The organism is Paenibacillus sp. 01T47 (genome assembly GCF_056398245.1).
In genome coordinates this window covers 1-41,807 of the sequence record NZ_JBFTPA010000032.1, presented here as the reverse complement: position 1 = coordinate 41,807, position 41,807 = coordinate 1, and the positions used below count along the sequence as shown (strand labels likewise).

Genomic DNA, 41,807 nt, shown 5'->3' with positions numbered 1-41,807 from the left:
GATCGGCGCCGTGCTCATGGAGATTGAAGCACATTGGGAGTCAAGTCGTAAATTCATGGAGATGACTGCTTACCATGAATGGAGAAAAAACTGTTAGTCTAATCTCAGACAACGTAGATGGGATTTTACACATAAATATGGACTTGACCTCAAAAAGAGTCTAATTTAACTAATTACATGGAAATTCTCCAGTTAATTTTCTTCATTTTCCTGAAATAGAGCTAATTTCGCGAAATTAACGGGAGATTTTCCTGTTAATTGAGCATTTGACGTATAAACTGAGAAATTAACAGGAGTTTTTCCTGTTAGAAGATACGATTACTCAAAATACGATTAACCTTACACATACTCATTATCGAGCAAATCTGCAGATTCAAAAAAAGCATCCCCACCCACTTAGAACGTGGATTAGGAAGCTTCTTTATCGTACAATGAACCACCTACAACACCCTAAAAAGATCGTTCGCCAATGCCTCTGTTGTTAATTCTCTATTTTCTTCATTCATAACGTACAGCTTGATGCCTGGCAGCTCCTTTATCTTGTCAATTTCGGAATGGCTATCCAAGCAAATCGTCCCTATGATGAGATGCTGCGAGCTTGAAACCATGTCATAAACCATTTTCCGAAAAGGTACCGATAACATTTGCATGTAGCCAATTTCATCAATAACCGTTACCTTCTTCGTCTTCAAGGAATGTCTAATTGACGTTAGAGCTAAATTCTCAAAAGCTTCTAATTCAACGCCATATCTTCCTATTCTTATGGAACTTGTACTATCTACACTTGCTATTCTTTTGCTTACTCCATCCAATGTTACGCAGTTAAATCCAATACGATCCGTTTCGCTCCGTATTTCTTCCGTATAAAATCCTCCAACATGCTCAGCGCCTATTCGGTTAATAAGCTGTACAATGGCAGTCGATTTGCCTACTCGCGGCTTCCCAGTCAACAAAAAACATGTTTCCATATCATTCCCTCATTCGGCGGTGCAGCATATTTTCTGCTAGGGCATATAACAAACCCACAACCGCAAATATTATAATAGAGCTATTTCTATTCAACTCGTATCCCGAGACAAAATTATCATATAAATAATGAAACATATATACGCCCACCAATCCACCAAACAGGATATAGATTGAAGCCTTAATCATTAGTGATTTCACCAGCTTATGAACAACTAAAGAGATTGGCAGCAATGTAATCGGATAAAAAAGGAAGGCGTAAACAACCATCAGCAAAACGAACGTCAGCCCGATATTACGGAGACCATAATATTCGGTTGTCATAATTTTGCTCCCCTCGAATAATTCCAAGACCACCGCTGCCGCAACAAACAATATAATCATAAAAATCCAAAGAAAAAAATGTTTGACTATCTCCAATTAAACACCGCCTTGTTTGCTTAGATAAGTATTAAACGTTTATTTAATTTACAATGTTTCACAATTGCCTTATCTGTTTTATTATTTTGATGCTTCTCTCCCTTCACAAAAAAGCCCGCGCAGCGCACGGACTTCACAACGATCAGCCTTTATGGGACTAATATCATATTTTCACCTTCACTCTCCATTTTCCTTCCTCCCTAAAATTGCTGTTCTATCGATTTCCATAGGTTCGATAACTTGGAATAAAAACCGTGTATCGTTTAAATAATCTCTTATATACGCCTGAGCATACGGCTGTTCTGCAATTAAACTGGCTGTTTCTCTTGGGTCTGAGGCATGATGGCAATAATTCTCGATCATGAACATGACGAAAAAACATTCAAGCCTCTTAACATAGTCCGTTTCCAGCTTTCTTACACTCTCGTAGCCTTGCATAAACAGCCAGCGATGCTTCGGATAAAGCTCTAATAGCGAGCCTGCCATATCGTACAGAAAATAACCAAAACCGCATCTGCCAAAATCAATGGGATACGGCAGATCCTCGTTAAAAACGATGTTGCCGCTATGCAAATCCGCATGAATGAGTCCGTAGTTATCGCCGCTGCGTTCCATTACAGCCAGTTCCGATATGATTTTCTCAGCCGCTGCTTGATATGATCTCCATGCCTCTCCCGATAAAAAACATCCATAATACTGTTCCAGCTTAGCCATTTGATGACTAAAGCTCTCTGCTCCCCAAACAGGACGAACAAAATCAGAAGGCGGGACAAAATTTGCAGCCGCTTTGTGAAGCCTTCCCATCATGACACCCATAAGATGAACCGTATGATCCGAAAACTCCCCGCTAGCGTGCTCGCCATCTACCCATCGCATCAGAGTAACATACGGACGACGATAGCCGGCTTCCGTATCGATCTGCAAAACAGAAGCGCCGCTGCAGCTTGCCAGCGCTTCTGGCACATGCAAATCCTCCGATTTATTTAAGGCCTGAAGCAAAGCAAGCTCTGAACGAATTTCCTCTATGCTGAGTCGATCCGAATGAATTCGAAGCAAATATTTTTCCGCTGTATCTGTCTCAATTTTATACGTGATTGTGTCCGACAGCTGAATAAATCGAATGCTCACCCATTCCAAGTCATACTCTTGCAGTGCCGATAACGCAACTTTCCTCGCTCGAGCTAGCAGTGATATCCTATTCTCATCTGTATCAAAACGAAAAAAATCAATCATATATTATCTCCTTCAACGGCTATAACCACCATTTCATTGTTCTTGTCATTATAATGGCTATCATGCCGTGAACCTAAGTAATAAACATTTAGAAATCATTTAATACACAAAATCACTCTATTAACTGCTCACCGATAACAGAGGTTTGTGACTCCATATTTGTCCGTTAGTTATTCATCCATATTCATATAAAACTAACAAAAAAAAACGCCATTTCAGGAGCCGCCAACCCCATTCGAGGTAAGCAGTACTCCTTCTATTGACGTTTTCTATAAAACGAATGATGTTATGATAAATCAGCTTAATGCTTCGCCGCCATTTGCTTAAGCTCTGAAAGCAATTGATCAAGCTGAGCATATTCTTCTACCATCGTATGAATCTTCATATCCTGTGTTTCCATGCTGGCATGAACCTCTTCAACAGAAGCCATATTTTGTTCCGTAGTAGCTGCGATATTGAGCATTTCACTCGACATGCTCGCATAACGCTCATGCAGTTCATTGGCAGAGCTGCCAACTGAATCAGAATGCCTTTTCACAAGCTCCGTATTCTCGTTTATCTGATCAATAAGCTTCTCAACCTGCAAAGACACATCTCTGCTCGTCGTCACTGCTGCTTGGCCACTTTCAACTTGCGCGTGTACAGCACTGATTTGTGAACGAATACCCGTCAAAATTTCAGATATTTCATTCGTCGCCGCTCTCGCATTATCTGCAAGCTTGCGCACCTCGCCTGATACGACAGCAAAGCCTCTGCCGTGCTCGCCTGCGCGAGCTGCTTCAATCGCAGCATTAAGCGCAAGTAGATTCGTCTGCTCAGCAATCGTACTAATCGTTTCTACAATTGAGCTTACACGATCATTTTGCTCATTGAGTTCAATCATCATGTCCACGGTATGTGTAATGATAGAGCGAACACTTTCTACCTCTGACGATAACACAGCCATTTTCTCCCGATTGTTCTCCGTCAAATCTGCATTAACCGTAGAAAATTGCTTCAGTTGCTCCGTACCTTCCAAAAGCGTTTTAACCGAAGTATCAATGACCTGCGAGGATTCACTAATGTTCATAATAGTCCCTGTCTGCTTCTCGATCGCAGCCGACATTTCGGAGAACGTTGCTGTTACCTCTTTCGATATTTCTCCAGTGGAACGAACCGTCAGCTGCTGGCTGCTGCTGAACTCCGTTAATACAATAATAGAAGAGTTTAGTTTAGCGAGCAGCGCCTCTGCCATATCCTTAGAAGCTAAAGCTTCCCGCTGCTTGTCTGTTACCTGCCGCTGCAATTTGCCGCTGAAGCCGGCTGAGAATGCGAGCGCAACCGTAGCAAATAAGAGATACAAAAATAAATAAACAAGCGATTCATTTGGGAATAGCTTAGGCTGCAGCACAGGATCAAAAAATAAATATGTGCTTACTGCGGCTCCCAAAACACCTGTCAAAATAATCGGTCTATAGTCTGCGTAAAGAGTAATGATTGCGAGGTTTACATAAACTAAAAAGTACGTGCTCACAATAGGATTCGGATCCGATACGATTAATAAAGTAACGATAATGGTCAATATAAAGGGTACAAAAAATTTAATAGATTGTGTAAAAATGCCACGGTATGTCATGAAAGTAGCTGCACCGCACAAAAATATACCGACTCCCGCAAGAAGAAGAACCATCTTTGCATCAAGCCCAATAGCAAGATCTGTAACGATCCCGAGAGCAAGCAAACTCCACAGGATTTTTATTAACAATCGATTCCGTTTGTCTAGTTCTGTTAATTCTTTTTTCATGACATTTCCGCCTTTTCTGAGTTAACTCATGTTTTCATACGTTTAAACGGTACGTCCAGTTCCTCCTGCACCGTTTGCAGCCAAAACCGCTTCTTGCGGATAGACGAGCCATTGATAACTATTTTTGTTGCGATACATCTTTTCCATATCGAACAATACGGGAATGACGTCATCTCCCTTATAGAACACCTTCTCTCCTACTTTTTCTAATGGTACTTGATATGAAATGCGAAGTGCCCTCATAAATTTCGGCTCAAGCAACGAGACAAAATATTTCAGCTGCAGCTTCTCTGCTATGTAGACTGCCGACGAGAGCAAATCTGAGATATGCCTTCCTCTATAGGATCGGAGCAGTGCAATTTTGTCAATTTCAGCTACAGCGTCGCCTGCTTCAATAATTTTCGGATGCGTTTGAAACGGACCTGCATCGTTAATGGAGCTTGAAGTCAAGCAATAGGGCTTAATTTCAGATGTCCCTACATAATGTCCTTCCTCTGTCACAATGACGAATCTCTCAAGAGTGTTTTCAGAAAATTCAAGTTCAAAACCTTTCTCCATCCAGACGGTTGTCCAAATGCCGTTAAACATAGCCAGCTCCAGCTCATTCTCCACTCGTTTAAACATGATTTCTCTCCTCTATCTCTCTATTTTTGCGAGTTTCTACATAGGTGAAATAGGCAGGCAATTTTTTTATCGGAATAATTAACTCAATAATTAACCAATTTAAGAGAATAAATATATTATTTTTAAAAACTTTTCTAAAGCTTCTTCCAATTTTTCATCTTACTAAATATAAACGCCCTCCTTCTCAATCTTTTTATATAAATTATTCCATGCAATCGATTTACTCAACCGTTTATATCACATAATTCCTAGCAAGTAAGTGAGAAATCGAAACAAATCGTAGCATCGTCTCCCTTTAATTGTCAATAGTTTCCTTATTGATTTGTTTCAAAACGTTTGTTTTCGTTTATATATAACTAAGAAATTCAAACAACGTTGATCAACTTGATCGACAAATACAAATCGAGGAGAGATGACAAATGTCACGAGAAAACTCTAGTAACGGCGTATTGATTGGCGCAATTGTAGGAGGTGCTATCGGTGCTATTTCAGCTCTGCTGTTCGCACCAAAAACAGGTGCAAACCTGCGGGAGGATCTCTCCAACAAGTTCAAGACGATTAGCGAAAAGACAAAGGAAATTGTCACTACGGTGGGAAATAATACAAAGGATTTAGCTGCTGCCGTCGGACAAAACACGAAGGATATAGCAACTAATATCAAAGAGGAAGCTGGCGACTTGGTAGATCACGCCAAAAAATCAAATCAGCATATTATGGATTCCATTTCCTCTGCTAAAGATGATGTCAAGGATGGACTTGCAACAACTGGGAGGTAATGAAATGAAAGACGAGCTTGAATCAACTACAAATTCAATGGCACCTACAGAAGAAGAGATGATTAAGCTTGGCGAGGATATGGAGAACATGGAAACCAATGCACAAGTCATTGAGAATGGCATGGTACCCGATCCGGTTCAATAACAATAAGGCTTATAACAAAAACCCCCTTTCCATCAAGATGGAAAGGGGGTTTTTAATATATTAAAAATTAATAAAAGTGCTTTACATTCCAAATTCAGCGCTATGATCTGCGAGCAGTACCTTCAGCTTTTCAATCGCCCGCTTTTGTATGCGAGAAACGCTCATCTGCGATACGCCAAGCTGATCGGCTATATCACGCTGAGATTGACCATTATGATAAGCAAGAATAAGTACCTTCTTCTCCTCTGCTTTCAGTTGATCCATCGCCTCCTCCAAGTCTAGACGATTATCAACATTCTGATAATCGTCCTTGTCTGAGCCAATTAGATCGCCTATAGTAGCAGCGCTTTCCCCTTCGCTTGATAATGGAGTATCAAGCGATACATAATGATAGGATTCGCGGCAAGAAAGTATCTCTATCGTTTCTTCCACCGAAAGCCCCAAATGAACCGCAATTTCTTCCATTTTGGGCGAGTGGCCGAGCTCAACGGTTAAGTGATCGATGGCTTGCTGAATCAGCAAGCCTTTTTCCTTAATCCGTCTCGGCACCTGGATATACCAAGACTTGTCTCGCAAATAGTTTTTCAAATGCCCGATAATGCTCTTCATTGCATATCCCTCAAATGGGATTTCACGCGAGCTGTCATACTGCCTAAATAAACGCAGCATAGACAACTGACCGACTTGGTATAAATCCTCATAGAGATCTGGTCTGCTGCGCGACATCTTTGCAGCTGCCATCTTCACAATGGGCTCAAAATGCTGCAGCAATACGGTTGCAACTTCATTACAATTCGATTGCTGATACAATTTTATTTTTTCAATCATATGTTCTGGATCCAGGAAGGATGAATTTGCGTTCATGCCATCTCCTCTTTCCTACCAAATAGCTTGGTCAAAATTACCTCAGTGCCTCTCTCAGAAAACACTTCCACTTTATCCATCAATGCATGCATCATAAACAGCCCAAGTCCGCCAGCCGTTACTTCACTTAGTTCTTTATTGTGCAGAGACTCGGTTTTACTTGCGGATGGCTCATATTTAAAGCTCGTACCCTCGTCCTTAATGCGAATAGAAAGCCCTTCTTCCTCAAGCTCAAAGCTAATATCCACTACACCAGGCTGGCTATTGCTGTATGCATGGAGTACAACGTTCGTACAAGCCTCGGTTACAGCAACCTTCATATCTTCAATTTCCTCATAGGAAAAACCTGCTTTGTTCGCAACGCCAAATAATGTAAGTCTAACAATATCAATAAATTCTGCTCTCGCCGGAATCGATAAACGAATGAATGAGTTCATAGTCGCTTCTGTCCTCTCTTCTATGTTCCTATTATAGCTTATATTTTCTTAACTTTATTCCATATCCTTATTGTGGAAATCGCACCATCATATATCGTACTTATTAAGCTAGGTTCAGACGCTGATTTCTTCTTGCCTTCACCTTTTATCGAAGCAACTACGCTTGCTGCCGATTCCTTAGCCGCTCCAGTAAATGAGTGTAAGGCGTGACCAAGATCATTGACGGATGCGAACAACACATCGAGCGAGCTTAGCTTCGTTCGTACATCAAGTGTCATTGCATTCGTATTATGAATGGCCTCCTTCACCTCAACACTAATTTGAGTCACTTCTGTTCGCAGCGAGCCAACGGTTTGCCTCATTTCATCAAGTGCACCTCGCAATACTTTCAACGTTTGAATTAGTGAATACAAGAGAACAAGAAAAGCAATCGCTATAACCGCAATACTGATTTGCATAAGTAGATCCATCAGTCATCACTTCCTTTTTTTCATTACATACCCGCTATTTCATTCTTTGAAACAAAAAGCGGTTTTTCTCATATAAGAGGCAGGAATATTCTATGCACTCATTCATGCTATAATAAAGAGAGACTGTTACTAGAATTCTTTCATATAAAGGAGTTTATTCTATTGGGTAATTTACGTTTCAAAATCCGCTCAAAGATTTTACTCGGCTATTTTCTGATCATACTCTGCTTGGGCGTTTCCATCCTTGTCGTCAGCGAGAGAATATCATCCTTGCAAACAGAAATTGAATCAATTACAAGTCGAGACATCGAAGTGCATAATCTGATTACCAGTATTCGCTATAATGTCGTAAGCATGGAGACTAGCCAGCGTGGTTATGTGATTACGGGCAATGACCTTTATTTAGAGCCCTATATTCGTGGAAAAAGCGAATGGGAAGCCAACTATAACGCACTGTACCAGTATTTGTCCGATAATCCAACTACTCTCAAAAGTATGGAAGAAATAAAACTGACCATACAAAATTGGATCGAAATTGCCGGTGAGCCTACTTTAACCATGCGCAAAAATAACGATACGCAAGGTATTATTGATTTCTATAATGACGATATTGGAAAAGACCAAATTGATTCTCTTCGGATACAGTTAGAAACCTTGCGACAGAATGAAATCACTTCAACGAAAGAGCATATTGCTGAATTGGAAAATCGAAATGACATACTCATTATTAGCTTGTATCTCATGCTGCTTATTGTGTCAGTTATTGCTTTCATCATCGTTTCATTTGTTTCCGGCGCAATCGTCAAAACGATCCAACAGGTTGTGAAGACGATAAACGATATCGCATCCTCCGGAGGAGATTTATCCACTCGTATTAAAGTAAATACACGAGATGAAATTAAAGATCTCACTGAAGCTACCAATAGTTTGCTTGATAATATAAACGACCAAGATTGGATCAAAACAAAAGTTGCCGAGGTGGCAACGATGAATCAAGGCATTAATGATACATCAACGCTAGCAGATTCTTTTCTCACGAAGCTTGCTCCAATTCTAGGTGCAGCCTATGGCTTATTTTATCTCCGCCAAGGTGCAGGCGAGCAGCAGAGACTTGTGAAAATGGCTTCCTATGCAGCCCATGGCGATCAGTCAGGACTAGAAAGCTTCCGATTGGGCGAAGGCCTTATCGGTCAAGCGGCAGTGGAGAAACGTACGTTTTTGTTGAACACGGCTCCAGAGCATCGAATTAACTTAACCTCGGGTCTTGGAACGCTTCAACCTAAGAGCATCCTAATCGTGCCTTTCGAGTATGAAGGCAAAGTAGTAGCTGTCGTTGAATTTGCTTCCACCGAGTCGTTCACTTCTCAGCACCTAAAGCTGCTTGAGCAAATCGATACTCATTTTGGCGTTGCGATTAACAGCGTTGTTGGCCGAATGGAAATCGAGAGGCTGCTTAGCGAATCGCAAGTGATGACGGAGGAGCTTCAGACGCAAACCGAGGAGCTGCAGACACAGTCTGAAGAGCTTCAGATGCAGCAAGAGGAAATGCGCATGACTACCGAGCATTTAGAGGAACAGAATCTATTTGCCGAACAGAAAACAAAGGAATTGGAAAAAGCAAAAGAAGAGCTCGAGGCCTATTCGGAGCAGCTTAAACAAAGCTCGCAGTACAAATCCAATTTCTTGGCTAATATGTCGCATGAGCTTCGTACTCCATTAAACAGCATCTTAATTCTCTCTCAGCTCCTTGCGGAAAATGAGAACCATACGCTTAATTCGGATGAAGAAGGGTATGCTAAAGTCATTAATACATCCGGTAAAGATCTATTAACACTAATAGATGACATTCTTGATTTGTCTAAAGTCGAGGCCGGAAAGCTCATCTTGACGATGGATGAAGTAAACGTAAGTGAAATTCCTGAACATATGAAGCTGCTATTCCAACCTGTCGCTGAGCAGAAAGAAATAGCTTTCCATATTAACGTCAATGCTAATGTCCCTCAATTGCTTTATACAGATGGTCAGCGGCTGCAGCAAATTTTGAAAAATCTACTGTCCAATGCTTTTAAATTTACGGAAAAAGGATCAGTTACTCTCGACATCCAAAAGGCTGGCTCGCATGAAGTACAAAAACTTGTACCAGCACATATAAATAAAGACGTTTTGGCCATATCTGTGACCGACACCGGAATAGGCATTCCACTGGATAAACAGCAGCTAATATTTGAAGCGTTCCAGCAGGTCGATGGCGAAACGAATCGTCAATATGGCGGAACAGGATTAGGTTTATCCATTTGCAATGAATTTACTAAGCTTCTGGGCGGCAGTATCGTCCTTGAAAGCTCGCCAAAAAAAGGGAGTACTTTTACTCTCTATGTACCAAGTCTGCCTGATATGGAGAAAGAACAGCTTGTATCCCTTAATCAAGAGGTTGCAGCAGCTTCAGAAACTGTGGTCATCGATGCCGCACCTGATATTTCCGATCATACGATTTCCGATTTATCGGAAGATGAATGCACTCTATTTAAAGGGAAAAAGGTGCTGCTCGTCGAGGATGATTCCCGTAATGTATTCGCTCTCGTCAAAGCGCTTGAGAACAAAGCATTTAACGTAACCGTAGCAAGCAATGGTAGACAATGTTTGGACATTATAAAAGAACAATCCGACTTCGATATTGTTCTCATGGACATTATGATGCCAATTATGGATGGATTTGAAACGATGAAAATCATACGTCAGGATACCGAAATGAAGGATACGCCAATTATTGCGCTTACGGCGAAAGCGATGAAAAGCGATCGCGACAAATGTTTAGAAGCCGGTGCTTCCGATTATATTAGCAAACCTCTAAATATGGACCAGCTTTTCTCGCTCATGCGGGTATGGTTGACGAAGCAGGTGGGCAATTGACCAGTCAAGGAAATGAAGAAGCTGTAGATTATAATGAATTAACGCTCGATGATCTGGAACGAATCGAAATCGATTTGTTATTGGACGGTATTTACCGCGTCTATGGTTATGACTTCCGCAATTACTTGCGTTCATCGCTTCGCAGACGCATTACGCATCGAATGAATCTTGAAGGCTTGCCCACGATCACCTCTCTCCTTGAGAAGGTGCTCCATGAGCCTGGATTTATTCATATATTGCTTAATGATTTCTCCATACGAGTAACGGAAATGTTCCGTGATCCAAATTTCTTTGCTGCGTTCCGCAAGGATGTTATTCCTTTTCTTAGGAACCTTCCTGAAATTCGCATTTGGCATGCGGGCTGTGCGACTGGAGAAGAGGTTTATTCGATGGCTATCCTGCTCCAAGAGGAGGGCTTGCTGGATAAAGCGAAGATTTATGCAACGGATATGAATGAGCATGTTATCGAGAGTGCAAAACAAGGGAAGTTCCCGCTCAAACGAATGCAAGGATTCACCAAAAATTACTTGCAGGCTGGCGGTACAAAAGAATTTTCCTCTTATTATACGACTGATTATGAGCATGCCTTATTCCATCCTTATATCAAAGAAAATATGATGTTTGCCCAGCATAACTTGGCAACGGATCGTTCTTTCAATGAGTTTCATGTTATTTTGTGCCGGAACGTTCTCATTTATTTTGACCCGGATCTGCAAAGCCGTGTTCATTCTTTGTTTTTTGAAAGCCTCGCTCTACAAGGCTTCTTGGCACTAGGCAATATGGAATCATTAATCTCGGTTCATAAAATCAAATACGAGGATTTTAATCAGTCAGAACGAATTTTCCGCAAAATAAGTAATTAGCTAAAGCTGCTTCAGCTCACGAAACAAATAAGAGCCAAAATCCTTTCCTAAGGATTTTGGCTCTTTTCGTTTTAACGTATGGATGATTTCGTTTGTCTCCTATCGGCTAATCGAAACCGAACCTGCTGCTTTAATCGAGGCGCTAATCGTTAATTTTTTCGCTAGGCATTGAAGCTCCTCCGCCGTTCCCTCGAATGGCTTGAGAGCAAGGCATAATTGCAATAAAGCAGCTTTTGCTGCCTCTTCAGCGAGATATGCATCTTGCAAAATAAAGTGAGCAACCTGATAGGCGTATGGCTCAACTCCTTTTAATTGCTGGAGCTTGCAAGGTGTTAGAATGGCTCTGCTCATAACATTTCCTCATCCATTTATTTTTCCGACAATTTCCATATTATTTAAATGTAAATTCTCCTTTAATTCTTCTGGTGTTTGCTTGCCATTGCCGATTTCAACAACACGGCCAGTATAGAGTAACTCCCCTGTTGCAAGATCGAGCACAGATGCTCCGGCAACATCTGCATGTTGAGTCATAACGTATACACGATTTGAGTTAATCAACAGAAATTTGATCTCGTCTACGTTCAACTGCTCTGCGGATAATTTGGCATAAGCTTGCTCGAATTTATTAGTTGATAAATGATACCGCGATAAGGTGATGTGTTCAGGTCCACTTTTTGCTACATAATACTCATCGCCTTGCAGGCTCGTCCACGCTTCCTTAATCACTAAATTAGTCAATTCAGTCATTAAGCCCGTACGGTAGGAATAGGCAAAATATTTCTCGCTTAGCGTTTCTGGTACCTTGTTCGCTTCTCGATCTTCTTGGCTAATTTTCTCTTCCCTTACAATAAAGATTATTTTCTCGAAAGGAGAACTGTATTGGCCACTTGAATCCCCCATATGCCCAATTTGGATTTGAACATCTTTTTTATTACTTGTGGACTTGATGCCCAGTGACTCGATGTTCGTATTACGCAGCAGCTTCCCGCTTTTCATATCGATGACAAATATCTCGTACCTGCTGCTCTCATTGTCGTAATCATATGTACTGACGAGCAAATGAATCTCTTCATCTACCTTTTGAACATCCACTAAATTCATATAATTATTGCTGAAATTGTTCACTCTTGTCGTTTTCACAGCTTTCGGCAGCTCATAAGTCACTTTAAGTTTCGATACTTTGTCTGTTGATTCTTCAAGCAGCTGCAGCTGAAATACCGCAATTGCGGCTTCTGAGCCCTTTTTTTCTGCTTTAACTTCTGCATAGACAACCCACTCCTCGTCTCTGTAAAAGCCTTGTGCATTAAGTTTACCCCGCATAAATGACTTATGATCTTTTATCATTTGCTTAATGTCAGGCTGCTTATAGAACCATGAGTCTCCGCTAAGCACATTTTTACGCATATTTTCGTTCGACCTGTAATATTCGCTTCCTTTGAAATTAATATTTAGAGCTTCGGAGCGTCTCTCTAAATATTGAGAGCCTGATAATTCGATAACAGCGCCTTCCTTGGCATCGCCTTGTATCGTTTCCAGCTTATAATCAGGCAAGAAATCTAATCTGCCATATGAATAATAAGTGGCTATTCCGCTTACAACGAGCACAACCATTAAGATCGATAACCAATAACGTCTCATGAACATTCTCCTTACACCGTAATCTTTTTGGCCATCAGCCGCATGCCGAGCCACACCGAAATGCCGAGCACAAGAATGCACAGGGTTAGCCCAAGCGCAAATATTTCATAGGGATACAAATAACTATAGTACTGATCCATATACAAAAATAAAAATGGAGCTGCCACAACGAACACACAACCGGCCAAATAAAGCACGCCATACAAAATGCCTAAACGGCGATAGCTTCGCTCCAGCAAAATGGCAGTAAACACAGCGACTACAACGATGGCTCCAAAGCCGTATAAATAAACAAACTGTTCAAACTGCTGCGGAATAAGCCATACAAGTGCTTGATTGCTGATGATCGCTTCAACGATATGGGAGTCTATTCGCTGATCAGCCGGAACGATGAGGTTGAATACGATATGCTGAATCGGGAGCAATAGTAATTGAAACGAAATAAACGCAAGAACGAACAGGAGAAATGCCGATATTTTGGCTAAATAAAGATTCCTTCTAGCCGTTGGCAGCATAAGCAATCGATATACAAAAGTAGAACGACCAAACCAATCACGGTACCAGATAACAAAAACATATAAGGCAAGTACACCTATACAAAGGAACATCGGCAAAATATAACCCATCTGCGAGCTGAAAATGGCCCATTCAAACGATAAATATTGAGGAGAAAAACCACCCAGGAGACTTTTGTCTACAGTCTCTAACAACAGCTTTTCTCGAAATGACAATTCTTTGGTCGTCGCCCAAATGAGCGAAGCAAATTGGGTAATCGCAACAATTGCCATTAGAATAGCGAGCACCCAGCGGAAACGATGTACTTCCATATGAACAAGCTTCAAATAACGGTTCATCCTCGGTACACCTCTCTCATCACATCAATGACTGATTTCCCTTGCTCGCTGCGCATTTCTTCGCAGTAGAACTCTCGGTTAATTTTTCCGTTCTGCAATAATATAGCTTTATCAATGAGCTGCTCCATCTCTCCGATTTCATGCGTTGTGAGCAAAACGCCACGCCCCTCAATCAATTCACTCGTAAACACGTCCACTATCGTTTCTCTGCTGAACAAGTCAATGCCGGAAAACGGTTCGTCCATTAAGATATAATCAGCATCTTGTCCTAACCCCAGCATGAGATTGAATTTAGCGGCTGTTCCTTTCGACAGGTTCCCGATTTTATCCGAATACTCCAGCTTAAAAAACTGCATGAGCTCACTTGCGCGTTTTGGATTCCAGCTTTCATAAAAGTCAGCCATAAACCTGATCGCTTCGGATATTTTCATGCTGGTTGGCATCGTCAAATGATCGGGCACGAACGCTATTTTCTCATACAAGCTTGGACTTAAAAGTTGTTCATCAATAAGGATCGAGCCTGTTGATATTGGAGTCAGTCCCATGATTGCCTTCAGAATTGTTGACTTACCGGCTCCATTCACGCCGATAAGGCAAGCGATTTCTCCCTTTTGCACGGTAAAAGAAACGCCATTCAGAACATCGCGGCGTCGATACCGCTTATGCATATCTTTTACCTCAATCATGCTCCGGCTCACCTTCCTCATATTTGTTTTTAACCAGCTGCAGCAGCTCTTCGATAGGTACATCAATTTTGCGCACCGACGCCACAAAAGCACCTACCGCCTCGCCAATGAGCTCCGATCTTATTTGATTCAGCAGTTCTTTATCATTCGTAATTCGGCTAGGTGAGTTTCCTTCCGTAATAATCAATTGCTGCTCCTCCATTTCCTTATACGCTTTCTGTACCGTATTGGGATTAATTTTCATAAGCGTGCCCAGCTCCCTTCTCGAGGGAGTTTCCTGGCCAGCGGCAAGCTTGCCCGTTGCGATTCGTTCTTTAAAATGACGGACCACCTGCAAATAAACAGGGTCCCGATTATTGAACGCAACTTCCGTCCAGCCTTCGATCGTGTTCATAGTCATACCTCACATTCATCGCAAATGTGTATTACGCGCGTAATACACTTTATAAGCGTATTATGCATGTAATACACTTGGAAGTCAATGGGAAATTATCCAGCAGCTCTAGATCAGAATCAAAAAAAAAGCGGTGCAGGAATTATTCCTGCACCGCTTTTTTTGATGTTTTTGTAACCTTAATCTCACTAATCCTCTGCTGCTGCATCCAAATATTTGGTTAGGACGACTTCCGTTCCATTCTCCAATGGATGAACTTCTACCTCGTCCATCAGCGCCTGCATTAAATAAATGCCTAGGCCGCCAACACGAAGCCCGCTAACATCCGCATCTGGGAGCGGAGCTGCTTTATCGAGTGCATCCGATAAAGGGAAAGCTGATCCACTGTTCTTTACTTTGATCGTTAATCCCGTTTCAGTTGGTTCAAAGGAAACGTCGATAACCTCTTGCTCGGAGTTCTGAACGCCATGAATAACTGCGTTGTTGCAGGCTTCAGAAACAGCCACCTTCATATCTTCCATTTCTTCATATGCATAACTCATCTTTGAGGCAATTCCGAATAGACAGATTCTGACCAGATCGATATAGTCCGCATGGGCCGGTATTTGTAAACGAATGGCATTCATGCTTGGGCCTCTGTCCCTTCTATTAAATATCTGGAAATGCCTGTGATGTCAAACAGACGCTTAACCGCGGAAGGAATATCCCGCACGAAAAACGGTGCTTTTAGCTCATCACGAAGTTTTAGCACCGAAACGATAATGCCGATTCCGGTACTGTCGATATATTTTAAATGTTTAAGATTTAGAATCAATGCTTTATCTTCGCGGTTCATAACCGGCTCCAGAGCTGCCCGCAGCTGCGGCACTACAGATAAGTCCAACTCTCCGCTTACATGAAGAATAATTTGATTTTGTGTCTCTTCTTGCTTGACTTGAAATTGCTCAGCTTTCATTCCATTCACTCCGCTCACTTTTGTTTAATAAATAGTATCAAGATCCTTCTCCTTGTACAAGCTGTACAAGCGATTTATTACATAGAGAAGCTGTGGAAGTAATGAATGGACGTCAGCTTCTGCGTATCCGCATCAATGAAAAGCTTTAATAAGGCTTCATCTCGCTCGAATACGATACCGTCCTCCGTCACATAATCGGGTTCCCCTAACGCATCCTTTACAGCATCTACTGTCGCTGCAACTTCACTTCCATCAATCAGCAGCGTTTTGGTATTCTCCGCCATTTCAACAGATTGTATGAACTCACCACTAAAGATGACATTCATATTCGGGTATTCATAGGTGATCAGATCGGTTAAATCCGGGTCCGCCGTTTTGCTTTTTGGTTTACCCAGCTTCTGAATCACAAGGCTTGGATCATCATAAAGCGTGATGCCGTTAACCGTTTGAAGCGTAAATTTTGGTTTTTTTGCCTTCACAACCGGTGTTGATTCTGCTGCATAGGTAACTTCCGTTACAGTAGAGGGAGATGCAGAAGCGATTACAATTTCATGAGTTGCTTCCTCAGCCTTTATCGCCTTCACTGGGCTTGAAGCCGTCACTGGCGAATATGTTGCGGTGACCTGTCCAATATCTCCCGTGTATGCGAATATACCTCCGATTAAACAACCAATAAGAATAAACGTCCTCATAATTATCTCCCTCCTATGCGGGATTGTCGAGCTTCCTTTTGCTTATACTTACATATAAACCGTTCGGATTGCTTTGAAACAGGTTAAACATTTATTTTTAAAATATAATGATATCTCCAAGCCGGAAATTTATTTGGTTTCAATCATGACTAAGCATATATCGTCCTTCTGGCTGACACTCGCATGCTCCGATAAAAACGCACTGACCATTTCTGCATGCTCACTCGCATCTTTTTTTATTAGCTGTGCGACAAGCCTATTAAGCTTATCCTCTTCTTTATCTCCAAGAGATTCACTTAATCCATCCGTATAAAGAACGATCTTCATATGATCCTCGTAAGAGATGCTGCCCTTTTGGATGTCTATATTTTCAAACAACCCAATCGCACAGCAGCCTGCAGTCAACAAGGTTGTCTCGTCGCCAATTAGCACTTTTCCCGGAGGATGTCCGGCATTTACATATTCAATGACCCGCTTATTCGTATCCAGCACTAAATAAATGGCGGTAAAATAATAATTTAGCAGTTCTTCCTTCTTATACAGCTGGTTCATATACCGATTCAGCTCGCGCATAACAAGACTTGGATCGGTAATATGCGTAATTGTATCCTTAAGCACCGAGGAGATATACATGCAAACCAGTGAAGAAGAAATGCCATGTCCCATCATATCCAGCAAAATAACGCCGTAACGATCCTCATCAATCGGGTACCATGCGTAAAAATCGCCCGCAAGCTCCGAAGAAGGCTGATATACAGCGCTTATCGCCACATGATCATCGTTGATCGGCTGGCTTAATACATTTCTTTGCACCTTCTTGGCTAACTCCAGCTTTGCTTTAATCTGCCTGTCTCTTTCTTTGTGCCAATCAATTTCTCGCTTGAGCCTTAAAGCAGATCGAATCCTTGCGAGCAGCTCCATCTTGTTGATCGGCTTCATCACGTAATCACTGGCACCGGCATCAAGCGCTTCCGCCATCTTGCTGGAATCGCCAAGCGCAGTAACAAAAATAATCGGTACATCCTTATAGCGCTCCACCTGCAATATTCGTTTGCAAGCTTCTAAGCCATCAATCTCCGGCATCATCATATCCATCAAAATCAAATCTACGTTTGATTCAGTCGATAACGTACAATCAATGTCCAGCATCGTATAAAGCTCTTTTGCCGAGGACGCGATTTTCAAATTTTTATAACCTTCTTTATTTAAAATAGCTTTAATAATAATCTGGTTAGTAGCATTATCATCTACAATTATAATACTCATATGCAGGCTCCTTTAGCTCCAATAACTACTACTTATATTCTGAGCGTAAGCGGTAGTAGAGTCAAATTTTTATAAGTAAAATTACCAAGCAGCATATTAACTTATAAGCTTACTTATAAAATTGAAACTTAGCTTTCTAATAAAGGGCCTACCCTCGCGGATAGGCCCTGATTGAATTCTTGGTAGTTGTGGAGCCTGTTGTTAACCCATGTATTGAGGGTAGTAGTATACGGCAGGGTCAAATTCTTCACCTGTATATTCTTTACCGCCCCATGCGATGACCAAGATTTTATCCTGATCCATCTCGCGCTCAAGACGCTGTGACTCTTGCTCCGAAATACCAAGTGATCTCATCTTCGCCCGCAGCTCATCTCCGGTCGAACGGAAAATGTTTGCGATCGCCGATCCTAGACCTTCCTCGGAAATGCCGATTTTCTCAGCGTCCGTGTTGTCAGCAATACGATTTGTCCGGTCCTTGTCATGCGTCAGTACAAAAATTTTGTCCTTCGCATAACCTTCCGTTTGAAATTTATAAACCTGCTCTTGCACCTCGACAGCGTTGTTTACCGTGTGTACCTTCGTATTGGATAAGTGATTCATAATAAATTCCTCCTCCGTTTTTGTTTGGAATCGTTTTGTTTAGATTAGTGTTGTTTTACTTTGTTAGATGAAGTTAACTGACTCGTCTTCTACCAACGATGAGGGAAACAATAAAGAGAATAACGAATACGACGAATAATATTTTTGCTATCCCGGCTAATGCGGAGGCAATGCCTAGAAATCCGAAAATGCCTGCGACAATGGCAAAGATGAAAAATAATAATGCCCATCCTAACATCGGAATCATCCTTCCTTTGAAGCTGTTTTTGTTGATTGGTTAATTTGTTAACTTGTCATGTTATTAACCAGCCTATTGACCTTTGAAACAACCCATTCTCAGACTTCCGAATTGAAAATAGGGCTATTAATGAAGTAATAAATAATCCGTTTTTTCAAATGTTTCAGAAGCTCTGGAATAGGTTAAGAGACTACACCAAAACAAATCGATAATAGAAAAGGCTGGTGATGATCGATGGAAAAGCAGCGTATACACGTTAATGGCATCGATTTAGTCTATGAAGAATGTGGCAGTAGTAAAGGAGACGTCATTGTATTGCTCCACGGCTTTTGCGGCTCATCTCAATACTGGCAAAAAATCTGTCCTGTATTAGGTGATCAATATCGCGTCATCATCCCTGATCTCCGCGGTCACGGCGGTTCATCTGCTCCTGAGGGCCCGTATACAATGGAGACTATGGCCGAGGATATTGCAGCACTTTTGGAAGCACTTGCAATTGAGAAGGTTGTTATGTTCGGTCATTCCTTGGGCGGTTATGTAACAGCTGCCTTTGCAGAAAAATATCCGGACAAGCTCGCAGGTTTTGCCCTTATCCATTCGACTGTGCTTCCCGACTCCGAGGTAACAAAGGAGAAACGTGATACAGATATTGAAGCGATTCACGAAAAAGGCATTTCAAAATACTTGTACAGCATCATTCCTAATCTATTTACCGATGATAAAGTCGGAGAAATGCGCGACGAGGTCAATCAGCTAATTGGAGTAGGTCAGGAGATGGAGGCACACGCTGCTATTGCTACATTAGAGGGGATGAAGATGCGTCCCGACCGCAGCCATGTGCTGGCTGAAGCCAAATACCCTATTTTGCTAGTAGCAGGCGCAGAGGATGGTGTCATTAAACCTAATGATACGTTCACGGTTACGAGTCTGGATCAACCAGAAACGACGTTCAAATACCCTCATATTCTGGAGACTACTTTTGAAAATGTCGGACATATGAGTCTTATGGAAGTATCCGATCAGCTAGCGAGAGTGATGTCGACGTATTTGAAAACGCTATTAGAGCGTGAGAAAACGAGAACTGAAGCAAAAACGGAAAATGCCGCAAGCAGCTAAGTTATCTTTTTTCACTACAAAATGTTTCATATTATGCTAAGCGGGGTAAATAAGAATAAGCAGGTAACCCCCTATCTACCTGCTACAAAATAACTGGAGGTGCTAGTTACTATGAGTAGTACGAATACTTCTTATCGAACGGGAGAAATTGTTAAGCATGCTGGGAACTACATTTCAGAGTCAGGCAAGAAAGATAAGCTCCAAAAGGGAGAAAAATTCCCTGCTTGTCCTATTAGCGGTAATGAAACAACTTGGAGTAATGCCGATTAGCGCAAAATAAACGTATGGAACCATATTGAAGGGCTGTCTCAGAAGTAGATCATCTACTTTTGGGGCAGCCCTTCTGGCATTTTAAATTTACGCTTACTCACTTGTATACTTGTATGGTAGTATGGTAGTGTGAAGATGAAAGGAATGAGCCGATGGATTACCATGTACGTCAACAGCCCCTATCCACTAGAGACTCCGTTTATATGCAGCTAAGAGAACAGATTTTGAAGCTGGAACTGCCGCCTGGAACAGCTCTTTCAGAGAATGAGACCTCCATTTTGTTCAAGGTCAGCCGTACTCCCGTAAGGGAAAGCTTCCTTAGACTCGCACAAGAGGGTCTTGTTCAAGTGCTTCCACAGCGGGGAACACTCGTTTCATTAATCGACACTGCACTCGTAGAGGAAGCAAGATTTATGCGAGAGCATCTAGAGAGGGCTGTCATTCGGTTAGCGTGCAGCGATTTTCCTGCGCCCTACCTTCTCAAGCTTCAGAACAACCTGCACCTTCAGCAGGAAAGCATTCACAACAAAGATAACCAAAGTATGTTTTCGCTTGACGAGGCTTTTCATCGCATCTTATTTGAAGGCTGCAGCAAGAGCAACACCTGGTCGAATATGCAGCAAATGAATGGGCATCTCAATCGAAGCCGTATGCTGCGTCTGGTGGATGATCTCCACTGGGAAAATCTTTATGCGCAGCATCGCATGATGGCAGAAGCTGTAGAAGCTCAAGATGCGGATACTGCTGAACGGCTCATGACGGAGCATCTTACTCAGAACATATCCGATCAGGCCGTGCTTAAGGAAAAGTATCCTCATTACTACAAATAAAACGGGAGGATTGATACGCATGAAAATGACTTTTAGATGGTTCGGAGAAGGCAACGATACGGTTCCCCTTAGCTATATTAAACAAATTCCTGGTACAGACGGTATCGTCTGGTCGCTTCATGATGTTGCGGCAGGAGAGGAATGGCCGCTGGAGCGAATTTTGGAGGTAAAGCAGCAAGCAGAGCAATACGGTTTGCATATCGATGTCGTTGAAAGCGTTAACGTGCACGAGGACATTAAGCTTGGTTTGCCTTCGCGTGATTTATACATAGACAATTATAAGAAAACAATTGAGAAGCTCGGCAGCGTTGGCGTTAAAGTTATTTGCTATAACTTCATGCCCATCTTCGATTGGCTGCGCACCGATTTGCACAAGCCGATGGGCAATGGTGCAACCGCTTTATTTTATGAAAATAGCCGAATAGCTGATGCCGATCCATTCCAATTTGTTGAAGAGATTAACGCGAACTCCGCGCTAACTATGCCGGGTTGGGAGCCTGAGCGGCTGCAGCATTTGACGAAGCTGTTTGAGGCTTATCAAGGCGTGACCGAAGAGCATCTATGGGAAAATCTTCGTTACTTCTTAAATGAAATTATACCTGTGGCAGCACGCAATGGCATTCGAATGGCCATTCATCCGGATGATCCGCCATGGTCTGTGTTCGGATTGCCGCGTATTATGACAGGACAGGAAAACTTCAGAACCTTCCTTAAGCTTTATGATAGTCCGTTTAACGGAATCACGCTTTGCAGCGGCTCGCTCGGCGCAAATCCTAGCAATGATATTATTTCTATGATTCATGAGTTTGCAGATCGTATCCCATTTGCCCATATCCGCAACGTCCGCGTGTATGAGAACGGAGACTTTATCGAGACGTCTCACCGTACAGAAGATGGAACCGTTGATATCGCAGGCATTGTGAGAGCTTATCACGAGGTGGGCTACACAGGATATGCAAGGCCTGATCATGGGCGTCATATTTTTGATGAGCAGTGCAGACCGGGATATGGCCTATACGATCGCGCGCTCGGCATTATGTATTTATGGGGGCTTTGGGACGCGTATCAGCTTGCAGCCGCTTCGACTGCAGGTTTGGAGGGCAAATCATGACACAGCTGCCTAAGCATGAGTCATTTGAAGGCAAGGTCGCTGTCATCACTGGCGGTGCTGGCGTACTTTGCCGAGTCATGGCGCTTGAGCTTGCTAGACAAGGTGCCAAAATCGCCATACTCAATCGCACCGCTGAGAAAGGGATTGCTGTGGCTGAGGAGATACAGGCTGCCGGCGGGATCGCCATCGCTGTCGCATGTGACGTCACCAACGCTGAAAGCACGAAAGCAGCGGCAGCGGCTGTGCTCGATAAGCTTGGTCCATGCGATATATTAATTAATGGTGCAGGCGGCAATCATCCTAGCGCGAATACGACGAACGAGACCTTTAAGCCAGAGCATCTTCACGCAGAAAATATAACGACGCTGTTTAATTTGAGCACTGAAGGATTCCGCAGTGTCATGGATCTCAACTTTATCGGCACACTTATTCCAACGCAAATCTTTACAGAACAAATGCTTGGCCGTCAGGGCGCAACAATCATAAATATTTCATCGATGAGCGCTCCATCGCCGATGACCAAAGTACCTGCCTATAGTGCAGCCAAAGCAGCTATCGTCAATTTCACGCAGTGGCTGGCCGTTCATCTAGCTGAATCCGGCATTCGAGTTAACGCTATTGCTCCCGGGTTTTTCCTGACTGAGCAAAACAGAAAGCTGCTATTGGACGAGGATGGTCATTTAACCGAACGCTCGGGCAAAATTATTTCCCATACTCCGATGCGCCGTTTCGGCAAACCCGAAGATTTGCTGGGCACTCTATTATGGCTCGCTGACGAGACAACGGCAGGTTTTGTCACTGGTACAACGATTCCAGTTGATGGCGGTTTTTTAGCGTATTCAGGTGTTTAGTTTTTCATAAAAAAGAGCAGGCTGCCTAATGGACTTATCGTCTGGGGCAGCCTGCTAATCTTTCTCCATACATTTACTTAGAAAATTCAGCTTAATCAAGGATATATTCAAGCGCTGGCATAAGCAAGGTCAAAAGCTGCTGCTGCTGTAAAATCCAGCTCCGTAAGGCCGCCATCATGCCATGTCGTCATTCGGAGCGTTACCATTTTATAATCGATAGCTATGAATGGATGGTGGTTCAGACGCTCGGATGCTTGCGCTACCTCGTTTACGAAAGCGATAGCGCTTGGAAAAGATTTAAAGCGATATTTTTTGATCATCCATTTACCATCCTCCCGCTTCCAGCCTTCACATGCCGCCAAGCTTTTTTCGATTTCGGGCTCCGTTAGCTTCATACATTCCCCACCTTCGTTTCATTATCGCCTTACACCTGTGTAAGGCCTATCTTATTTCATCATGTTATAGCAAGGAAAAGGATTGAACAAGTTTGGCCACACGAATTAATGAATATATTGCACATGCGAACCCCTGCTATTAATTTGAGAGAGCTGCAGCAAGAAAAACGCCGCCCAGGGAGCTGGACAGCGCTATTTATTAAGGCTTATGCTGTTAATTGGATGAACAATACTTGTGCCCCTTAACACTACAGCTTCGGGCAGTTGGTGCAGTATTCTTTGTCGCTTGTGACCTCATAATAGAAGCAGCAGGTTTTGCGAACCCGCATCGCCGTATTAGAAACGGATGAGCAGGTCGGTTCGACATAAAAGCGGCTTAGCGGATTTTGTTTTTCCCCAAATAAAGCACCAGGAGCCTGATGAATCACATACTGAAAGTCTGCTCGAGCTCGGGATTGCTCTTGCTGTTCACCTGTTAATCCAATTCGTTTCTCGTAGAGCGAGAATATACGAACCGCAACATTTTCCCATAATATCGGTTTTGGCACGTTCGCTGCTCTAGACATGACCGCAACTAATTTTCCTAAGTTCTCAGCAAAAAGAGCTTGCATAACTGTATTGCGCCAAACATGCCGCTCGCTGGCTTCAGGCATTGCAGCATCATTATCGGCAAGACTGACATGCTCCAGCCAAGAGTGGCCCGGTGACGATCCAAGAATACAATTACGTGCAGATAAATTCAGTCCCTTGTTGTAAACTGTCATGGCGTACAGCAGCGGTGCTGTAGTTAAAAAGGCGTACCTTTTAAAAAACTGCGATGCTGTGACCATCCTCGATGGGTACTGTAGAATGACGGTCAGCCTGTCCAAATAGTCGGTGCACATCTCCATGTCGAGCAAGTCCGAAGCTCTCACCGATCCGACGGAGCGAGTTCCATCATATTCACACAAGCCAAAATGTTGGCTCAAATAATCCCTCTCATCCTGCGCGAGCTGCGACTGCTTGTTCATACACAATCCCCCTCTGGCATTTTTCGTTCAAAAAGGATTTAATTGAGCGCCTCCGCGATCTGATCAACAATCAAATTGATGGCAATCGGTCCATAATAACCAATCCACTGCGCTGTGTTTTCCTCGTATACCCGATTTTCCTTAACCGCACTCATGCTTTTCCAGATCGATGTGTTTTGAAATTCAGTCGTTAGCTCCAAATTCGTTTCATCCTGAAGTAAAAATAAATGATCGGCAGCCAGTTCTGGGATAACTTCAAGAGAAATCATCATACTTGAGTCCTTACTGTTAACTGCCATTTTAGGTGGAGTCAGGCCTAGATCGTCGTACAAAATCTGTGAAGTGCGATGGGATGTCGTTTGGAGACGAATCATTTCATCTCTAGGCCTAATCAACGCAACCGTTTGTCCCTTCATTTTATCTGCCAATGCTGCTTTCAGATCGCTTATCTTTTGCTTGTAACCATCAACCAGCGCCTGCGCCTCTTGCGGCTTATTCAAGATTTGCCCAAATTTCAAAAGTACGGTCCGCCAGTCCTCATTGCGCTCTAGTGTGATCGTCGGTGCGATTTTAAGTAAATCTTCGTAAATATCATCATGGAATTCTGTTGCAATGATGAGATCCGGCTCTATCGCAATGATTCCTTCCAAATTCGGTTCTACATACGTGCCAAGTAACGGGATATTGCCCATCTTATCGCCCAGATAAGGAGGAAGTCCGTTGTCGGTTTCGGCTATTACGCTACCCGCCGGCTGAAAGCCCAGCGCCAGCATTTGATCCGCGTACTGGACGTCCAACACGACGATTTTCTTAGGTACACTCTCGAGAGTTAATTCACCCTTCAAATGTTTGATCGTGACTGGTGCTGCAAGGGCCGGTTCTGTTCCGGAGCCGCTGTTTGCGGACTCACCATTTTGGGCTTGAGGTTGATTCGTCGTTCCTCCCCCAGCATTGCTGCTGCCTTTATTTGAACTGTCTGAGCATGCGCCCAGAATCATAACCAAACTTACTATCAGGCTAATCATCCAAATCCATTTGATTTTTGAATACATATGTATAATCTCTCCCCTTTTTCTTGTTGAGAATGACAATCATCTTCACTTACAACACTATAACGACTCCCTCTCTTATCTTCAATGGATATTTGCGCCACTGCCCATGGATTGTAGCGACAAAAAAACACCGTTGCTCGAATACGTAGATTCGGATGCAACCGTGTTTATATAAGAAATGGAAATCGAAGCGCTAGTCATGCTTCACTATTTCCGTTATATCAAATTATTTGGCGTTTAAGAAAACCTCCGCCACTTGATCGACCACCTGGTTCATCGCGATTGGGCCGTAATAGGCAATCCATATGCTCGATTTGGCGTGGTAAACATGCTGCTGCTGCACGGCACGCAGATTTTTCCATGTCGCTGTGGTCTGAAGCTCTTCCGACCAAGCTTTATATTTGTTGTCGGTCAATACGAAATAATGGTCAACATCCAGCTCCGGCAGCCCTTCCAAAGCTATTAAAGAGCTGGTCCTTTTGCGGTCAACCGCTAGCTTCGGCGGTTGAAGCCCCAGATCGCTGTATAGAATGGCTGCCGTACGATGAGCGCTTGTGTGCAGCCTAATGATATTATCCCGCGGACGAATCATCATGACTGACTGTCCACGCAGCTTGTCTGCCAGTGCCAATTTTAGCCCGCTGATTTTGTGCTTATACTGCTGTAAGACCTGCTCTGCCTCAAGCTTCTTTCCCGTAATCCGCCCGATGGTTCGCAAGGTTTCTCTCCAATCGCGATTTCGCTCTAGCATGATGGTCGGTGCAATATGGGTGAGGCTTCTATAAATGTTTTGCTGGAACTCAGTGCAGATAATCAAATCGGGCTCTAAAGCACGCAAAGCTTCCAGATCGGGTTCAGCCATCGTTCCCAAGGCCTGAATCGAACGCTGCTTGTCTAATAGATACTCAGGAACGCTGCTATGATCCCCGTTTACGATGACGCTGCCCGCCGGCAGCTCACCTAGAGCCAGCATATGGTCCATAAACTGCGGGTCCAGCACAGCAATTTTCTGTGGCTGCCGCTGGAGCAGCAGCTCGCCTTTGAGATGAACAATCGTCCGCTGTGAGCGGCGGATAGCAGCATCCAGCGGATCTGATGCCGCCTTCTTTTCGCCGCTTTCCAATTCCAGCTTAGGTGCGAATAACTTACCATTCTCCGAATCATCAACTTTGAGATGATGCATCGTTTCTCGGTACATGCTTGGAGAAACGCCCGTATAACGCTTAAATAAACGGCTGAAATAATAGCTGTCCTCATAACCAACTGCTTCAGCAATATTTTTAAGCCCTATATTCGTACGAGACAGCAGCTCCTTGGCCTTGTCTATACGGATTTGCATCAGGTAGTCAATCGGTCCAAGAGACAACCGCTTATTGAACATCCGCTGCAATGTCCGAGAACTGCAATTCAATAGTGCAGCTAGTGTGTCTGCTGTAATCGGTTCGGCATAGTGTGCATCCATATATCTAGCAGCCTCAAGCACCACATCCGGTGAAGCCTGCTCCATCCGCCGGTGCTGCAATTGTCCCATCAGTTCGCAAATGAACTGATAAAATAACGACTTCACCTGCAGCTTCGCCATCGCTTCCGGCTGGTTCCATTCCTGCTCCATACGGGACAAGGACTGGAGCAGCGGAGCAGCAGGACTCGCCGCAAAACCATATTGGATTTCAAATGGTTCCGTGCTAGCCAGCAATTGAAGTAAGTCTTGGCTGCATGGCAGCGGTAGAGTAGCTGTATACTGAATCATATAATATTCTAAATGGTCGGTGATATCACAAATTGTAACAACTGCGCCTTTGCCGGCGTGGCATATATACCCACTCTCCAATTGATGCCCAGCCCCGTCCAGAAGGAGCCTAGCACGGCCATTTATTGTGTATAATAACGTACTCGACGTAAGCTGTGAGGTGTGTAAATTGCCGCCAATCGTAAGCTCGGCTCGCTGCACATCCCATATTTTCAGCGAAACAAGGTTCCACAGTATAAGGTGATTTTCCATATTCATAATATGATGTCAGCTCCTAAGTTTGTCGCCTCCGTACAATATGTGTGAATTATATCATGAACATCAGAATTTGAGATCAAACCTATCATTCAGACCATACTCCATCCGCATTTATTCTATAACGTAAATAGCCCGGCAGGTCGTAGAAGACCTACAGGGCTATTTTTCTTTGAATCATTATTCTACTTCATTGGATGTCCGCAACTCATAGAGTTCGGGTACATCACATTTAATCGTTGCAGCTATCGAAATCGCTACCTTAAGCGGCATGATTCGTTTGTTGTCGATATAGTCGCCGATCCTCTCGGGTCTCACCATCAGTGCATCTGCAAGCTGCGCCTGCGATAACCCGCGTTCGCTTAATCGCTGCTCCAGCAGGCAATCGCCCAATTCGTATTTCATCGTATTGCACCTCCATTTAACGGAACGCACAATACAAGTCTACCCAAGCAACCCTCTCTATACCCTCTCAAGACTTGTCATTATCACAACCTGAAAGGAAGGACTATTCATTTTAAAATTAATTAGCTATTCACTTTCTCTTTCGTATAGCGATTCGCCGGAATCTGTAAGCCGAGATTGCCGCGCAGCGTATCCGATTCATAATCAGTGCGATAAATGCCGCGCTCTTGGAGAATTGGAACAACCAGCTCAACAAAATCATTCAAGCCGCTTGGAATCGAAGAATGAATAATGAAGCCGTCTGCTGCTCCCTCTTCATGCCACTCCTCAATCAGATCTGCAATTTTCTCAGGCGTACCGATGAATTGCGGACGCGGAGTCGCGGATTGGAGCGCAACCTGGCGCAGCGTAAGATTTTTCTCTTTCGCTACTTTTTTAATTTTGTCCGTGCCGCTGCGGAAGCTGTTTTGACCGAGGTCACCAAGCTCTGGAAACTGCTCATCAAGCGGATATTGAGAGAAGTCATGATGCTCGAAGAAACGCCCTAAATAGTTCAAAGCATTCTCGATCGTCACTAACTCTGCGAGCTCTTGGTACTTGCGCTCAGCTTCCTCTTCCGTGCGTCCAATAATCGGACCAATGCCAGGAAGAATAACGATATCATCCACCGAACGGCCTTCAGCCACCGTACGATCCTTCACGTCTTTATAAAATGCTTTGGCATCTTCGATATTGTCATGGCCTGTGAATACCGCATCTGCTGCTTTGCCAGCCAGCTTCTTGCCGCTCTCAGAAGAGCCAGCTTGAAAAATAACCGGATGCCCTTGCTTCGAGCGAGCAATATTAAGCGGGCCTTGAACGGAGAAATACTCGCCTTTATGATCTAGACGGTGCAGCTTAGACGGATCAAAGAACACACCTGACTCTTTGTCTCTGACGAAAGCATCGTCCTCCCAAGAATCCCACAAGCCGCGTGTCACTTCCAAATACTCTTCGGCAATTTTGTAGCGCTCATCATGTGTCGGATGATCCGTTTTGCTGAAATTACTTGCCGAGCCCTCAAGCGGAGATGTAACGACATTCCATCCAGCACGACCGCCGCTAATATGATCTAAAGAACCAAATTGTCTTGCAACCGTAAACGGCTCACTATATGAGCTCGATAATGTGCCAACCAATCCAATTTTGGACGTAACAGCTGCCAGCGCGGACAATATCGTAATCGGCTCAAAGCGGTTTAAAAAATGCGGAATCGATTTTTCGTTTATATATAGACCATCAGCGATAAATACAAGATCAAACTTACCCGCTTCAGCAGTCTGTGCCTGCTCCGTATAAAATTTAAAGTTCACGCTCGCATCAGCCGGTACTTCCGGATGCCGCCATGCCGAGATATTGCCTCCCACACCATGAATCAATGCGCCAAACTTAAGTTGCTTGCGGTTCGCCATAATAAACAGCCTCCTAATGAACATAGTATGATTGATCTTCTGACAGCAAAAGCAGCAGTCCTGCTAAGTTAGCTGCAATAACGATGCTTCCTTTAATTGAAGCCGATAGCTCTTAACGAGCGTTTCCCCGTTCATTAAATCCTTATCGAATGCGCGCTCGAAGCCGAGGCGCTCGTACAGCCTTACAGCTGAATCCATCATGTCTGAAGTATGAAGATGCAGCGTCTCCGCTCCCCATTCCTTTGCAAGCTTTGCACTGGCACGGATAAGCTCCGTCGCTACGCCGAAGCCGCGTGCTGCCTGCGATACAGCGAGCAGGCGAATAATCGGTGAATGAATTTGAAGCTCCGGCCGTCCATAGGCCGCTTCAGAGGAATCAAACAAGAACACACTTCCAACGATCTTCCCGCCCAGCACCGCGACTAAACGCGCCTTCGTTGCTGCTCCTTCAACAGATTCCAATATGCTTTCTTTATATTGATTCCATGCCGCTTCAGACAGCACTTGCTCATATTGGCCATAAGCATCAATAAGTACTTCCCGTGTAGCATCTAGATCCTCAAGCTCAGCATTACGAATAATGACAGCTGTATCAGACATGCTTCTTCACCTGCTCTCCCTTTATATGATCACAATGGCTATACCTTAAAAAATGGCATTAATCTAATTGCGAGAGTCCAGCTCTCCCTGCTTGATTCGACGAATTTGACCTAAGTGACCTTGCACGTGCTTCACAAATGCCGGTACGATCACAGCTATTGATACGGGCTCACCTTTAAAGTTAATGCCGGTCTTGCTCCATTCTTCCTCAGTCAAACGATTAAACAACAGGCTGTTATATTGAACAAGTGAACGTGCAGCAAGCAAAATATCTTTAACATCGCCTTCATTTGCCCTTTGGCCAGACACCCAAGCATCCTGTTTAAAGGAAGGCAGCCTTGTCTCGGAGCCAGACAAGATTTCACGAATGCGAAAGGATACGATAATGCTGTGATCAACGAGATGAGCGAGCACCTCGGTCACACTCCATGACTCAGGGGCAGCCTTCCATTTCAGCTGGTGATCCGACAGCCCTTCCAATTCCTGCTCAATTTGATCATATACGTTCACAAATGCATGAATATCGACAATGGGTTCGCTCATTTAAAATCCTCCTCGTGAATAACAAAAGTAATAGCGTTATGCCCTGCTAAAACGATCAAGCTCGAATAATCTCAGATCATAGCCTGTATTCTTTTTTTGTATTTTGTCAGCCAAAATCTCGCCTACCACGCTCGCAAATTTAAAGCCATGACCGGAAAAACCGCCAGCAAGCAGCACATTATGATGCTCAGGATGAGCATCAATAATGAAATCCTCATCAGGCGTAAACTCGTATTTGCATACTGCACCCCGCAAAAGCTTGCCGGCCGCATCCGGAACAAAAGCGGCAAGCGCGCGGCGAAGATCCTCTTCATCTTCCGGATAAGCACCAAATGGAGCAATCGGCTCACCTGGCTGCCATTCCACGCCTGTATCGTGTCTGCCAATTTTAATTCCTGCGCCGCCAATGCTCGGAAAGCCGTAGTAGCCTCCCATCGCTCCTCCCCAAGTGAAACCGGGAAATACGCCTGCATCAAAAGCGGGTGAACGCGTTTCAAACCACCCAACTACTTTGCGAACTGCACGAATGGGAAGCTTAACATGCTTCGCGAGCATGCCAAACCATGCGCCGGCGGTAATAATGATTTGCTGTGCGGTATAAGCAGCTTCTTTCGTATGAACGGTGACGCTTGAAGCATTCGCCTGAATATCTGTAACGAAGCTGTTTACCAGAAGCTCCGCTCCGGCTGCTATAGCTTGCTGCTTATAAGCAGCTACACATTTTTCACTGTATAAGTAACCCGCATTCGGCTCGTACATCCCTTGGAAGGAGTCAGCTAATTGAACACCTGGAAAACGCCGATTAATTTCTTCCGCACGCAGCAGCTCCACTTGAACGCCATTCGCAATAGCATCGCCTAATCTGCCTTCATAATTGTAAAAGCTCGATTCTGCCATATTGAGCACGCCCGATCGCTCCAGCAGCTTTTCCCCCGTCGCTTTCTCGAGTGCCAGCCACCTCTCATCAGCACGAAGCGCCATCTTCACATAAGTATCGCCGCCATGATAGGCATGCCGGATTAGACGCGGCTCGCCGTGATGGCTTCCCATATTATGCGGCGGATCAAAAGCATCAATGAGCAGTACCCTTGCTCCGCGGGCTGCGAGCTCATAACCTGCGCTCATCCCCATAGAGCCTGCCCCAACGATGATCACGTCATATGATTTCGGAATGTTGTCGTCCTCCCAGCGTATTCTCGCTCGTCAGCTTTCGCAGAGCATCCACAGCAAGGGAAGCAAAAAAAGAAGCTGCAATCGGCAATGCTTTCTCATCTAAATCAAAGGCTGGATGATGCCATTCCTGTGAGCCGGCTGTGCCAAAAAACACAAACACCCCTTCGGTTTCCTTCAAATAAAACGCAAAATCCTCGCCTGCCGGAGAAGGCGTCGGCTTCACCACTGCAAGGCCAAGAGCATTCGCTGTTATCGAAGCTTGATCGGCCCATTTCTGATCATTGACAACTGCCGGCGGCCCTTCCAGCCACTTCACTTTCGCACTCGTTGCAAACGCCGATGCTACACCATTTACGACCTGATCAAAGCGCTCGCGCACTTTCGTGCGGACATGCTCTTCAAACGTACGCAGCGTACCGTCAAATACCGCTTTGTCCGAAATAATATTCCAAGCGGTTCCCGCATGAAGCCTTGTCACACTAACAACCGCACTGTCCAGCGCACTTACGCTGCGGCTTACGATCGATTGCAGCGCCGTAATCATATGCGCCGCGGTTACGATCGGATCAAGACCCGCTTCAGGTACTGCGGCATGACTGCCGCGACCTTCCACTTCAACGACAAAACCATCAGCTGCCGCCATGATCGGCCCGTCTGTAATACCAATCGTTCCAACTGGGAGATCCGGCTTGTTATGCATGCCGAATACCGCGCTCACGCCTTCCAAAGCTCCGCTTGCAATAAGCTTCTGAGCACCTTTTGCTTTTTCTTCCGCAGGCTGGAACAACAAGCGTACCGTTCCTTGCAGCTCCTGCTCCCTTTCCTTGAGCAAAAGCGCAGTTCCTATGATTGAGGCCGTGTGGAAATCATGACCGCAGGCATGCATTTTACCCGGATTTTTTGAAGCAAATGCAAGACCCGTCTCCTCCTGTATCGGCAGTGCGTCTATATCCGCGCGAACCGCGACAATCGGGCCGCCATGCAATCCACCAATCTCTGCAATGACACCGGTTTGAAGTCCATAATCAACAACTCGAATGCCCGCCTCCGTTAACCAACCGCGTATGGAAGCCGTCGTCTCGAACTCCTCATGAGAAAGCTCAGGATGCTGATGCAGCTGCCTTCGAATGGCTATCAACTTCTCCTCTATGAATTCAACTGAGAAATCGCTCATACCAATTCTCCTTCAAAGGCTTCCTTAAGCAGCTCGAAGGATCGTACACGCTTGGCGAAATCAGGAATAATCGTCGTAAAAATAAATTCATCCACGCCATACTGCTCCCCAATTTCAAGCAGCCGTTTGCGAACCGTCTCCTTGGTGCCCCGAGTAATATCGGCATCCCTTTCCTCCGCTGTAAACGCCTCTCCCGCCTGCCTAGCAAATTCCTTCGCTTGTTCCAGCGTGCCTACGTTTACTGTTTTGCCGCTTGCCAGTGTAACTCTCACATTTTTAAAATGACCTGCCAGCTCATTCGCTTCTTCTTCCGAATCGGACGCTATTACTGACAACGCTAGAATCGCTTTAGGCTCTCCGCCAAAGGATCGATTAAATTTATTCCGATACGTATTTATCGCCTTTTGAGCCGTATCTGGATCGTTATTAATGAATAATGCAAAAGCATACGGATAACCCTTCTCCGCAGCCAGCTCTGCGCTTGATAAGCTTGTGCCAAGCAAAAAAATGTCAGCAGGCTGCTTCGGTAGCGGACTTGCAACAAGCCCAGCCAGCGGATGCTCTTCGCCAGTCTTATCATGGAGCAGCTGCTCCAGCTCTGTCAGCTTCTCAGCTAAAGTATCGGCTTCCGCTACGCCCTTCTGCAAAGCTTTCGTAGAACGCGGCAATCCGCCTGGCGCTCGCCCGATGCCAAGTTCAACTCTTCCTGGCGCGAGTGAAGCAAGCACATTAAAATTTTCTGCCACTTTATAAGGGCTGTAATGCTGGAGCATTACGCCGCCTGAACCAATGCGAATGGATGATGTTTGAGCCAGCAAATAAGCAATAAGCACCTCTGGCGAGGACCCCGCCATCCCGAGAGAATCATGATGCTCAGATACCCAGAAGCGCTCGAAACCAAGCGTTTCTGCCAATTGCGCCAGCCTCACGGTATTCGCCAAGGCTTCAGCAGCAGTTTGACCGGGAAAAATTATACTTTGATCCAGAATGCCAATTTTGAGTGACATATTGATTCGCTCCTCTATGTGTTAGATGGAATAGACACCCTCAGGTGTGATCCGTTTCAAAAATTGTTTGGTTCGTTCTTCTTGTGGATTGGTGAAAATATCGTTAGGCCTGCCCTCTTCAACGATCGCTCCGCCATCCATAAAGACAACATGGCTGGCAACATCCTGCGCAAAGCTCATTTCATGGGTCACGATAATCATCGTGATGCCTTCTTTTGCGATTTTGCGAATTACGCTAAGCACCTCGCCAACCAGCTCTGGATCAAGCGCCGAAGTCGGCTCATCGAACAAAATAACTTCTGGATTCAGCGCCAGCGCGCGAGCGATGCCTACACGCTGCTGTTGTCCGCCAGACAGCTCGCTCGGATAGGCATGCAGCTTATTGCCAAGACCAACCTTTTCAAGCAGCTCCTCGCTTTTTTGCCGCGCCTCTTCCTTCGGAAGTTTCTTAACGATGAGGAGACCTTCCATTACATTTTCAATTGCCGTCTTATGCTTAAATAAATTATATTGCTGGAAAACCATTGCGCTTTTTTGCCGAAGCGTATGGATTCCTTTTTTATCGGGACGCTTGCAATTAACGGTGAAATCACCAATCGAAATTTGACCGTCGCTAGGCTTCTCTAAATAATTGATGCAGCGCAGCAGCGTTGTTTTCCCGGAGCCGCTTGGCCCGAGTATCGCAACGACCTCGCCTTTTTTGACTGTAAGATCGATTCCTTTGAGCACTTCATTGCGTCCAAAGCTCTTCCTAATTTGCGTCAGCTTAATCATGAGACACCGCCTCTGTTGTACAGGTTAAAGCGCTTCTCGGCTAACGCGGTCAGTCGCTCGATGAAAAAGGTTAATCCCCAGAAAATAAGAGCTGCGGCAAGGTAAGCCTCAAAAAACTTCCAGTTTGTTGAAGCAACGATTTGCGCTTTAGCATTAATGTCAACGACGGACACTGTAAAAGCAAGCGTTGATCCGTGCAGCATGCCAATTACCGAGTTCGATAAGTTAGGCAAGCTGGCAGCAAAGGCTTGGGGCAAAACAATTCTGCGCATCGCCTGCGAGGTCGTCATTCCAATCGAATACGCTGCTTCCATTTGTCCGCGGTTAACCGCAAGCATTCCCGATCTGACAACCTCGGACATGTATGCGCCAGCCGTAATCGAGAAAGAAATATAAGCGAATCCTATCATGGGAATCGAGACGGAACGGAACGATAAGCCTAACGCCTCAGCTATACCATCAACGATAATCGGCAAACCGAAATAAATAAGCAATAAATGCGTTAGCATAGGCGTTCCGCGGATGACGGTAACATAGGAAACGGCGATAGGATAAAGGACTGGAATCTTATAAAGTCTAATGACAGCTACAGATGTCCCAATGAGGAAGCCGCAAAAAACAGAAACGAACGTAATCGCCAATGCCGTCGGCACCGCGCTCAAAAGCTGAACAAACGCCGTCCATATGAATGCGAAATCAAGCTTCATTTTCCCTTCCTCCTCTGCCAAAGCCTATTCCGGCTGCAAACCGCCTTGATTTATCTTTTTTGATAAGAGGTTCTTTGTCTTCTACCGCGATGCGGCGCTCATGCTTCAATAACCTGCGTTCGATCAAATGGAACAGCTTCTCAAGCCCAAAGCTCAAAATAAAGTAGATAATCGCGAGCGAAACATACGTTTCGAGGAAATGCCTGGACATAACAGCCAGTGTCTGTGATTTTCCTGTTAATTCCATAATACCTAATGAAAAGGCGAGTGATGTATCCTTCAAATTTGCAATGACAAGATTAGAGAATACCGGCAATGCAATGGAAACGGCTTGAGGTAGTACAATTCGGGTAAAAGCTTGGAAACCCGTCATTCCTACCGCATAAGCTGCTTCAACCTGCCCCCGATCCACTGCCCCGACAGCCGCGCGAATCATCTCCGCTATATAGGCTCCGCTATGCAGCGCATAAGTAAGGATGACAAAATATAATGCCGGCACTTTAGCTACATCCAAATGAAAAAGCTTCAAAACCTCAGGCAAGCCGTAATAAAACAGAAATAGCTGAATGAGTATAGGCGTCCCTCTAAAAAAAGATAAATACACCTGCGAAAACCGTCTTAGAACCGGAATCTTATAAAGCTGGGGAAAGGCGACGATAAATCCGACGCCAACCCCAAGTACAATGGAACTCACCACAATAAGAAGAGTGACTTTCAAGGTAGGCAGCAGCTTTATTAGATACTCGAACACATAGCTGATATCAAAAGGTTCTCCCACCTTAGCCATCTCACCTTTCAATTGGGTTTATTTTTCTTGGGATGTAAAATCATCGCCCAGCCATTCTGAGCTAAGCTTAGCCAGCGCACCGTCTGCTTTCAGTTCTTTGATTACCACATCAACAGCATCAGAAAGCTTTTGCTGCTCCGGATCGTCCTTGCGGAACATGAACAAGATGTCTGCCTCGCTCAGTGCAGGTCCTACTGCTTTAAGCTCTTTCTTCGGATCAACTAACGATAAAGTAAAGTCAGCAGCGAGGAAGGCATCTACTCGGCCCGAGGTTACTTGCGATACGTTGTCGTTTGCACCGCCATTTTGATACACAAGCTCAAGCGCGTTTCCGTTTTCCTTATTGTAATTCTCAAGAATCGTTGCCGCTGCGCTTGTTGCCGTTGTTAGCACTTTTTTACCTTTTAGATCAGCCAACGTTTGAACTGAATTATTGTCCTTGTCTACGATGATCTTGTTTCTCCAGTGCGCATAAGGCTCTTTATTAAAGAGGTACTTCTGTACGCGTTCCGGATTTTGCTCCATCTCATGTGCAATCATATCAATTTTTTTCGTTTCCAAGCTTAACAGCAGGTTCGTAAATTCAAGCGTTTGAATGTCAAATTCATAATCTGGAAGACGTTTATCAATTTCTCTTACAAGCTCTACATCGAAACCAGTAAGCTTACCATTCTCATCTATAAAGCAAACTTTAGGGAATTGTGTTCCTGTGCCAACAACAATTTTTGTTACGGATTTGGAAGCCTCTCCGCTTCCTGTTTCCGCACTGCCGCCGGTGTTGTTTTTATTGCTTCCGCAGCCAGCAACTGTAAGGGCAAGGACGAGTGCAATCGATAAAACGAATCGTTTTTTCATTTTCTTTTTCCCCCAAATCATCAAATGTTTAAATCCTTATAATTCCTACCTGTTAAGTAAGGATTATGTTGAATTCACTTTACCACCGGACTACCAGCTTCGTCAATCCTCTAGCTTATAGAGATCTTCTATAAGAAAATCGAATAATCCAATGATGCTTTTATCAACAAAAAACGTCCGCTGCTTCAGTAGGAGCAGCGGACGAATGTGATTAAGTGCACTATTCATATCGGCTTAACTGTAATTATGAATGTACCATACCCTTCGCTTTTCGAATAATAGAGTTTTTGTATTACAGATTTATATTTGCTGATAAGCTTAGCTCCGCATCTGCTAATTGCTTGCCTATTTCGGTAATGGCATGTACAAATTCCAGATGCTCTCCATGATGCGAAATGAGGTTCGTCTGTAAAAAAATGCCTTCCGTCTCGGGGACGCGTATCGGATAAAGCTTCCCATCCTGCAGCTCCTGCTGGGCGCATAAGCCTGGAAGAAACGCGATGCCTGCTTTCTGAATGACAAGCTTTTTGGCCATCTCAGAATTATCCGTCTGAATTTGAATGTTCGGCGGCAGCTCCAAATTCTCGAATATACGATGAATACGAAGCCAATCCAATGAGCCGCATTCAAAAAAAACGAGCGGCTGCTCAGCGATCGCCTCAACCGTCAGCGTATCCGTTGTTAAGAACGGATGCCCATGATACACATGCAGCCGTATTGGATCTTCATAGAATTTGGTCGACTGCAGATTAGGATGATTCACCTTGCGAACAAAGCCAATATCTACTTCCTTGCTCAGCACTTTATTCACAATCTCATCCGTGGTGCTTGTGACGATTTTATAGTGAGTGTGTGGGAATTTCTGCTTTAAGCGAGGTAATAAGTCAGGAATAATATAATTGGAGACAGACACGGTACAGCCAATTCGGAACTCGTTCGGCAAAGACTTCTTCTGATTAATATGCTGCTTGCCCTTCTGATAGATGAGCAGCAGCTGCTGGGCATAAGGGAGAAATCGTTTACCGTCTTCCGTTATTTGAATCTGTTTGCCATTTCGATCGAACAGCTTGCAATCGAGCTCCTGCTCAAGGGACTTAATTCTTGCTGTTACAGAAGGCTGAGACAAATACAACGCGTCAGCTGCTTTATTAAAGCTTCCACAATGGATGACATAGACAAATGCTTCTATATTCTCAATGTTGATTTGACACACCTCCACTCACTTAAATCCAACTAAACCAATACGAATATATATAATTAAAGTAACAAACTAAGGAGTTCATGTCAATCGAGCAAAAAAAAGGGTTGCCCCCAAAGTAGATAAACCTACCTGAGTAGCACCCCTTCTTCATTACATTCGTTTCGACCTAACGAGGGATTGTATTGTTGTCCGCATACCCGCTATCGCCGCGGTTGCCTTTCTTAAATAATTTGCGCAGATAAGGAAGGGCAAAGTAATCAATACCGAATTTACCTGCGTTCGTGCCAGCGATGAATACAATAATTCCGATCAGCAGCATCCAAGGGTTAGTCGATACCGTACCAGCAAACATAAACATGAAGTTCATTAATAATCCGAAGAATGCTGCAGCTGTCGTAAGTGCGCCAACGATAAGTCCAAGCCCTACCAAACATTCACCAACGGGAATGAGAAAGTTAATGATGCCTGCATTCGGAAGAGCAACATGTTCTAGAAATGCAGTGAACGTCGGATAAACTAATTCGTTTGTCGCTTTATCCATGACAGGGTTGCCGATAGCTCCTTTTAAAAATCCACTGGCATCAAATCCGCCAAGCTTATGCCAACCAGCGCTCAGCCATTGCCATCCCAAGTACACCCGCAGTACAAGCATTAAGCCCGCTGCATATTTGTTTTCGCTTAGCCATTTGGTTACCATGACGATCAGCTCCTCTTATTTTTGTCTAAACCGAGATCGTTTCAATCAGTTCCTTCAGCTTGTTTGCCGAACGGTGCAGCAGCGCTTTTTCTTCCTCTGTAATCGGAATGTCCAGCACCTCTCTTACTCCATTGCGATCAACGACGCACGGAACACCCATGTATACATCCGATATGCCGTGGTAGTTTTCTACTAACGTGGATACATTGAGTACAGCCGACTCATTGGACAGTATCGCAGTTACAATGCGATCCAGTGCTAACGCAATAGCGTAATAAGTGGCACCTTTCGCTTCTATGATTTCGTAGGCTGCATCTCTCGTATGCGTAAAGATGTCTGACTTTTCTTCCTCGCTAAGCGAGATGGACGAACCAGCTACGTTTGCCAAGCTCCATAATGGAAGCTCGGAATCCCCATGCTCCCCAATGATATGGGCATGTACGCTGCGCGGGTCAAGCTGCAATCGCTCGCCGATCAGGTAGCGGAAACGAGCACTATCGAGCAATGTGCCTGAACCGATTACACGGTGAGTTGGCCAGCCCGACTTTTTCTGGCAGAAGTAACTCATAATATCTACCGGATTCGTCGCGATTAATAGAATGCCGTCATCATTGTATTTCAATACTTCGGATACGATGCTTTCATAGATGGCAATGTTGCGCTTTAATAGATTCAGCCTTGGCTCCCCAGGCTTCTGTGCTGCTCCAGCTGTAATGATGACGATATCCGCATCCTTACAGTCCTCATAAGTGCCTGCCCATACTTTAGTCTGACCAAGGAATGGCATCCCGTGATTCATATCAAGCGCATCCCCAACTGCTTTGCCTGCATTCGCATCTATTAACACAAGCTCATCCATCCGGCTGCGAAGCAGCAGCGTATAGGCTGTTGTGGATCCTACTGCTCCTACACCAATTACGACAACTTTTGATTTTTTCATTGTTATTCCACCTCTTCAAATGGTTTGTTTACGAAATAATACATAACGCCCATAAGGACGGAGCCACCGATTAAATTACCTAGTGTTACAGGTACAAGATTATGAATCATGCCTTCGAGTGAAATGGTTCCCGGATGATTCAGCACAAGCGCAATGGCAAAGGTGCAAAGATTAGCGATGCTGTGCTCGTAGCCTGAAATAAAGAAGCAGAATACGAATAGCATCATAGCAAACAATTTCGGCCCATCTCCGCGCAGTGACATCGGAACAAAAAACGCTAAGCAGACCAGCCAGTTACACAATACACCTCGGAAAAACAATTCCCATACCGGAGCGTGAAGCTTCTTCTCTACGACACTGAGTAAAAATCCATTAACGGATGCATCGCTGAACAATCCGGTTGCCCATATGAGAAGGGCGAAAGCAACTGCACCTAGAAAGTTGCCTGCGTAGCTTGCACACCATAGCTTTACAACGTTTAGCCAGCGCATTTTGCCTCTAAGAGCTGCAAAGGTGAAATAGAAGGTGTTTCCTGTAAAAAGATCTCCTCCGCCATATGCGATTAGAATGATTGCTGCACCAAACGTTATCGCCGCCATGGGATAGGTTAGCGGACTATGTGACTCATAGAAAAAGCTGCCTGTCTTAAACGCTACGATTACGCCAAATCCGATAAACATACTCGCTAACATGGCTCGCAATATATATCTCAGCTTGCTTGTCAGAAACACCTTTTGCTTCTTCAAAGCAAGCTGTTCAACCCTTCTCAAAGGAGCATGCTCCATATGAAATCCTCCTAATGTGTGGTGTTAATCGTTAATGCTGTGCTCGCTTTCGTTTGCTACACCTTTAGTTTAGGGGATTCTCTTCCATTTGTATGTCGGGGAACTCCCTGAACTATAGCTAAGGGTTTCTATGCGAAAGCTGCTTAGCAAATAGGGAGGTTCCCCGATGTGGCCTCCATGATCATTCTTTTATAATAGAAATAAGTGATCGGCAAATGAGAGGATGGCGGTAAACAAAGTGGACATACAGGCATCTTTAAATGAGGATAACAAGGAGAATACAGAAAACGGAGTACCACATGATAAAGACAAGGCAGCTGGTCATCGTCATAACAGCAAATGCTGCAATTGCTCAAAAAGCTCATGCCAGGACAAAACTGAAGCAGAATCGCCTCTTGATAAGTAGCAAATAAGCGCCAACACGCAAAAAAGGAGCAGCTCCTTAAGGTTTATGACCTATTGGAGCTGCTCCTTTTTTGTTGTCCTGCTATGCCATGTGGTTATTCCACAACCATTTTAATTTCTTCATACTTCTCGTCAAAAGAAATGCGAAGCGTCTTATTATCCAAATACCACAGATTATCATCTTCTATAAAATAGGTAATACCTTCTACGACATCACGAAGTCCCGCTGTCTTGGGCTCATCCTTCATAATGCCAAGTGAAAGTCCTGGATGAACGCTGCCGCAGCCGCCCAGGCGAACGTAAATACGAATCGCTTCACCATCGGAAAGACCCATTTCTTTTTTGTACCAGCGAGCTGCTGGTTGTTCCACTATTAAATTCATCTCGGTCAGCTCCTTCCGCTACATGCTCTACTCCATCATCACGAAATCGCTTAGCGGTGTCAACCCTTACGTACCAAACCATCATCAAAAAAGCCGCACATCTTCATATAAGAAGGAAAGGGTTATATATTCCCATACTTTTTGAGCGCAAACTCAATTCCGTCCTCGCTCGACTTTTTGGTAACAAAATCAGCTGCTTGGTGCGTAATCGTTCCATCTACATCGAAAAAAACAATTTTGTAATCCATAAGCATCTCTCCCTTGCTTTACTTTATTGAGATCTAGCAATAAATTACATAATAAAAAGACTGCCCATTCTGATATGCTCCCCAAATAGTAGACAGGTGAAATAATAAAAAACCTGTTGCTATGAGGGGAGCATTTTCATGTCTAAAGTTAAATATTCCGCATCAGAGAAACTTACCATAATCGGAGAGATCGAAAGTGGTGAACTTGGCTCTATGGC

General features: G+C 44.2%; 49 protein-coding genes. 9 read left to right on the top strand and 40 right to left on the bottom strand.

The window, feature by feature from the left end:
* Positions 1-440 precede the first annotated feature (440 nt).
* The 5 genes from AC1DOV_RS32440 to AC1DOV_RS32420 all read right to left on the bottom strand — a co-directional run bounded on the left by AC1DOV_RS32440 (position 441) and on the right by AC1DOV_RS32420 (position 5,026).
* The gene (locus AC1DOV_RS32440) at positions 441-968 is read right to left on the bottom strand and encodes a nucleoside-triphosphatase (RefSeq protein ID WP_477551979.1); all 528 of its coding nucleotides are present in this window, start codon (positions 966-968) and stop codon (positions 441-443) included.
* Position 969: 1 nt separating this feature from the next.
* The gene (locus tag AC1DOV_RS32435; protein ID WP_076269040.1) at positions 970-1,386 is read right to left on the bottom strand and encodes a hypothetical protein; all 417 of its coding nucleotides are present in this window, start codon (positions 1,384-1,386) and stop codon (positions 970-972) included.
* Positions 1,387-1,563: 177 nt separating this feature from the next.
* Positions 1,564-2,619 carry a phosphotransferase enzyme family protein gene (locus tag AC1DOV_RS32430; RefSeq protein ID WP_477510660.1) on the bottom strand — a complete coding sequence of 352 codons (1,056 nt, stop codon included), beginning with the start codon at positions 2,617-2,619 and terminating at the stop codon, positions 1,564-1,566.
* A gap of 301 nt (positions 2,620-2,920) precedes the next feature.
* Positions 2,921-4,402, bottom strand: a complete 1,482-nt coding sequence (locus tag AC1DOV_RS32425) for a methyl-accepting chemotaxis protein (protein ID WP_076269042.1) — start codon at positions 4,400-4,402, stop codon at positions 2,921-2,923.
* A 42-nt stretch (positions 4,403-4,444) separates the two neighbouring features.
* Entirely contained in the window at positions 4,445-5,026 is a 582-nt protein-coding gene (locus AC1DOV_RS32420) for a GNAT family N-acetyltransferase (RefSeq protein WP_477510662.1), read from the bottom strand.
* A gap of 419 nt (positions 5,027-5,445) precedes the next feature.
* Between AC1DOV_RS32420 and AC1DOV_RS32415 the strand changes: the two genes are divergently transcribed.
* Positions 5,446-5,802, top strand: a complete 357-nt coding sequence (locus AC1DOV_RS32415; protein ID WP_477551978.1) for a YtxH domain-containing protein — start codon at positions 5,446-5,448, stop codon at positions 5,800-5,802.
* Positions 5,803-5,806: 4 nt separating this feature from the next.
* A complete protein-coding gene (locus AC1DOV_RS32410) occupies positions 5,807-5,947 on the top strand; it encodes a hypothetical protein (RefSeq protein ID WP_339204731.1) in 141 nt (46 codons plus the stop codon).
* Positions 5,948-6,028: 81 nt separating this feature from the next.
* Here AC1DOV_RS32410 and AC1DOV_RS32405 read toward each other — a convergent pair whose 3' ends face one another.
* The 3 genes from AC1DOV_RS32405 to AC1DOV_RS32395 are packed head-to-tail and all read right to left on the bottom strand — an operon-like array spanning position 6,029 to position 7,718.
* Positions 6,029-6,811, bottom strand: coding sequence for a sigma-70 family RNA polymerase sigma factor (locus tag AC1DOV_RS32405; protein WP_339204732.1), 783 nt, complete (start codon positions 6,809-6,811; stop codon positions 6,029-6,031).
* Complete coding sequence (gene rsbW / locus AC1DOV_RS32400; RefSeq protein WP_076269046.1) at positions 6,808-7,248, bottom strand: anti-sigma B factor RsbW; 441 nt, start codon at positions 7,246-7,248, stop codon at positions 6,808-6,810. The genes AC1DOV_RS32405 and rsbW (AC1DOV_RS32400) overlap by 4 nt, the downstream gene beginning before the upstream one ends.
* Positions 7,249-7,286: 38 nt before the next feature.
* Entirely contained in the window at positions 7,287-7,718 is a 432-nt protein-coding gene (locus tag AC1DOV_RS32395; RefSeq protein ID WP_477551977.1) for a DUF948 domain-containing protein, read from the bottom strand.
* Positions 7,719-7,880: 162 nt separating this feature from the next.
* Between AC1DOV_RS32395 and AC1DOV_RS32390 the strand changes: the two genes are divergently transcribed.
* Complete coding sequence (locus AC1DOV_RS32390; protein ID WP_477551976.1) at positions 7,881-10,628, top strand: response regulator; 2,748 nt, start codon at positions 7,881-7,883, stop codon at positions 10,626-10,628.
* The gene (locus AC1DOV_RS32385) at positions 10,601-11,491 is read left to right on the top strand and encodes a CheR family methyltransferase (protein ID WP_477510664.1); all 891 of its coding nucleotides are present in this window, start codon (positions 10,601-10,603) and stop codon (positions 11,489-11,491) included. Before AC1DOV_RS32390 ends, AC1DOV_RS32385 begins: the two co-directional genes overlap by 28 nt.
* A 99-nt stretch (positions 11,492-11,590) precedes the next feature.
* Here the strand turns inward: AC1DOV_RS32385 and AC1DOV_RS32380 are convergent, their stop codons facing one another.
* From AC1DOV_RS32380 to AC1DOV_RS32330, 11 genes are all read right to left on the bottom strand, one after another.
* On the bottom strand, positions 11,591-11,842 hold the full coding sequence (locus AC1DOV_RS32380; protein WP_430059564.1) for a hypothetical protein: 252 nt from the start codon (positions 11,840-11,842) through the stop codon (positions 11,591-11,593).
* Positions 11,843-11,851: 9 nt separating this feature from the next.
* Positions 11,852-13,129 carry a hypothetical protein gene (locus tag AC1DOV_RS32375; RefSeq protein WP_477551975.1) on the bottom strand — a complete coding sequence of 426 codons (1,278 nt, stop codon included), beginning with the start codon at positions 13,127-13,129 and terminating at the stop codon, positions 11,852-11,854.
* An 11-nt stretch (positions 13,130-13,140) separates the two neighbouring features.
* Entirely contained in the window at positions 13,141-13,983 is an 843-nt protein-coding gene (locus AC1DOV_RS32370; protein WP_339204738.1) for a hypothetical protein, read from the bottom strand.
* Positions 13,980-14,669, bottom strand: coding sequence for an ATP-binding cassette domain-containing protein (locus AC1DOV_RS32365; protein WP_477551974.1), 690 nt, complete (start codon positions 14,667-14,669; stop codon positions 13,980-13,982). The genes AC1DOV_RS32370 and AC1DOV_RS32365 overlap by 4 nt, the downstream gene beginning before the upstream one ends.
* Positions 14,662-15,063, bottom strand: a complete 402-nt coding sequence (locus AC1DOV_RS32360) for a GntR family transcriptional regulator (RefSeq protein ID WP_076269054.1) — start codon at positions 15,061-15,063, stop codon at positions 14,662-14,664. The genes AC1DOV_RS32365 and AC1DOV_RS32360 overlap by 8 nt, the downstream gene beginning before the upstream one ends.
* 188 nt (positions 15,064-15,251) lie before the next feature.
* Positions 15,252-15,689, bottom strand: a complete 438-nt coding sequence (gene rsbW, locus AC1DOV_RS32355) for an anti-sigma B factor RsbW (RefSeq protein ID WP_477551973.1) — start codon at positions 15,687-15,689, stop codon at positions 15,252-15,254.
* A complete protein-coding gene (locus AC1DOV_RS32350) occupies positions 15,686-16,018 on the bottom strand; it encodes an STAS domain-containing protein (protein ID WP_076269057.1) in 333 nt (110 codons plus the stop codon). Before AC1DOV_RS32350 ends, rsbW (AC1DOV_RS32355) begins: the two co-directional genes overlap by 4 nt.
* 77 nt (positions 16,019-16,095) lie before the next feature.
* Positions 16,096-16,710, bottom strand: coding sequence for a hypothetical protein (locus tag AC1DOV_RS32345; RefSeq protein ID WP_475443853.1), 615 nt, complete (start codon positions 16,708-16,710; stop codon positions 16,096-16,098).
* 129 nt (positions 16,711-16,839) lie between these two features.
* Positions 16,840-17,976 (bottom strand): SpoIIE family protein phosphatase, encoded by a 1,137-nt coding sequence (locus AC1DOV_RS32340; RefSeq protein WP_477551972.1) that lies wholly within the window; start codon positions 17,974-17,976, stop codon positions 16,840-16,842.
* 201 nt (positions 17,977-18,177) lie between these two features.
* The gene (locus AC1DOV_RS32335; RefSeq protein ID WP_076269060.1) at positions 18,178-18,576 is read right to left on the bottom strand and encodes a YflT domain-containing protein; all 399 of its coding nucleotides are present in this window, start codon (positions 18,574-18,576) and stop codon (positions 18,178-18,180) included.
* A gap of 73 nt (positions 18,577-18,649) precedes the next feature.
* Entirely contained in the window at positions 18,650-18,814 is a 165-nt protein-coding gene (locus tag AC1DOV_RS32330; protein ID WP_076269061.1) for a DUF1328 domain-containing protein, read from the bottom strand.
* A gap of 234 nt (positions 18,815-19,048) precedes the next feature.
* On the opposite strand from AC1DOV_RS32330, the gene AC1DOV_RS32325 reads away from it, so the two are divergent.
* From AC1DOV_RS32325 to AC1DOV_RS32305, 5 genes are all read left to right on the top strand, one after another.
* Entirely contained in the window at positions 19,049-19,930 is an 882-nt protein-coding gene (locus tag AC1DOV_RS32325) for an alpha/beta fold hydrolase (RefSeq protein WP_430059548.1), read from the top strand.
* Between the two features lie 111 nt (positions 19,931-20,041).
* On the top strand, positions 20,042-20,200 hold the full coding sequence (locus AC1DOV_RS32320) for a hypothetical protein (RefSeq protein WP_179089827.1): 159 nt from the start codon (positions 20,042-20,044) through the stop codon (positions 20,198-20,200).
* Between the two features lie 152 nt (positions 20,201-20,352).
* Complete coding sequence (locus tag AC1DOV_RS32315; RefSeq protein ID WP_477551971.1) at positions 20,353-21,030, top strand: GntR family transcriptional regulator; 678 nt, start codon at positions 20,353-20,355, stop codon at positions 21,028-21,030.
* A gap of 19 nt (positions 21,031-21,049) precedes the next feature.
* Positions 21,050-22,141, top strand: a complete 1,092-nt coding sequence (uxuA, locus tag AC1DOV_RS32310; RefSeq protein ID WP_477551970.1) for a mannonate dehydratase — start codon at positions 21,050-21,052, stop codon at positions 22,139-22,141.
* Complete coding sequence (locus tag AC1DOV_RS32305) at positions 22,138-22,992, top strand: SDR family oxidoreductase (RefSeq protein ID WP_477551969.1); 855 nt, start codon at positions 22,138-22,140, stop codon at positions 22,990-22,992. Before uxuA ends, AC1DOV_RS32305 begins: the two co-directional genes overlap by 4 nt.
* A gap of 107 nt (positions 22,993-23,099) precedes the next feature.
* Here the strand turns inward: AC1DOV_RS32305 and AC1DOV_RS32300 are convergent, their stop codons facing one another.
* From AC1DOV_RS32300 to AC1DOV_RS32200, 21 genes are all read right to left on the bottom strand, one after another.
* Positions 23,100-23,387: a 4a-hydroxytetrahydrobiopterin dehydratase gene (locus AC1DOV_RS32300; RefSeq protein ID WP_477551968.1), complete on the bottom strand. Its 288-nt coding sequence runs from the start codon at positions 23,385-23,387 to the stop codon at positions 23,100-23,102.
* 248 nt (positions 23,388-23,635) lie between these two features.
* Positions 23,636-24,397, bottom strand: coding sequence for an IucA/IucC family C-terminal-domain containing protein (locus AC1DOV_RS32295; RefSeq protein ID WP_477551967.1), 762 nt, complete (start codon positions 24,395-24,397; stop codon positions 23,636-23,638).
* Positions 24,398-24,435: 38 nt separating this feature from the next.
* Positions 24,436-25,449, bottom strand: coding sequence for an ABC transporter substrate-binding protein (locus AC1DOV_RS32290; protein ID WP_477551966.1), 1,014 nt, complete (start codon positions 25,447-25,449; stop codon positions 24,436-24,438).
* A gap of 226 nt (positions 25,450-25,675) precedes the next feature.
* The gene (locus tag AC1DOV_RS32285) at positions 25,676-27,457 is read right to left on the bottom strand and encodes an ABC transporter substrate-binding protein (RefSeq protein ID WP_477551965.1); all 1,782 of its coding nucleotides are present in this window, start codon (positions 27,455-27,457) and stop codon (positions 25,676-25,678) included.
* Between the two features lie 177 nt (positions 27,458-27,634).
* Positions 27,635-27,859 (bottom strand): helix-turn-helix domain-containing protein, encoded by a 225-nt coding sequence (locus AC1DOV_RS32280; RefSeq protein ID WP_441883733.1) that lies wholly within the window; start codon positions 27,857-27,859, stop codon positions 27,635-27,637.
* A gap of 122 nt (positions 27,860-27,981) precedes the next feature.
* Entirely contained in the window at positions 27,982-29,310 is a 1,329-nt protein-coding gene (locus AC1DOV_RS32275) for an LLM class flavin-dependent oxidoreductase (RefSeq protein ID WP_076269071.1), read from the bottom strand.
* A gap of 63 nt (positions 29,311-29,373) precedes the next feature.
* Positions 29,374-29,910, bottom strand: a complete 537-nt coding sequence (locus AC1DOV_RS32270) for a GNAT family N-acetyltransferase (protein ID WP_477551964.1) — start codon at positions 29,908-29,910, stop codon at positions 29,374-29,376.
* A gap of 63 nt (positions 29,911-29,973) precedes the next feature.
* Positions 29,974-30,453 carry a DinB family protein gene (locus AC1DOV_RS32265; protein ID WP_076269073.1) on the bottom strand — a complete coding sequence of 160 codons (480 nt, stop codon included), beginning with the start codon at positions 30,451-30,453 and terminating at the stop codon, positions 29,974-29,976.
* Between the two features lie 36 nt (positions 30,454-30,489).
* The gene (gene solA, locus AC1DOV_RS32260) at positions 30,490-31,626 is read right to left on the bottom strand and encodes an N-methyl-L-tryptophan oxidase (protein WP_477510711.1); all 1,137 of its coding nucleotides are present in this window, start codon (positions 31,624-31,626) and stop codon (positions 30,490-30,492) included.
* Positions 31,610-32,800, bottom strand: coding sequence for an amidohydrolase (locus AC1DOV_RS32255; protein WP_477551963.1), 1,191 nt, complete (start codon positions 32,798-32,800; stop codon positions 31,610-31,612). Before AC1DOV_RS32255 ends, solA begins: the two co-directional genes overlap by 17 nt.
* Positions 32,797-33,807, bottom strand: a complete 1,011-nt coding sequence (locus tag AC1DOV_RS32250; protein WP_477551962.1) for an LLM class flavin-dependent oxidoreductase — start codon at positions 33,805-33,807, stop codon at positions 32,797-32,799. Before AC1DOV_RS32250 ends, AC1DOV_RS32255 begins: the two co-directional genes overlap by 4 nt.
* A gap of 21 nt (positions 33,808-33,828) precedes the next feature.
* Complete coding sequence (locus AC1DOV_RS32245) at positions 33,829-34,581, bottom strand: amino acid ABC transporter ATP-binding protein (protein ID WP_477551961.1); 753 nt, start codon at positions 34,579-34,581, stop codon at positions 33,829-33,831.
* Positions 34,578-35,288 (bottom strand): amino acid ABC transporter permease, encoded by a 711-nt coding sequence (locus tag AC1DOV_RS32240; protein WP_477551960.1) that lies wholly within the window; start codon positions 35,286-35,288, stop codon positions 34,578-34,580. The genes AC1DOV_RS32245 and AC1DOV_RS32240 overlap by 4 nt, the downstream gene beginning before the upstream one ends.
* A complete protein-coding gene (locus AC1DOV_RS32235) occupies positions 35,278-36,066 on the bottom strand; it encodes an amino acid ABC transporter permease (RefSeq protein WP_076269078.1) in 789 nt (262 codons plus the stop codon). The genes AC1DOV_RS32240 and AC1DOV_RS32235 overlap by 11 nt, the downstream gene beginning before the upstream one ends.
* A 27-nt stretch (positions 36,067-36,093) precedes the next feature.
* A complete protein-coding gene (locus tag AC1DOV_RS32230; protein ID WP_477551959.1) occupies positions 36,094-36,930 on the bottom strand; it encodes a transporter substrate-binding domain-containing protein in 837 nt (278 codons plus the stop codon).
* A gap of 292 nt (positions 36,931-37,222) precedes the next feature.
* The gene (locus tag AC1DOV_RS32225; protein ID WP_477551980.1) at positions 37,223-38,134 is read right to left on the bottom strand and encodes a LysR family transcriptional regulator; all 912 of its coding nucleotides are present in this window, start codon (positions 38,132-38,134) and stop codon (positions 37,223-37,225) included.
* A gap of 163 nt (positions 38,135-38,297) precedes the next feature.
* Positions 38,298-38,828 (bottom strand): DoxX family protein, encoded by a 531-nt coding sequence (locus AC1DOV_RS32220; protein WP_477551958.1) that lies wholly within the window; start codon positions 38,826-38,828, stop codon positions 38,298-38,300.
* 25 nt (positions 38,829-38,853) lie between these two features.
* Complete coding sequence (locus AC1DOV_RS32215) at positions 38,854-39,768, bottom strand: L-lactate dehydrogenase (RefSeq protein WP_430059526.1); 915 nt, start codon at positions 39,766-39,768, stop codon at positions 38,854-38,856.
* A 2-nt stretch (positions 39,769-39,770) separates the two neighbouring features.
* Positions 39,771-40,553: a formate/nitrite transporter family protein gene (locus AC1DOV_RS32210; protein WP_076269082.1), complete on the bottom strand. Its 783-nt coding sequence runs from the start codon at positions 40,551-40,553 to the stop codon at positions 39,771-39,773.
* Positions 40,554-41,053: 500 nt separating this feature from the next.
* Positions 41,054-41,341, bottom strand: coding sequence for a HesB/YadR/YfhF family protein (locus tag AC1DOV_RS32205; protein WP_076269083.1), 288 nt, complete (start codon positions 41,339-41,341; stop codon positions 41,054-41,056).
* A gap of 122 nt (positions 41,342-41,463) precedes the next feature.
* On the bottom strand, positions 41,464-41,589 hold the full coding sequence (locus tag AC1DOV_RS32200) for a hypothetical protein (protein WP_477551957.1): 126 nt from the start codon (positions 41,587-41,589) through the stop codon (positions 41,464-41,466).
* Positions 41,590-41,807 lie beyond the last annotated feature (218 nt).

Excerpts from the sequence above, each read along its gene's own strand:
- AC1DOV_RS32440 (WP_477551979.1), bottom strand. The coding sequence starts at position 968 with ATGGAAACATGTTTTTTGTTGACTGGGAAGCCGCGAGTAGGCAAATCG.
- AC1DOV_RS32430 (WP_477510660.1), bottom strand. The coding sequence starts at position 2,619 with ATGATTGATTTTTTTCGTTTTGATACAGATGAGAATAGGATATCACTG.
- AC1DOV_RS32425 (WP_076269042.1), bottom strand. The coding sequence starts at position 4,402 with ATGAAAAAAGAATTAACAGAACTAGACAAACGGAATCGATTGTTAATA.
- AC1DOV_RS32420 (WP_477510662.1), bottom strand. The coding sequence starts at position 5,026 with ATGTTTAAACGAGTGGAGAATGAGCTGGAGCTGGCTATGTTTAACGGC.
- AC1DOV_RS32415 (WP_477551978.1), top strand. The coding sequence starts at position 5,446 with ATGTCACGAGAAAACTCTAGTAACGGCGTATTGATTGGCGCAATTGTA.
- AC1DOV_RS32410 (WP_339204731.1), top strand. The coding sequence starts at position 5,807 with ATGAAAGACGAGCTTGAATCAACTACAAATTCAATGGCACCTACAGAA.
- AC1DOV_RS32405 (WP_339204732.1), bottom strand. The coding sequence starts at position 6,811 with ATGAACGCAAATTCATCCTTCCTGGATCCAGAACATATGATTGAAAAA.
- rsbW (WP_076269046.1), bottom strand. The coding sequence starts at position 7,248 with ATGAACTCATTCATTCGTTTATCGATTCCGGCGAGAGCAGAATTTATT.
- AC1DOV_RS32395 (WP_477551977.1), bottom strand. The coding sequence starts at position 7,718 with ATGGATCTACTTATGCAAATCAGTATTGCGGTTATAGCGATTGCTTTT.
- AC1DOV_RS32385 (WP_477510664.1), top strand. The coding sequence starts at position 10,601 with ATGGTTGACGAAGCAGGTGGGCAATTGACCAGTCAAGGAAATGAAGAA.
- AC1DOV_RS32380 (WP_430059564.1), bottom strand. The coding sequence starts at position 11,842 with ATGAGCAGAGCCATTCTAACACCTTGCAAGCTCCAGCAATTAAAAGGA.
- AC1DOV_RS32375 (WP_477551975.1), bottom strand. The coding sequence starts at position 13,129 with ATGAGACGTTATTGGTTATCGATCTTAATGGTTGTGCTCGTTGTAAGC.
- AC1DOV_RS32370 (WP_339204738.1), bottom strand. The coding sequence starts at position 13,983 with ATGAACCGTTATTTGAAGCTTGTTCATATGGAAGTACATCGTTTCCGC.
- AC1DOV_RS32365 (WP_477551974.1), bottom strand. The coding sequence starts at position 14,669 with ATGATTGAGGTAAAAGATATGCATAAGCGGTATCGACGCCGCGATGTT.
- AC1DOV_RS32360 (WP_076269054.1), bottom strand. The coding sequence starts at position 15,063 with ATGAACACGATCGAAGGCTGGACGGAAGTTGCGTTCAATAATCGGGAC.
- rsbW (WP_477551973.1), bottom strand. The coding sequence starts at position 15,689 with ATGAATGCCATTCGTTTACAAATACCGGCCCATGCGGACTATATCGAT.
- AC1DOV_RS32350 (WP_076269057.1), bottom strand. The coding sequence starts at position 16,018 with ATGAAAGCTGAGCAATTTCAAGTCAAGCAAGAAGAGACACAAAATCAA.
- AC1DOV_RS32345 (WP_475443853.1), bottom strand. The coding sequence starts at position 16,710 with ATGAGGACGTTTATTCTTATTGGTTGTTTAATCGGAGGTATATTCGCA.
- AC1DOV_RS32340 (WP_477551972.1), bottom strand. The coding sequence starts at position 17,976 with ATGAGTATTATAATTGTAGATGATAATGCTACTAACCAGATTATTATT.
- AC1DOV_RS32335 (WP_076269060.1), bottom strand. The coding sequence starts at position 18,576 with ATGAATCACTTATCCAATACGAAGGTACACACGGTAAACAACGCTGTC.
- AC1DOV_RS32330 (WP_076269061.1), bottom strand. The coding sequence starts at position 18,814 with ATGTTAGGATGGGCATTATTATTTTTCATCTTTGCCATTGTCGCAGGC.
- AC1DOV_RS32325 (WP_430059548.1), top strand. The coding sequence starts at position 19,049 with ATGGAAAAGCAGCGTATACACGTTAATGGCATCGATTTAGTCTATGAA.
- AC1DOV_RS32320 (WP_179089827.1), top strand. The coding sequence starts at position 20,042 with ATGAGTAGTACGAATACTTCTTATCGAACGGGAGAAATTGTTAAGCAT.
- AC1DOV_RS32315 (WP_477551971.1), top strand. The coding sequence starts at position 20,353 with ATGGATTACCATGTACGTCAACAGCCCCTATCCACTAGAGACTCCGTT.
- uxuA (WP_477551970.1), top strand. The coding sequence starts at position 21,050 with ATGAAAATGACTTTTAGATGGTTCGGAGAAGGCAACGATACGGTTCCC.
- AC1DOV_RS32305 (WP_477551969.1), top strand. The coding sequence starts at position 22,138 with ATGACACAGCTGCCTAAGCATGAGTCATTTGAAGGCAAGGTCGCTGTC.
- AC1DOV_RS32300 (WP_477551968.1), bottom strand. The coding sequence starts at position 23,387 with ATGAAGCTAACGGAGCCCGAAATCGAAAAAAGCTTGGCGGCATGTGAA.
- AC1DOV_RS32295 (WP_477551967.1), bottom strand. The coding sequence starts at position 24,397 with ATGAACAAGCAGTCGCAGCTCGCGCAGGATGAGAGGGATTATTTGAGC.
- AC1DOV_RS32290 (WP_477551966.1), bottom strand. The coding sequence starts at position 25,449 with ATGTATTCAAAAATCAAATGGATTTGGATGATTAGCCTGATAGTAAGT.
- AC1DOV_RS32285 (WP_477551965.1), bottom strand. The coding sequence starts at position 27,457 with ATGAATATGGAAAATCACCTTATACTGTGGAACCTTGTTTCGCTGAAA.
- AC1DOV_RS32280 (WP_441883733.1), bottom strand. The coding sequence starts at position 27,859 with ATGAAATACGAATTGGGCGATTGCCTGCTGGAGCAGCGATTAAGCGAA.
- AC1DOV_RS32275 (WP_076269071.1), bottom strand. The coding sequence starts at position 29,310 with ATGGCGAACCGCAAGCAACTTAAGTTTGGCGCATTGATTCATGGTGTG.
- AC1DOV_RS32270 (WP_477551964.1), bottom strand. The coding sequence starts at position 29,910 with ATGTCTGATACAGCTGTCATTATTCGTAATGCTGAGCTTGAGGATCTA.
- AC1DOV_RS32265 (WP_076269073.1), bottom strand. The coding sequence starts at position 30,453 with ATGAGCGAACCCATTGTCGATATTCATGCATTTGTGAACGTATATGAT.
- AC1DOV_RS32255 (WP_477551963.1), bottom strand. The coding sequence starts at position 32,800 with ATGAGCGATTTCTCAGTTGAATTCATAGAGGAGAAGTTGATAGCCATT.
- AC1DOV_RS32250 (WP_477551962.1), bottom strand. The coding sequence starts at position 33,807 with ATGTCACTCAAAATTGGCATTCTGGATCAAAGTATAATTTTTCCCGGT.
- AC1DOV_RS32245 (WP_477551961.1), bottom strand. The coding sequence starts at position 34,581 with ATGATTAAGCTGACGCAAATTAGGAAGAGCTTTGGACGCAATGAAGTG.
- AC1DOV_RS32240 (WP_477551960.1), bottom strand. The coding sequence starts at position 35,288 with ATGAAGCTTGATTTCGCATTCATATGGACGGCGTTTGTTCAGCTTTTG.
- AC1DOV_RS32230 (WP_477551959.1), bottom strand. The coding sequence starts at position 36,930 with ATGAAAAAACGATTCGTTTTATCGATTGCACTCGTCCTTGCCCTTACA.
- AC1DOV_RS32220 (WP_477551958.1), bottom strand. The coding sequence starts at position 38,828 with ATGGTAACCAAATGGCTAAGCGAAAACAAATATGCAGCGGGCTTAATG.
- AC1DOV_RS32215 (WP_430059526.1), bottom strand. The coding sequence starts at position 39,768 with ATGAAAAAATCAAAAGTTGTCGTAATTGGTGTAGGAGCAGTAGGATCC.
- AC1DOV_RS32210 (WP_076269082.1), bottom strand. The coding sequence starts at position 40,553 with ATGGAGCATGCTCCTTTGAGAAGGGTTGAACAGCTTGCTTTGAAGAAG.
- AC1DOV_RS32205 (WP_076269083.1), bottom strand. The coding sequence starts at position 41,341 with ATGAATTTAATAGTGGAACAACCAGCAGCTCGCTGGTACAAAAAAGAA.
- AC1DOV_RS32200 (WP_477551957.1), bottom strand. The coding sequence starts at position 41,589 with ATGGATTACAAAATTGTTTTTTTCGATGTAGATGGAACGATTACGCAC.